Genomic DNA, 57,671 nt, shown 5'->3' with positions numbered 1-57,671 from the left:
AAAAACAACACCTCCGAAGGAGAATCTGTATGAGCGCGCATGTCCCAATGCGAAGAGCGGCGCTTTCGCTCATGGTCATCGCGCTAACAGGTTGCTCGTTTGCGCCCACCTTCGAAAGGCCCGCCGCACCTATCCCTGCCACATGGAGTGCGACAGCTTCGCCTGGAGCAGCAACGGCCACGGCATTGCAATGGGAGGAGTTCGTGACCGACGAACGCCTGGGCGCGCGTATCGACAAAGCGCTGGCGAACAATCGCGACTTGCGGCAGGCATTGCTCAATGTGCAGGCCGCGCGCGCGGCCTACCGCGTGCAGCGTGCGGACCAGTTGCCCGCAGTGAGTGCACAAGCCAGCGGCAGTCGTCAGCGCCAGCCAGCCGACTTGAGCGGCACGGGTGGCTCCACCGTTCAGAGCAACTATCAGGTCAATGCGGGGCTGATGGCGTTCGAGCTGGATCTGTTCGGTCGCGTGCAGTCATTGTCCGAGGCCGCGCAAATGGAATACCTTGCCACGCAGGAGGCCACGCGCAGCGTGCAGATCAGCCTGATTGCAGAAGTGATTCAGGCCTCGCTCTCACAAGACAGTGCAAGGCGGCGCAAGGCCTTGGCACTGCGCACAGTACAGGCGCGTGAAAAGGAGTGGCAACTCGTGAGCGAGCGCCACAAGGTGGGTACAGCCAGCCGCCTGGACGAGCAAGAAGCTCAAGGCTTGGTAGAGCTTGCCCGTGCCGATGTCGAGCGCTTCGAGCGCGAGCTGCGTCAGGCTAGCAACGCCTTGAGCTGGCTAGTCGGTGACGGCCTGGTGCAGGCCGAATCGGAGCTGAGTTCTACGCCCTTGGTCCAGGAGATCGCTGCAGGTATGCCTTCCGATCTACTCGTTCAGCGCCCGGACATCCGCGCGGCCGAGTACCAGCTCCGGTCACGCAATGCGAGCATCGGCGCGGCACGGGCTGCGTTTTTTCCACGCATCTCGCTGACCGGCTCCTATGGGTCTGGCAGCGCAGAGCTGTCCGGCCTCTTTGACGGTGCTCAACGCGCATGGTCCTTCATGCCACAGATCAGCCTGCCTATTTTTGATGGCGGACGCAATCAGGCCAATCTGGAAATCGCGCAGCTGCGCAAAGACATGGCGGTGGCGACGTATGAGCGCAGCATCCAGACGGCGTTTCGCGAAGTCAGTGACGCACTGGCCGCTGTCGAGACTTTGAGACGGGAAGAGAGCGCTCGCCAACGCTTGGTCCAGACCAGCACGAACACGCGTAAATTGGCCGAATTGCGCTATCGCACCGGAGTGGACAGCCATTTGCGCTATTTGGACGCGCAGCGCACCGACTTTACCCAGCAGATGGCGCTGATCGAGGTCAGCGCGCAACGGCAAATGGCCCTGGTAGCCTTGTTTAAGGCTCTTGGAGGTGGCTGGCAAGGCCATTCTGGCTTGTATTACTGAGCATCTGGAACACCTCTCGCTATGGGTGCTCTGCAAAAGTCACGCAGACAGGTACTTGCGCATGTGCGCGGAGTGTTCCAGTAGCGATTTCAATAAAAGTGGGTTGCTTGATCGATTGCCCACGCGAACTGCTATAGCCTGAGGGTCAATCCGATCAACCTTCTGCGACCCTATCTCTCGTGCCGTCTAACAACCGTCAAGGCTTTATCCTGACCCGCAATTGGCGGGACACGGCAGCAGGCTCCGAGATTGAGTATTGGCTGGTGACAGATTCTGGCCCGCTGAAGGTGCTTCTGGCTGCGCAAACCTCTGTGGCTTTTGTCGAGCAGCGGCACAAAGCAGCGGTGCTGGCACAGCTTCCAAAAGGAGCTGAAATTGAGTTGCGCGAGTTGGCGCTCAAGAGTTTTCAGCAGCAGCCAGTGCTGGGCGTCTATGCCAAGCACTTTCGCCAGTTGAGCCGGTTGGCACGTACGTTGCAGCCGCAGGGCATATCGCTGCTGGAAGCGGATGTCAGGCCACACGAGCGCTATTTGATGGAGCGTTTTATCACCGCTGGTGTGATGCTAGAAGGTGGGCGGTTCGAGAGCTCAGCACTGGTTGACTGCAAGCTGCTGCCAGCACCCGATTTCAGACCCACGCTAAAGGTCGTGTCACTGGATATCGAGACCAGCCAGCACCAGGATCTTTACTCCATTGCGCTTGATGGCATGGCCGAGCGCGTGGTGTTCATGTTGGGCGAACCACCTGCTGAGTCCGTGCAATCACCTGACTTTGAGTTGATCTATTGCGCCACGCGCAAGGCCATGATCGAGCAGCTCAATACATGGTTTGAGCACAATGATCCTGATGTGATCATTGGATGGAATGTCATTCAGTTTGACCTGCGTGTGCTGCAAAAAACGGCTGATGATTGCGCAACGCCACTTTTGCTGGGGCGAGAGCGCAAGCCCATTGCATGGCGAGCGCACCCTGGCAAGCAAGGCTATCTGTTCGCGCCCATGCCTGGCCGAGCGGTGATCGATGGCATTGAAGCTCTCAGAGCTGCGGTCTGGAGCTTTCCATCATTCAGTCTTGAGAACGTGGCGCAAAAGTTGCTTGGCGAAGGCAAGGAGATTGGCAGCGAATACGACAAGATGGCGGAGATTGAGCGGCGTTATCAGGAAGACAAGCCCGCTCTGGCCTCCTACAACATCCGCGATTGCGAGTTGGTGCTGCGTATTTTTGAGAAAGCCAAGCTGTTGCAGTTTGCAATGGAGCGTGCCCACGCCACGGGTCTGCAACTCGATCATTTCGGAGGCTCCATCGCGGCCTTCAGTCACCACTATCTGCCACGCATGCATCGCATGGGCTATGTGGCACCGAACGTGGGAGATGTACAGGGCAAGTCATCGCCAGGCGGCTATGTGATGGACTCCAAGCCCGGGTTTTACGACTCAGTCGTGGTGCTGGATTACAAGAGCCTTTATCCCTCGATCATTCGTACCTTTCTGGTGGATCCTGTGGGGTTGGCAGAAGGACAACATGCGGATGAGCCAGACCGGTTTATCAAAGGCCCACGAGGCACGCTGTTTTCTCGTGAGAAGCATTGCCTGCCGGAGATCGTGAGCACACTCTGGCGTGCCCGTGATGAAGCCAAACGTACCCAAAACGAACCGCTGTCGCAGGCGCTCAAGCTGGTGATGAACTCGTTCGCCGGCGTCTTGGGTGCGTCGGAGTGCCGTTTCTTTAATCCTGATCTGATTTCAGCCATCACCTTGCGTGGACATGAGATGGTGAAAGTGACGCGGGATTTGGTAGAGAAGCGTGGCTACGAGGTGATCTACGGCGACACGGATTCCATCTTTATCTGGCTCAAGCGCACTCATTCCAATGAAGAAGCGCATGCAGTTTCTGCTGAGCTTGCCCAAGACATCAACGCTTGGTGGACGCAGACCTTGCGCCAGGAGCAAGGCCTGGAAAGCTTTCTAGAGATCGAGTTTGACACCCATTACAAGAAATTCTTCATGCCCACCATACGGGGCTCGGACATTGGCAGCAAAAAGCGTTATGCCGGACTGAGTGTGGATGCGGTGGGCAAAGAGGCCATGGTCTACCGGGGCTTGGAGATGGCTCGCAGCGACTGGACGCCGCTGGCGCGGCAGTTTCAGGAAGGCTTGCTCTCGCGGGTTTTTCAAGGCACACCCTATCGGGAGTTCGTCTTCGAATACGCCCAATCCACACTGGCAGGCAAGAAAGACGATCTGCTCATCTACCGTAAACGTCTGAGGCATCGGCTTGATGCTTATGTGGCCAATGTTCCTCCTCAGGTGCGAGCCGCCCGGATTGCCGACGAGTACAACATCAGCATAGGCCGCCCGACGCAATATCAGAGCGGGGGCTGGATCCAGTACGTCATGACAAAAAATGGCCCCGAGCCGCTGGAAATACGGCGTTCACGGATCGACTACGAGCACTACCTGAGCAAACAGATTCAACCTATTGCAGATTCCATCTTGCTTCCTTTGGGAGAGAGCTTCACCATGTTGACCTCTTCCCAGCAGGAACTGTTTTAGACACAAGACCGGAACACTATGGCTTTCAGCGAATTTGAAGAAAGGCGTCTGACCACGGTGGTCGGCAGCTTCGTTGAGAAACGCAGGCCACCTGCACACCCTCAGTTTTAGACCTGTTTCGCGGCTGTTCTGGCAGCCCATTGATGCTGAGCCCACATACCTGCCAGCATGGCTGCGACAAACAGCCAGACCTGTGGGGTGAGAGTGGACAGGTTCATGAGCGCAGGGCCGGGGCAGAAACCAGCCAGACCCCAGCCAACCCCAAACAACGCCGAGCCGGTGAGCAGCTGGCGGTCAATAACGGTGCTGGTGGGCAGTTGCATTGCATCGCCCAGCAAAGCGGTCTTGCGGCGCTTGGCCCAGCTAAAAGCGATCAGGCCCACCGCAATGGCGCCGCCCATGACGAGGGCGAGCGATGGATCCCATTGGCCGAAGAAGTCCAGAAAATTTTGCACCTTTGCGGGGTTGCCCATGCCTGAAAGAATCAGGCCCAGACCAAAAATAAGACCGGAGAGCAGGGCAGCGATATTGGTAATCATGGTGACTCCTGCGGGCTTAACCGAAGACGTGGCGCATCACAAAAACGGTGATGGCGCCAGTGGCGATAAAGGTGAGGGTGGCGGCAAGTGAACGCATGGAAAGGCGCGAGAGACCACATACACCGTGGCCGCTGGTGCAGCCCGAGCCCATGCGCGTGCCAAAGCCCACAAGCAGACCGGCGACGATGATGACGACGGGGTTAGATGGCATCTCCATCGCAGGCAGCGGCGCGAACAGCTGCCACACCAAGGGCGCGGCGACCATGCCCGCAATGAAGGCTAAGCGCCAGCCCCATTGTTTGACGGCTGACCAGGTAGGCATTTGCAGCAAGGCGCCGGTAATGCCGCTGATGCCTGCGACACGGCCCAGCAGTGCAATCAGCAGGGCGGCAGACAGGCCAATCAGCAAGCCGCCAGCGAGCGATGTCCAGGGGGTGAACTCATTCCACAAGATACTCATGCGGCTTCTCCTTGTTGGCAGAACAGCTGATGCACAGCCTGCATGAGTTGCAGGGCGCGCTTGTCGCCCAGCTGATACCAGATGAACTTGCCTTCGCGGCGCGTGATGACCAGGCCTTCGCGGCGCAAAACGCCCAGTTGCTGGGACAGGGTGGGTTGCGATACGCCGGTCAGTTGCTCCAGCTCGCCCACTGTGCGCTCTTGTTGTGAGAGCTGGCACAGCAGTAGCAGCCGGTCTTCGTTGCCCAGAAGCTTGAGCATGGCTACGGCTTCGCCAGCGTGGGCACGCATGGCTTGAAGGTCGAGTGCAGCTTGCGGTTCGTCTAATGCTTGTGCGGACATGATCTCGCCTTTGAGAATATTTTTATATATTATATAAAAAAGTAAATTGTTTGAGGTGTTGATCCATACACCCATATTTCAGGAGTTGCCATGTCAGCCAGTGCGATGCATATCGAGCCGTTTTTTGATGCCGCTACGGGCACTGTGAGCTATGTGCTTGCCGATACGGTCAGCGGCCAAGCGGCAGTGATCGACCCGGTGCTGGACTTTGACCCCAAGTCCGGCACTTTGAGCAGCCGCTCCGCCGACCAACTGATCGCCTATGTGCGCGGCCAGGGCTGGCAACTGCAGTGGATTCTGGAAACCCATGCCCATGCGGATCACCTCTCAGCGGCCCAGCATATTCGTCACCATCTGGGTGGCAAGGTCGCGATTGGCGCGCATATTCGAGGCGTGCAGCAAGTATTTAGCAAGATCTTCCACTTTGAATCCAGCTTTCTGCCCGACGGTAGCCAGTTTGATCATCTGGTTGAAGATGACGAGCGCCTGATGCTGGGCCAGCTGGAGTTGCTGGCCATGCATGTGCCCGGTCATACACCGGCGGATATGGCTTACTTGGTGGAAGATGCCGTGTTTGTGGGCGATACCCTGTTCATGCCCGATGTCGGCACGGCGCGCGCCGACTTTCCCGGCGGCGATGCGGCCACGCTTTACCAGTCTATGCAGCGCATTCTTGCGCTGCCCGGGCAGACGCGCATTTTTGTCTGCCACGACTACCCGCCCGCAGGTCGCTCGCCCGCATGGCAGACCACGGTGCAGGCGCAGCGCGAGGGCAATATTCATGTGCGCGATGGCGTGAGCGAAGCTGATTTTGTGCAGATGCGCACAGCACGTGACGCCACGCTGGATATGCCCACGCTGCTGCTACCTGCCGTTCAGGTCAACGTGCGCGCTGGCAAGCTGCCACCAGCGCAGGATGATGGGCGCACCTGCGTGCAACTGCCCATCAATGCGTTTGTGAAGAATGTGCCTGTGCCAGATGGTGTCTGGCAGTAATGCTTATTCCGGCTTGATCAGCTCGACTGGTTCAAGAACCCACGAAGGATCCAGAACTTCAGGCCAGGGCTGGTAGGCACGTGCCATCAGGTAGAACAGATTTTTTTCTGGCGTGGGCAGCCAGTTGGCGCGTTTTTCCGGGCCCGGGTCGGTGGGCTGCAGCCAGATGTCCAGACTGCCGTCGGCATTGCGTTTCATGTCCTTGGTGCGGTCGCCGATGGAGTAACGGTTGATGGGGTTGTCCACCATGTACTGGCCGCCCGTCACAAACTCATAGAGCGAGATGGACCAGAAAGCATCTGCGGGCAGGCGGCCTTGCGGCAAGTGCAGGCGGTAGCTCTGGCCCTTGCCCAGCGGCTGGTTGCTGCCATCCACACTGGCAGCAAAGTAGGTGGCTTCTGCGGCCTCCAGCCCCAGAATTCCGCCGGACATGGCGGCTGACTGGGCTCGCATCGTGTAGTTGCTGCCAAAGCCATCTGGCAGGCGGTAGGGCGTCCAGCCGTTGCGGCGATTGGGGTCTGCGGTCTTGCGGTCGGCGTTCAGGCGGTTTTTGAGTTCGTTTTTCTCGATCTCGGGGGCCAGGGCCAGCCAGCGCTGCTGCACGGTGGCTGGTAGCTTGTCCCAGCTGCAGTTCGCACCGCAAATGCCCACGCTGGCAAAGCGTTGCAGCAGCTTTTGCTCTGTGCCGGGCGGCGGGTTGCGAACCAGTGCTTCATTGGCCACATCGACAAAACGGCTCCAGTTCTGGGCCTGAGGCTTGATGAGTGGGCTGTCTTCAGCGGTCTTCATCAAAGGCTTGATGAGGAAGCCGTCTTGAACCGCATGGGCGGCCTTGAGGTCGTCTTCACCGGTGACGAGAACGCGCAGGTTCAGATACACATCACGTGTGGGTGCCCGAATGATCTGATCCACTTTGGGGATTTCGCCCTTCCAGTGCGGGCCCACCAGTGCGACCTTGCGCGCCGAGGTGCCGCCAATGCGCCGGCCCACATAGGAGAAGGTATTGAGGTCTGCACCAATCATGGCGATGACGTAGTACCGGCCATGGGTCTCGGGCAGAGACAGAACAAGAGGCGAGTGCTCCAGGTCCAGCCAGTTGGTGGAGTAGAAGGTGTCGCGTATCGGGCCATTGGCCCAGTGGTCCTTGGGTGTGGCCAGATGGCGCGAGTGGCGGAAATGATTGAGCGTGGTGGCCGTGGCTGAGTCTTTGACCTCCAGGGCTTCATGACGCATTTTCATGAATTCCTGATAAGGGTAGGCGTAGAGCATGGCCTCGCGAATCAGGCTGTCCAGTGCGGGGCCTTCGGCTGGCGCAGCATCCTGTGCATGGGCGCTGCCAAGGCAAAGACACAATGCAGCGGCGGCCAGGGCGCGCAGCCCGGGCAGGTTTATCTTTGGCATGGGGATGTGTTTTTGAGGGAGAGGTGCCACCGGGCTTGTCAGCGTGCCCGGTGGGCTTGGGAGGGAGCGCAATTGCTGCGCTCCCCGCGAACTCAGCGCGAGTTCGGTGCTCAGGTACCCGCGTTGCGCGTGGCTTCTGGCGTAAACATGGCCGGGGTCATGTCACCCTTGTTCAGGATAGGACCCTTGGGGCGTTCCTGGAACATGTTGTAGGCCACATAGCCTCCACCGACCAGGTCGTGATAGAAGCTGGTGCCGGCGTGCCAGGCATTTGCATCAAAGGCGTAGTAGTAGTTGATCAGGGCGTGTTGCCACAGGGTGCCGCGGGCGTCGTAATAGTCGCCCATCACCGCCTGACCTGTGTCTTCATCAAGGAACATGACGCGCTTGCCGTACAGGTGGCGGTAGCCTTGCTTGAGCGTGGCTTCCAGCACCCAGACGCGACGCAGTTCATAGCGCATGAACTCGGGTGTGGCATGGCCGGGCTTGAGCAGGTCTGCGTATTTGACGGTGTTGGCGTGAATCTTGTAGGCATTGGCTGGAATGAAAATTTCCTTCTTGCCCAGATTCTTCCAGCTGTAGCGCTCTGGCGAGCCATTGAACAGACGGTCGGAGTCGATCGTCATCTTGGCGCCAACGCCCCCCCCCATGGGCTGGTCAAAGCCGTATTCAGGAATCTGGCGCACGCGGCGGGTGCCGGGGTCGTAGCTCCAGCCCAGGCGCTTGTCCTTGCCGAAATTGACAGGCTCCATGCTCACGCTGACGCCGCCTTTTTCACGCTCTGGCAGCTTCACAGCATTCATGCCCTGGGCCATCGTGCCTTCCAGTGGCTTGCCAGCCTGGTCGGGCGAATTCAGCAAGCTCATGCTGCGGTTGTCGGCGCGGCCAAAGACGGCCGATCCATCCTGCATCACATAGGCGTTGTCGCGCAGCGTATGTTCAGTGAACGAACGGAAGGGGAACAGGTTGTTGAAAGCCAGCTCGATTCCGCTCTTGGGGAAGGGGAAGGGAATGCCGCCCTTGACCGCATTGTCTGCACCCATGCCGTCGGCGCTCATGACGGCATTCTGAGCATTGGACTTGACCGAGGCGCAGACAAAGTCGGCATAGCGGAAGTCGCGGTGTCCCGGGTAGACGGGAATGCTGAAAGTCTTGGGGTAGCGGGTGAGCATGCCCTTCTGTCCATCGGTCAGATTAGCCGCGTACTTGGCCATGTTCTCTGCCGTGATGGAGAACAGCGGCTTTTCATTGGCGTAGGGGTCTACGGGGTGCTGGCCGACATGGGGCGTGTACTGAACGCCTGGGGGCGTGCCTAGCCATTTGCCGGTGTACTCGGGCACACCGCTGGCGGTGCCGGCCTTTTCTGCGCCCACGCAGGTCAGAGACTTGCCCAGCTTTTCAATCTCTTCAGGGGTTCCTTTGGCTGCCGCAGTACCGGCCATTACGGCGGCAGCTGCAAAGGCGATCAATGCACGGTAGCTCACTGTTGTCTCCATGACGCGTCCTTCTCGATATGTCTGTGAATGCCTGCGAAGTCGATCTGCCCTTCAATGGGCAGGTGTCTAGTCCAATGCGATTAGTTTCGGGACCCCAATCGACAGACACATTGTTCAGGCGACATTTGCGAGCAACCATCGCGTGACGGGACTACTACAGATGGCCTAGGTAGTCGCCTTTGAGGCAGGAGGTAGATCAATGCTGGGTTTTTTAGCGTGAAAACCAAGGGAAAGTGTGTAGCGAGAAGGTCGGCATAGAGCCGAAAAAATTCCGGGAATCAGGGCCGGAAATGAATGTTTTTGCGCAGACAGAAACACCCAGTGGCGTTGCTTAGGTTGAATGGACTATCTGGGTGTTCCCCATGCAACCAAAGCACTGAAAACAGAGCCCCATCACATGCCAAACAAATCATGTGCATCCAGCAAGGCCCAGGCAATTTCGGGCTGGCGCTCAAGGCCTTTGCGGATGGCGGCTGGAATGCTCTGGCGGGTTTTGCGGCACAGGCCCGGCATGTCGGGCATCGCAATGTGAATGCCGCGCATGGTGCGCACCTCGTTGCTGCCGGGTGCGACCACAATGGCGACGCCTAACTGCTGCTCTATGCGCAGCAGCATCTGCTCCAGATCACTCAGGCTGCTGATGCGCTCCAGACGCTCAAGCAGCTTTTTTTCTTCTTCGCGGGTCAGCATCAGAATGCGCTGATCGGCTCCCGGCTGGCTCAGCAGCAGCTCGCGTTGGCAGGTGCAGGCGCCGGGCGGGCATTCAACGCGAACAGGGAAGCTGGGTTGCATGGCGGTCGTTTGAGCAGGGCGGGGTGATACACCCATGCTAAGGGCTGAAGCCCGGTTTGCCATCAGGCTTTGGTGCATCAATGCGTACCCATCGCCCGGTGAGTACGTGAATACACTTGCCCCGGTTGGCTTCAGGTTTGCCTAGACTCAGGCATCATTGAGGGTTACTACTAAAAGTAGGCAAGCTTTGATCAGCCTGCATCTACCAGAATGAAAGCTTGCGGCGCTTGCATAGACAGGCGCTGCAGGTGGGATGGGATCAATCACTTTTTTATAGCGGCTACCGCATTATTCATGCGCGATACGCGATATTTTTCATGATAGAAATTCGGGATTTATCCCTGACATACCAAGGCCCTAAGGGCCCGGTGCACGCCTTGCGTGGCATCAACCTGGAAATCGCCTCGGGCGAAGTGTTCGGCATTATTGGCCGCTCCGGTGCGGGCAAAAGCTCGCTGGTGCGCTGCCTGAACTTGCTCAACCGCCCCACCGAGGGCCAAGTCATGGTGCATGGCCGTGACTTGATGCAACTTTCCAATGCCGAGCTGCGCGCCGCGCGCCGCGACATTGGCATGGTGTTCCAGCACTTCAACCTGCTGTCATCACGCACCGTGTATGACAACGTGGCGTTGCCGCTTGAGCTGGCCGGAGTTTCCAAAGAAGAGATTTACCAGCGCGTCACGCCGCTGCTGGAGCTGGTGGGCCTTGATCACCTGTCTGATCGCTATCCTGCCCAAATCTCCGGCGGCCAAAAGCAGCGCGTAGGCATTGCCCGTGCGCTGGCCAGCAACCCCAAGGTGCTGCTGAGCGATGAAGCCACTTCGGCGCTGGACCCTGAAACCACGCGTTCGATTCTGGACTTGCTGCGCAAGGTCAACCGCGAGCTGGGCGTGACCGTGGTGCTGATTACGCACCAGATGCTGGTCATCAAGCAGATTGCGGACCGCGTGGCCGTGATTGATGGGGGCGAGATTGCCGAGCTGGGCTCGGTCATCGATGTGTTCACAAGGCCTCAGCAGGCCATTACCAAGAGCCTGATTGACGAAATCGTGCCCCAGCAACTGCCGGAGTCCGTGATGAAGCGCGTGGCCGATCTGGCCGCCCAGCTGCAGCCCGGTCAGCAAGGCCAGCTGCTGCGTCTGTCCTATGCGGGCGAGAGCGCTTATCAGCCCATTTTGTCGCACTTGATTCGTGAGCTGGGTCTGGATCTGTCGATCCTGCACGGCCAGATTGACGAAATTCAGGAGCAGACCTTTGGCTCGCTGGCGGTGTACGCCAGCGGCGAGGGCGCCAAGATTGATGCCGCCGTGACCCATCTGCGTGCCAGCGGCGTGCAGGTGCAGATTGTGCCCAGCAAGGACTAAGAGCAATGTTTGAGAACTTTTCGGAAATGATGCTCCAGCTGCTGCTGGACTCCTTTTGGGAGACGCTGATCATGGTCGGCATCTCTGGCCTGATCGGCGGGGCGATCGGTATTCCTCTGGGCGTGTTTTTGCGCCTGACGGACCATGGCGGCATTCTGCAAAACAGCCCTGCCAATAAAATTGTTGGCTGGATTGTGAACGCGCTGCGCTCCACGCCTTTCATCATCTTGCTGGTCGCCATCATCCCGCTGACGCGCTTTATCACCGGTTCTTCCATCGGTACCTGGGCGGCCGTTGTGCCGCTGACGATTGCCGCAGCACCCTTTGTGGCCCGTCTGGTTGAAACCGCTTTGCGTGAAGTCGATAGCGGACTGATCGAAGCGGCCCAGTCCATGGGCGCGAGCACCAGCCAGATCGTCTGGAAAGTACTGCTGCCCGAGGCGCTGCCTGGCATCGTCGCTGGCCTGACCATCAGCTTTGTGAGCCTGACCGGCTACTCGGCCATGGCCGGTGCCATTGGCGGCGGCGGCCTGGGTGACCTGGGCATTCGCTATGGCTACCAGCGCTTCTTGCCTGATGTGATGCTGGTCGTTGTCATCATCCTGATTTTCTTTGTGCAGGTCATTCAGAGTCTGGGCGACTGGGCGGTGCGCCGTCTCAGCCATCGCTGAGCCATACAGCTGCATTACGGAAATATTAGGAAATTTTGGAAAGGGGGCTGATCCAGCATGCTGACTCAGCCCCTAGAATGAAGCTTCAAACTTTTTTTGATAGGGCCGCTCTCAAACAAGGGTGGCCATGATTTTTTTTGGATAGATAACAGCAAATGATGGATGGTTTGATTACCGGCCGATTGACCGGCGTTCCTGAGAGTCGCGTAGACCGCAACCGCCGCCCCTATATGGTGGCCCGCATGCGAGCCAACGCGGGTGATGGTTCTTCGATTCCTGTGAATATCGTCGCTTTTGACAATGCCCCCTGCGCCGTGCTGCGCAGCTTGGCTGAGGGTGATGCGATTGCATTGCGCGGCACCTTGACGCCCAAGGTCTGGATTGACCGCCAGGAAGAATCCCACGCCGTGCTCGACGTGGTGGCTCAGCAAGTTTTGGCAGCGCCTACGCTGTCGGATCTCTGATCGCATAGGCGTCAAAAAAAGCCCGCTACCGTTCTGGAGCGGGCTTTTTTGTGGGTGTCAAAGCTGCAAACTGCCAATGTGTAGTTTGCAAGTGAGCAATCTGTCTAAAGCACTGGCTTTTGATGGTCGAAACAGGCGCTACATTCAGGGCTATCCGAATTTTTGGCACAAGGAAATTTCATGCTGAACAAGCGCTCGCTTTTGCGCACAACACTGGCTGTCGCTGCGACCGCCACGCTGGGTTTTGCCGCACAGGCACAGGACAAGACCATCAAGATCGGCGTGACAGCCGGCCCCCACGCCCAGATCATGGAAGTGGTCAAGAAGGCGGCCGTCAAGAACGGCTTGAACCTCAAAATTATTGAGTTCGGCGATTATGTTCAGCCCAATGCGGCGCTGTCTGCTGGCGACCTTGATGCCAACAGCTACCAGCACCGTCCGTATCTGGACGCGCAGCTCAAAGACCGTGGCTACAAGATCAGCTGGGTGGCTGATACGGTGAATTTTCCCATCGGCATCTATTCCAAGAAAATCAAGACGCTGGCCGAACTGCCCACGGGCGCCAAGTTCGGCATCCCTAATGACCCCACCAATGGTGGCCGCGCATTGTTGCTGCTGCAGTCGCACGGCCTTATCAAGCTCAAAGAGGGCGCGGGCCTGAAGTCCACGCCGCTGGATGTCGTCTCCAACCCCAAGAAGCTCAAATTCATTGAACTGGATGCCGCCCAGCTGCCGCGCTCGCTCGATGATCTGGAGGCTTCTACCGTCAACACCAACTTCGCCATCTCTGCGGGCCTGAACCCCAAGAAGGATGCGATTGCGCTGGAGTCGGCCAAGAACCCCTATGTGAACATCATGGTGGTGCGCGATGCGGATAAGAACCAGCCCTGGGTGGCTCAGTTGATCAAGTCCTACCACTCGGAAGAAGTGCGCCAGTTTATTGAGAAGGAGTTCAAGGGCTCCGTCTTCCCGGCGTTCTGATGATTACCCCCTGAGCCGCTCTGCGGCTTCCCCCAAGGGGGACGGCACCTTCGCCGCGAGGCGGCTCTTGCTTGGTGCCTCTGCCGTGGGGTGTGCCTGGTTGGCGAGTATTTGTCTAAGCGCTGCACCTGCAGCGCTTTTTTTTATGTTCTTTGAATTACTCCGTAGTTGATAGCTGCCTGCGCTTGCAGCTCTTGGTCGTTGGTGTGGTTTCTCTACAGAGCCGTTGAGTAGCAGGCGCTGGCAGCTATTGTTTTTGCTGCTACTCCATCACCTGAAACCACTCGGCAAGCGGCGCACGTGTGGTCTGGGTCTGGTTGACGGGAGCGGCTTCATCGGCCCAGCCGATGGCCAGACCGCAGACGATGTGCTTGTTCTCGGCCAGGCCCAGCACGCGGCGCACAGTGGCGGGGTAGGAGGCGAGGGCGCCAATGGCGCAGCTGCCCAGGCCCATGGCTGCGGCGGCTAGCTGCAGGCCGTAGAGCGTCATGCCCAGGTCCATATAGCCGCCGGGGCCGTAGTGAGAGTCGATAGTGACGACCAGCGCCACGGGTGCATCGAAGAATTGGTAGTTGCGCGCAAATTGCGCCTCGCGCCCGGTGCGGTCATCGCGGGCCACACCTAAAGCGCCATACAGGGCCTGGGCTGAGGCAACCTGACGCTTGCGAAGCTGCATGGGCATGGGGCGGGGAAAGTAGGCGTAGTCCTCGCATTCAAGCACCTGGTTTGCAACGTCTTGCAGCAGGGCGTTGCTCAATTGCTCGCGCAGTGCACCGCGTACAGCAATCAACTGGCCGGGCTGCAGGTTGCCACCGCTGGGGGCCTGGCGTGCGGTCAGCAGCAGTTGCTCAAGCAGCGCATCTGGCACGGCATCCGGCAGAAAGGCTCGGGTAGAGCGGCGCTGCTGCATGAGTGCCAGTGCTTGCGCGCTTGCAGATGAAATCTCGGTGTTGCCTAGGCTGGACATGCGGTTACAGCTATCAAAATAAAGAATCAAAAAACGGAGCGATCTTTGCCCAGCCACTGCACCAGCGTAGCTGCACCAATGCCGCCCGCGCCGGCAATGGCGGCCATGCCCAGCATCTGACGCTGTGCATCAGTCTGAGCGTTTGCTTGAAGCTGTGCCAGGCAGCGTACCAGCGCAATCGCACCCGATGCGCCAATGGGGTGGCCGCGGGCGAGTCCACCGCCTTGCAGGTTGATGGATTCCGGTGCAAGGCCCAGCGCATCGCAAAAGGCCAGCCCTTGCACGGCAAAGGCGTCATGCAGCTCCAGCGCAGACAGTTCTTGCGCACACAGCTCTGGTTTTGATAGCAATTTTGCGCCACGCATCAATGCCATGCGGGCTGCGGCAATGGCTGCCAGCAGTGGGGTTTCGGGTGCTGCGCCAATAGAGGCGCTGGCCAGCCACTGGGCGTGGGGCTGCAAATTCCAGCGCACGCAAGCCTCAGGCGTGGCCAGCAAAATCAGCGCCGCACCATCTGCCTTGGCAGAGATGGTCAGGGCACTGAGGGCGTGGGCATTGATAGTGGCTTGGCTGGCGTTGGCGTCGTTTGCATGGGCCTCCACCGGCATGCGCGCTGCACGCTCGGCTTTGATCGTGCGTGGATAGACGTCGTGAGCTATGCCTGCCACGGTCGTTATTTCTGCGCTCAGGCGCTCTTGCGCTGCCACGGCTTGGGCATGGCTGCGCAGCGCGTATTGCTCTTGCGCGCTGCGGGTGTAGCCATGCCGTAGTGCGTAGTCGGCGGCGGACTGCAGCATGTCCGGGTCACGCGCCGGGTCCGGGGCAAAAGGGGGGCGCTCATAGCTTTGCGGCTGCTCATCGCTGCGCATGGGGCGGGTCTGGCGTATGGGTGAGCGGCTCCACGCTTCGGCGCCGCCAGCAATCACCACTTCAGCTTGACCGGATTGCAGCAGGCCCACGGCCATGGCGATGGCATCCAGTCCTGAGCAGCATTGCGTATCGATGCTGTGCGCGGCGCAATTGTCGGGCAGACCTGCGGCCAGTGCCAGCATGCGTGCGGGGTTGCCGCCTGCGCCCAGTGCGTTGCCTAGCACCACCGCATCTACCGCTATTGCTGGCAGACCGCTTTGTGCCAGCAGCGACTGCAACAAGGGCGCTGCCAGTTCATGCGCCTGCAAGTGGCTGAGCGAGCCGCCCACGGGGGCGACCGGGCTGCGTGTCCAGGCAATGATGGGGGTGTGGCGGTGCATGGTGATGCGGTTTTCAGCCTTGCAGGGGCAGGAGTGGGGGCAGGTCGCTTGCAGAACGAGCGGCTTGCAACGCAAGGCCCAGTTTGCCGTGATCTGTCTTGCCGCTGGCTGTGTGGGGCCAGTCTGGGCATATCCACCATTGGCGCGGTACCTTGAAGGCCTCGGTGCGCTCGCGCAGCCACTGGCTCAGCGCCAGTGCGCCGGGATGCGGTTCTGCCATATCAGGTTTCCATTGCACGACCGCCTGCACCTGCATGCCGCGCAGTGCGTCGGCGCTGCCGTGCAGCGAGACATGGTCGATGTGCGGGTGCTGGGCCAGCAGGTTTTCGATTTCTTCGGGAAACAGGTTTTTGCCCTGCGTGACGATCATGCGGCTCTGGCGGCCTGCCAGGCAGAGCATGCCGCGCTCGTCGATATGGCCCATGTCGCGCACGGAAAGCCAGTCCCCATCACGCAGCACGGCCGTGGGGTCGTGGGCGTCGCCCACATAGTCCATGAACAGCATGGGGCTGCGGATGTAGATCAGCCCATCGCCCTCTTGGCTGCGGCTGGCTTCGGCCACGCTATGGTCTGTCGTGCTGCGGATATCAATTTGCACATTGCTGAAGGGCCGGCCCACGGCCTGCGGGCTGCTGACTTCATCGGCATCCATCCACGCCACAAAGCTGGCTTCTGATGCACCATAAAACTCAATGATGCGGGCCTTGGGGAACAGCGCACGCAGTGCGGGCGTGTGGGCGCGCATCCAGCGTGCGCCGCTGATGGTGATGAGCTCCACCTCGGGGATAGGGCGCAGCTTGCGGTGCTCGGCCCATTGCAGCATCAGCAGCAACTGGCTGGGCACGGCGATGAGGCAGGGCGTGTCGCCTTGGGCTAGTCTGCTCAGGCAGCGCGAGGCGGAAAACTTCTCCTGCATGACGGCACCGCAGCCATACCAGATACCTTGCATGGCACCAAACAGAAACAGCGAGTGCGAGATGCGCCCGGGTGCCAGCGTGCGCTGGGCTACCACAGGGCCAAAGTCTTGCATGCCGACGCGAAAGCTCTCTGTCCACGACTGGTGGTGGCGCTTGAAGCCTTTGGGAACGCCCGTGCTGCCTGAGGTAAAGCCGGTATAGAAGGGCGCGAGGGGCGCGGCTGTATTCAGGTTGCAGGGGGCGTTGGGCAGCCAGCTTTCAATGCGCTGGCGCACGGCAGGCTGCCAGTCGGGGTCAGCCACTGCGGCGCAGCGGCCGCTATGAATGACGGCCAGAAAGTCCACCAGCCGCTCCAGCGTGGACTGGCTGGCGTCCAGCAGCACCATTTGCGGTGCATGCTGGGCAATGAGCTTGGCCGATCGCTGCTCTACGGCGGTGTGCAACTGCGCAAAGGTCCATGCGCCTGCCTCGCTTTCTAGCGCAATGGCGTCGGGCCGCTGCTGCGCCCAGTGGGCCAGAGGGCCGTGAACCAACTGCCAGAAATCTTCTAGCGGAGCGGATACAGGCAATGCGCTCATCGACGGCCGCCAAAGCGCCAGTCAGGCATGCCGCGCGCCACCGTGTGGACGATGATGGCGCAGAGAATGCACTTGATGAAGTCGCCGGGCACAAAGGCCAGCGTCACTTTGAAGGCTTGCGCAAAGCTCATATTGGCTAGTTGCATGAGGCCCAGCACGCCAAAGGCATGCAGACACAGCAGGCCACCAACCACGGAGGCGATAAAGGCGCTGAAGGCTGTGCGGCGGGGCGTGCTTTGCGGCAGGGCCGCCATGATGGCGCCCGTAATGCCAGCGGCCAGTGCATAGCCGATGAGATAACCGGCAGAAGGTGCCATAAACACACCAATACCGCCGCGCCCGCCAGACAAAAGGGGTAGGCCCACGGCCACGGCCGCGAGGAATAGCAGCATGGACTGCAGGCCGCGCCATGGGCCGAGCATGACGCCCGCCAGCATTACGCCCAGCGACTGGATGGTGATGGGCACGCCAAACGGCAGGTCAATCTTGGGGATCAGGCCCATCACGGCCATCAGCGCCGCGAACAGCGAGACCTGAGCCATGGAGCGCGCGCCTTGGCGCGATACGGTGTGGGAGGAAGAAGTGTTCATCATGTCTCCGAAAATTTAGAAGCCCAGTCTTGCCCAGAGGGCGTCGGCTACACGGCGCGTGGCCTGCAGCATGTGAATCGTCAGTGGTGCAATCAGGCGCAGGCCGCCGCTTTTTCCGGTGCGCAGGCGGTAGGCGTCGTCCAGCTTTTTCCACTGCACAAAAAAGTGTTCGGTAAAGCGCAGCATCAGCGCAATTTGCATGGCCACGCGTTCGGTGGGAATCCCCAGTTTGGCAAGTGGCAAGAGCAGCCACTCCAGCACCTCCACCAGATCGCTGGGGCGGGTGGTTATGGTCAGTGCTATGCCCAGCGTGGATGCGCAGATCAGCCGCAGGGCGCTGACAGCGGCCAGTTCACGGTTGCCCATGAAGACGTGAAAGCCCGCAACCAGCAGCGCGGCGATGATGACCGAGCGCATCAGCCTGCGGGCAATCTGCGTGGCCTGGCCCAGCGACAGCCAGAGCATCATGCAAAACACGCCGCAGCCCGCCAGCAGCAATGGGGAGGCTATTAAAAACAATAGTGTGCCAAACACGGCCAGAAGCAAGAGCTTGAGCCCGGCTGGCCAGCGGTGCAGCCAGGTGGCATATTCGCTGTAGAGGCTACCCATGGTGTGGCTCGCCTGTGTGTGGGGTGGCTGCGCTTGAAGGATTCAGACTGGTAGCCAGTTCTGCAGAGATTTGTGCTGCCACAGCCTCTTCATAAACGCTGCAGATCTCGCGGCCGGGGCCGTCACCGCGCAGCTTGCCCTGTTCCAGCCAGATCACGCGCTCAAAGTCGCGCACATGGTCGAGCACGTGGGTAGAGACCAGAATCTGCTGGGGCGCAGCGGCAATGTCCCGCGCCAGCCGCGCCTGTCCAGGCAGGTCCAGGCTGGCAAAAGGTTCATCAAGCAGCAGCACCTGAGGCGATGCAATCAGCAGCGAAAGCCAGCACACCTGCTGGCGCTGGCCCTGGCTGAGGCTGCTGACGGCGCGCTCGGCCCAGTGGGCCAGTCCGCGCTCGGTCAGCAGCTCGCGGGCTTTGGCCTTGGCTTGCTGTTTGTTCAAACCCTTGGGGCGCAGACCCAGTGCCAGCTCTTCCTCTACGGTGGGGAAGATGATCTGGTCATCAGGGTTTTGAAACATCAGGCCGACCAGGCCCGGGTTGTGCTGGCGTGCTTGCAGCAACTCTGCGTCGCCCATCAGCACCTGGCCGGTCTGTGGAATCTCCAGCCCACACAGCAGTCTGAACAGACTGGATTTGCCCGCGCCGTTATTGCCAATGACGCCGATACGTTTTTGCTGCAGCTTCAGGTTCAGCCCATCAAATACCGTGGTCTGGCCGCGCTGCAGGCGGATATCGAGCAGTTGCATGCCGCTGCTCATGCGCAGACTCCTGCTGGCAGCTCAGGTGCGTGGACGGAAGGGACTGGATGGAGAAAGTGAGGGCGAAGGACTGACATACAGAGGTGACTGGCGAAACCTTGGCCCTCAGCAGCAAAAACGGTCTGAGGGTTGCGATGCAGGCGGATTCTAGCGCTGTGAATTTGCTTTCAAAAGCATGCAATTGCAGCGCTTTTTATATGAATTTCCTATAAGAAATGATTTCTTCACTTTAGCGGCTTTGCGGTGAATGTTTAAAGGCACTTTGGCTTCAGTTAACAGATAGATCGCGCAAAGAAGGCGAGAGAACGTTTTTCGTGAACCGTTTATGCAGTCTTTGTCGTTCAACCTCGCTTAACTTGCGCATGGGTGTGTTTGGAGATCAATGCGTTTGACCGTTGTTGCCGGTGTTTTGGCGCAGCTTGCCGCGCACATAGGTGGGAGTGCTCTGCAAACCAGCATTTAAAAGCCTGATTCGAGGCTTGAAACGCTGTTTTTTGCCCTGCTGCAGGCAAAAATGGGTGCTGAAAAAAGTTAAAAAATTTAAGTAAGGCCAGTGTTTTTTGCAAAAAATGGCTCCTGCGCTTGGGCGCTCAGGGTCAAAAGACCCATAACCTCCATGTGCATGAAAGGGGGCGCGCACTATAGATGTGGCTTGAGAGGCAATGCCTGAGCCAGTTTCAGGGGGCAGAGTCCTTTTGCGATGCGGGCGCAGCGCTTGATGGGGCAAGGCTGGCGCAGTCCGAGCGACCACCCGGTGAGTTAAGATGCTGCCGCGCTCCGGGGTGCACGCAAGTGCTGAGATCTACACCCGTGAACTTGACCCGGGTCATTCCGGCGGAAGAAGAGCTTGCACCCTGCACAACCCCGCCCAAGTGGCACTGGCAGGGGGCCTTCGGAGCACCACATTTCGCTCTCGAAGGAATTTCATGGACAAGGCCGCTTCACTGGTTGCAGACCTGCTGGCATTTATTGCGCAGGATGCTTGTACCGACGACCAGTTTGATCAACTCGCCCTGCGGCAGTTCGCCTATCAGTACGAATCTAATACCCCGTTTCGCAGCTTTTGCCAGCGACGCGGTGCCACGCTGCGCAATGTCAAGACCTGGAGCGATATTCCGGCCGTGCCCATCGATGCCTTCAAGGCGATGGAGCTGCGCAGCGAACCTGCATCGGCCGCAGAGCGCGTATTCATGACCAGCGGCACCACAGGCCGTGCGGCGCGCGGGCGGCACTTTCATCCGCAGCTGGATGTGTATGACCTGTCGATGAAGCGCTATTTTTCGCAGCGCTTTATGCAGGGGGCTGAGCGCCTGCCCATGGCTATTTTGTTCCCCGATGAACAGGCCATGCCCAATTCATCGCTGGCCCACTATCTGGCGCTGGCCAAGTCAGAATTTGGCACGCCTGACAGTCGCTACTTTTTGGGCGCTGAAGGGTTGGATATGCCGGGCCTGTGCGCCGCGCTGGAGGAATCTCAGCGCAGCGGACAGCCCTATGCGCTGCTGGGTGCCAGCTTCAGTCTGGTGCATGTCATGGACGCTTTGCGCGCGCAGGGCCGCCGTTTTCAGCTGCCTGCAGGCAGCCGCATTCTGGATACGGGCGGCTACAAAGGGCAGTCGCGCGAGTTGCCGCTTGAAGAGTTTTACGCCGATCTGAGCGATCTGCTGGGCGTTCCGCGCACGCACTGCATCAATATGTATGGCATGACGGAGCTGAGCACGCAGTTCTATGACGATGGTAATGCCGTTCTGCCCTCGGTCAAGTCTGGCCCGCACTGGATTCGCTCACGCCTGGTTGAGCCCATTACGGGGCGCAGCGTGGCCGCTGGCGAACGCGGCATTCTGGTGCACTGCGATCTGGCCAATTACAACTCGGTCAGCACCATCCTGACGGAAGACGTGGGCCTGTGGGCAGACGGCGGCTTTTTGCTGCTGGGCCGTGCTGAAGGTGCTGCGGCCAAGGGCTGCTCTTTGGCCGTGGATGAGTTTGTGAAAGCCGCCAGCGCATGACGGCCAACAGCAAGGTGCAGCAGATCAAGGCCGGTTATCTGCCGGGGCTGAGCGACGACGAGGTGCAGTGGCATGTGCTGCCCTTTGAGCGCAATGGCACGCGGCTGGAAGTGTCTGTGCCCATGTTGACTGGCGAGCAGATGCAGGCGCTGGCAAACCGGGTGCGTGATGCTGCGGCCAAGCATCTGCGCAGCATGACAGTCGCCCAGATCATCGACGTGATTGACCGCGCCATGGCGCGCCTGCTCGACCGCAATGACGCTTATCGCCAGCAGGCCGAGGCCTGGCTGCCCGTGGTCAGCGGCTATGACGCCGATATGGTTCGCCTTGGCCTGACGGGCTTTTTCAAGACCTTTCGCGCCGCACAGCTCAAACGCTTTGTGGCTGAGGACTTTGCCAACCCTGCGGTGCTGGATGGTTTTCAGCCCGCGGCCAAAGGGGGCGCAGTGCGTGCCTTCGGGCCTGATTTACTGGTGCATAGCTGGGCGGGTAATGTGCCTGCGCTGTCGCTGTGGAGCCTGATTTGTGGGCTGCTGGTCAAAGCCCCTGCGGTGGGTAAGCTGGCCAGTGCCGAGCCCTTGTTTGCAGGCTGGTTTGCACGCCTGCTGGCCGAAATTCATCCGCCGCTGGCCGATTGTCTGGCCGTGGTGTGGTGGCGCGGTGCGGGCGGCGAGGAGGCTGATGCGCTGTATGCGCAGGCCGATACGGTGCTGGCCTATGGCGGCAACCAGACGCTGGATGCGCTGCGCAAGCGCCTGCCGGTGACAACACGCTTTTTGCCCCATGGCCACAAGCTGGGCTTTGGCCTGATTGGCACAGCGGCGCTGGATGCTCTCAAAGCTCCGGCAGTCGCCCGGCTGGCGGCGTGGGATGTGATGCGCTACGACCAGCAAGGCTGCTACTCGCCCCATGTCTTTTATATAGAGCGCGGCGCACCCGTGCCGCCGCGTGCTTTTGCCGACTATCTGGCCGCCGAGCTGGCCAATCTGCAGCGCCGCTTTGCTCGCCGTGAGCTGGACCTGGAAGAGGGCGCTACGGTGGCCCGCTGGCAGCAGACCATGGAGTGGGCAGGCGATACGCACCAGTTGCTGGGTCCGGTAGATGCCGCGTGGAGTGTGGCTTATAGCGACAGCCTGCAGCCGCTGGCCCCCACGGCGCTGTACCGCACGATTGCGGTGGTGGCGGTGGACCGGCTTGACGACGTGCTGCCCGTAGTGGCGGCACAGCGCGAATTTTTGCAGACCGCAGGCCTTGCTGTGGGGCCTGAGGAGCTTTACCGCCTGGCCGACTTGCTGGGCGCTGCAGGTGTCACGCGCATCAGCGCCATTGGTTCTATGAGCATGCCTGAGGCGGGCTGGCACCACGACGGGCGCTTTAACCTGCTTGATCTGGTGCGCATGACCGAGATTGAACAGTCGGCCGAGCTGGCGGCGCAGCCGCTTGCAAGCTATGCAGATTGACGAGGGCAACGCCGCCATGGCTTTTCTGGATATTGAGCAGGCCGCCTTTACCTACCCGGGCCGACCGCCGGTAGTCGATGGGGTGGACTGGCGCATGCAGGCCGGTGAATTTCATTGCCTGCTGGGCAGAAGCGGCTGCGGCAAGACCACGCTGCTCAAGCTGGCTGCGGGTTTGCTGCGCCCGCAATCGGGGCGCATTTTGCTGCGCGGCCAAGAGCTGGCAGAACCGGGGCCGCAACTGGGCTTTATGTTTCAGGCCCCGACGCTGCTGGACTGGCATACGGTGCTGAACAATGTGCTGCTGCCTGTGTCGCTGCAGCGCAAGCCTTTACAGCAAGACGTGACCAATGCGCTGCGTTTGCTGGAGCAACTGGGCCTGTCAGCCCATGCGCAGCATTACCCGCGTCAGCTTTCGGGCGGCCAGCAAAGCCGCGTGGCGCTGGCACGGGCCTTGATTCTGGAGCCGCCGCTGTTGTTGCTGGACGAGCCGTTTGCGGCGCTGGATGCCATCACCCGCGCCGAGCTGCAAGACGATTTGCTGCGCACCTGCCGCGAGCATGGCACCACGGTCCTGTTTGTGACGCATGACATTAACGAGGCCGTTTATCTGGGTGACCGCATCGCCCTCATGCATGGCGGGCGCATTGTGAATGACTGGGCGGTTGAGCTGCCCGAGCCGCGCACGCAGGACATGCGCCATGGCACCGTGTTCAACGAATACTGTGCGCGCGTGCGCGCGGCCATGGAAAAGGGCGTGGCATGAATGCTTTGCTGAACAGGCCGCGCCTGCTATCTGCTTTGCTTTTGATAGCTACTCTCGCAATATGGGAGCTGGCTACAAGGCAATTTAGCCTGTCTGCTCTGGTGCTGCCGCCGCCTTCGGCTGTGGCAGTGTCGCTGTGGTCTGGGCTGGCATCTGGCTACTTCTGGCCGCATTTGGTTTCTACATTGAAGGCGCTGCTGCTGGGGTTGGCCATGGGCAGTGCCGTGGGGCTGCTGGCTGGCATGGCACTGGCGGAGTCTGAGCTGCTGGAACGTGTGCTCAAGCCCTATGTGGTGGTCAGTCAGGTCGTGCCCAAGCTGGCACTGGCGCCGCTGTTTGTGCTGTGGTTTGGTTTTGGCATGCTGCCCACGGTGCTGATTACGGCGCTGATCTGCTTCTTCCCGCTGATGGAAAACACGCTCACGGGGCTGCACCAGGTCGATGCCCAGAGGCTGCAGCTGTTTCGCATGCTGGGGGCGACGCGGCTGCAGACCTTGCTGCAGCTGAAACTGCCGACCGGGCTGCCCGCCATTCTTGCGGGCCTGCGCGTTGCCGTGGTGCTGGCGCTGGTCGGCGCCGTGGTGGCTGAATTCATGGGTGCCAGTCAAGGTCTGGGCGCCGTGGTGATTACGGCGCAGGGAATGATGGACACCCCCCTGATGTTTGCCGCGCTGGTGCTGATTGCGGCCATTGGCCTGCTGCTGTATCAGGCCTGCCTGATGCTGGAGCGGCGCTTGCTGCGCTCCCATCACTTTGTTGTTTCTGAAATTTCGCAAGTTGCTCAATTGGGCAGCAAGCTTTGATGGCTTTTACTGAACGCTTTTTATGCAGATATCCAACAAGCTCCCTACCATCTCCCGCCGCAGCCTGATCGGCGCTTGTGCAGGTCTGTCTGCGCTTTCTCTGACGAGTGCCAGCATGGCGAATCCCATGCAAGGCAAGATTCGGCTGGCAGGCTGGAGCAAGCCCATCAGTGAAATCACCAACCTTTTGGCCGAGCCTGAGAAAGGCTTCTTCAAAGGCCAGGGCGTCGAGTTGGCCTACCTGCCAGGCGCAGGCGGTGGCGATGCCATTCGCAATATTCTGAGCGGTCAGGGCGATGTGGCGTTTACCGATCCCGGCTCCTTCTTCATGGCGCTGGACAAGGGCGAGAAGCTGGTCGCGATCTACGACATCTACCCGCAAAACGTGTTCAATGTGGTCTCGCTCAAGACCTCTGGCATTCGCAAGCCGGCCGATCTCAAGGGCAAGAAGATTGGCGTCTATAGCCTGTCTAGCGGCACGCGCCAGAACCTGCTGGTGATGCTGCATCAGGCGGGCCTTAAGGAGTCGGATGTGACCATCGTCGTGACCGGTCTGCTGAATTTTGCGCCCTTGATGCAGGGACAGGTCGATGCCACAGCGGCAACCGATACCGGCTTGGCCGTGGGCCTGCGCAAGGGCATTGGCGAAGTCAATGTGATGCCCGTGAGCGAGTACCTGAATATGTCCAGCGACATGTTTGTGGTACGCGAAGAGGTGCTGCACCAGAAAAAAGACCTGCTCAAGGCCTTTGTGCGTGGCTACCGCGAAAGCGCTGCATGGATGATTGCCAATCCCGAAGAAGCCTCGGTGCTGGCCAGCAAATACGCCATTGATGGAACCCGCCGTGATATCAACCTGGATGTGATTCGCCTGCGCAACGCTTCTTCACTGCCAGCCGTGCAAGGTCAGGCTCTGGGCAGCTTTGATCTTGCTGCCTTGCAAAAGGGTGCCGATGCCTATCGCGCGCTGGGTATGGTGCAGCGGCAGATCAAGGTGTCCGACGTGGTCGTGGCGTTGTAACACCCCCTCAGGCGCTTTGCGCCTTCCCCTCGCTCGCTTCGCGGGAAGGGGACGACAGCATCGCTGCGGGGCGGCCCTTGCTTGCTGTCCCTGAGTGGGGTAAGCGTCAGTTTTAAGCACCTGTGCTGTGTCAGCAGGGATCAGAAATATGAGTCAATCTTCTTCAATGGGTCTGCACGGCAAGGTGGTGCTGGTGACGGGTGCCAGTCGCGGCATTGGTGCGGCGATTGTGCTGGCCTTTGCGCGCGAGGGCGCGACGGTGGTGGTGAACTATCTGTCTAACGATGCGGCGGCGCAGCAGACGGTTGCCGCATGTCAGGCCGCAGGTGGTGATGCCTGGGCGGTGAAGGCGGATGTGGGCAATGCGACGGAAGTGCAGGCCATGGTCGACAGCATCGTGCGCGAGGCGGGCTGTATCGACATGGTGGTCAACAACGCATTCAAGCCCTATACCTTTGACCCGGAGCAGCGCCGCCGCTTTGATGACTTGGAGTGGAGCGACTACCAAAGCCAGTTTGATGGTGCTGTGGGCGCGGCCTTCAACGTCTGCCGCGCCGTGTTGCCGCAAATGCGCCAGCGAGCCCGAGGCAGCATTGTGAATATCGTCAGCAATCTGGTGGAGAACCCTGTCGTGCCCTATCACGACTACACCACGGCCAAGGCGTCGCTGGTGGGCTTTAGCCGTAATCTGGCCAGCGAATTGGGGCCTGTGGGCATTCGCGTCAACTGTGTGGCGCCGGGGCTGGTCTACCCAACGCAGGGTAGCCAGAGCACCAAAGAAGCGTTTCGCGAATCACTGATGGCCGCCACGCCGCTGCGCAGGCTTGCAAGACCCGAGGATGTGGCAGGGCCGGTGCTGTTTCTGGCATCCGATCTCAGTGGCTTTATGACCGGGCAGGTGTTGCTAGTGGATGGCGGACTGGTAATGCGTTGAGGTTTTGCAGGCTTGGGTTACAGACGCCTTATTGCTTGGCGGTAGCCTGTGCATGCTCAATCGCATCAATGATGGCGACACCAGTCTGCTGCACGCCGGGGGCATTGAAGCCGGGGCCGGGTGTGACGGAAGGGTGGCTCAGCAGCTTTTCAGCCATGCTGGGCTGGGCTGCTGCGGCTTGTGTTGCCTGTGCCGCCTGCGCAGGAGGCGGGTCTTGAGCGGCTGGTGCTGGGGTGTTTTCCTGAGCGGATTTCAGGTAATCGTTGTAGCGCTTGTAGGCCTGACGATCGGTACGGGCTTGCGCTTGCTCCTCTGAGTGCTGCAGGTATTTATAGGTGGCAGTACCTAAAACGACAGATGCCAGCAAAAACACGCCAATAGCGGTGACGACGTAATTTTCGTCGGAGCGCTGCGGTGCGTGTTGAATGGTGGCAGACATGGAACGAGTAGGGGGCATGGAAAACGCAACCCTGAGTCAGCAGAGCTGCACCCAAGGGTTTAAAAGTATCTAACTGTTTTTAGAGTATCAAAAAACGGTAGTCCTACGGTTTCATCTCAGCATTCTTTACAAACGATTGGGCCGCAAATGCGTGCTGGATCAAGCTTGTGCAAGGTTTTGAACGCAAAAAAGCCGGTAGCGCTCAAGGCGTACCGGCTTTTTTGTGGGTGATGCCTTAACTATCAGGCAGCCACGATTTGAGCCTTGGCGGCTTGCATGGCTGCAGCCTTGGCTTCTGGGCCCATGGCCACGCCTTCAGCGCGCACGATGGTGACGTCGGTCACGCCCATGAAGCCGAAGATCACTTTCAGGTAGCTTTCCTGGTGTTCCATGGCTTGGCCAGCTTCGCTGCTGGAGTAAGCACCGCCGCGTGCGGAGGCCACGATGACTTTTTTGTCGCCAGCCAGACCGATGGGGCCTGTGGCGGTGTACTTGAAAGTACGGCCAGCCTGGGCAATGCGGTCCAGCCAGGCCTTCAGCTGCGTGGGAATGGTGAAGTTGTAGAAGGGTGCGCCCACGACGATCACGTCGGCAGCCAGGAACTGGCTGACCAGAGCTTCGGAGACAGCGTTTTCCTGGCGTTCAACTTCGGTGGCAGCGGCCTGGCCGGTGCGAAAGCCCAGAGACTGCGCGCTCAGGTGGCTGGGGGCATTCACGGCCAGATCCAGATAGTCCACTTGCGCTTCGGGGTTGGCTTGCTTGAGGCTGGCGACGATGTCAGCAGTCAGTTCGCGAGTGATGGAGTTGGAGCCGGTAATAGAGGAGTCAATGTGCAGGATTTGCATGTCGGTTTCTTACAGTAAGTTAAAGAATACTTCTTGCCCAGCTCAGATGCTGCATTGCGGCAAAACAGCGTTCCATTTCAAAGTGCGATGGGATAGATTGTAGTTTTGAAGATAGTGATCGATAAGTCTGCAAAAATATGACTGATCGTTCCAGATATCAATTCAATCGAGTCCAAGGATGTTTGCATGGTGGATCTCAATGACATGCTGTATTTCGTCGAGGTGGTCGAGCGCGGCGGCTTCGCTTCGGCTGGGCGTGCACTGGGCATTCCCAAGTCCCGCCTCTCGCGCCGTGTGGCTGAGCTGGAGACCCAGCTGGGCGTACGCTTGCTGCAGCGCACCACCCGCAAGCTCTCGCTGACGCAGGTGGGCGAGACCTTTTTGCGCCACGGCCAGGCCATGCGCGATGCGGCGCTGGCAGCATCGAATGCCGTAGCCGAGGTGCAGACCGAGCCGCGCGGCACGATTCGCGTGACCTGCCCGGTGACGCTGGCGCAGACCGTGCTGGGCGAGTTGATGCCCGAATTTCTCAAGCATTGCCCGCTGGTACATGTAGAGATGCAGGTCACCAATCGCCCGGTGAATCTGGTGGAAGAGGGTATTGATGTGGCGCTGCGCGTGCGCGGAAATCTGGACGACAGTGGCTCCATGGTGGTCAAGCGACTCGATACCTCGCGCCAGATTCTGGTGGCCAGCCCTGATCTGCTGCAGCGCCAGGGTACGCCCAGATCATTGCAAGACTTGCAACTGCTTGACAGCCTGGCCATGTCGGCCGTCGATGGTCATTCAAGCCTGCTGCTGGTCGGCCCCGAAGGCAAAGAACACCGACTGCAACTGCAGCCGCGTTATGTGGTCGATGACTTGCTGACACTGAAATTTGCAGCGCTGGCAGGCAGCGGTATGTGCTGGCTGCCTGACTATATGTGCCAGGACGAACTGACCCAAGGCACGCTGGTGCACCTGCTGCCTCAGTGGGCGCCGCCCCTGGGGATTGTTCATGCAATCTTCCCGTCGCGGCGCGGGCTGGCTCCGGCGGTACGGCATTTTCTGGACTTTTTGGGTGAGCGCCTGCCCGGTAGCAGCCTCTCTGCTACGCAAAAAATAGCGCAAAGCGCGCCATAGCATTAGCTTTTAGGCATAAGGTAACAACAAAACATTCGTTGGGATTTGACTGCGCGCTGCTCACAATGCGCCTCTTACTAGCAGATCAAGAGCGTTTGGGCCTTCCGTGCAGGGCCTTCACAGCGCTCCCAGACCGCAGGAGGCTGCATGAAATCCCCATTCCGTATCGTGATCGTGCCAGGCTGGCGCAACTCAGGCCCAGGCCACTGGCAAAGCCTGTGGGCTGAACAGTTGCCCGATGCCGTGCGCGTAGAGCAGCAAGACTGGCTGGTGCCCCACCGCGATGCGTGGGTGGGCGCGCTGGAAGAAGTGCTGCTGGCCGATGAGCGCCCGGCCGTCATCGTGGCCCATAGTCTGGGCTGTATCACCACAGTGCATCTGGGTGAGGCCGCGGCTGCGCGCGTGCATGGTGCTTTGCTCGTGGCCCCCGCAGACCCTGAGCGCCGCGCTCAGCTGGAAGACTTTGCCCCCGTGCCCTATGCACCCTTGCCTTATCGCAGCGTGCTGGTTGCTAGCAGCAATGACCCGTTTTGCCCCATACGCCGCGCTGGTGCCTATGCACGGGCCTGGGGCAGTGAGCTGGTGCGGCTGCAGAACGCCGGGCATATCAATGTCGAATCTGGCCATGGCGCATGGCCGCTGGGGCTGGCATTGCTGCAGTCGCTGATGGATGTGGGCAGCTGGGAGAGCACTCTTCCCCATGCTGAGGTTGCCAGTGAGGAATTACGGCCTGCCTTGGCCGCCTGAGGCTAAACCCCCTCTGTATTGTTAACTTTTTGATAGCTGCAAGCGCTTTATGCATAAGCGCTTGCAGCTATTTTTATGGGTATCTTGCGGCTAAAGCTTTTGATATATCAAATTTCAGAAAAACAAAGAAGAATATATTCTTTTGAGTTTTAAGGCTGAGTTCGCACAATGTATACATCTATACACATTGCTCAAGAAAAGGCAGCCAACCATGCATTCCGTGAAGCTCAAGACATTGCTGGCATCTATTGCACTGGCCGCTGCCGGTGCCGCATCTGCTCAGACGCAGCTGCTTAACGTCTCCTACGATGTGGCCCGAGAGTTCTACAAGGATTACAACGCCGCCTTCATCGCCCATTACAAGAAGACCAAGGGTGTGGATATCAAGGTCGACCAGTCGCACGGCGGCTCCAGCGCTCAGGCCCGTGCTGTCAATGACGGTCTGGCCGCCGATGTGGTGACTTTCAACACAACGACCGACGTGGATTTTCTGGCTTCCACCGGCGTGGTTGCCAAGGACTGGAACAAGAAGTTCGCCCACGATGCATCGCCCACCACCTCGACCATGCTGTTCCTGGTTCGCAACGGTAACCCCAAGAACATCAAGGACTGGTCTGACCTGATTCGCCCCGATGTCAAGGTCGTGGTCGTCAACCCCAAGACCGGTGGCAATGGCCGCTACGCTTATCTGGCAGCCTGGGGCTCGGTGCGTGAAAAGGGTGGCACCGATGCGCAAGCCGCAGACTTTGTACAAAAGCTCTACAAAAACGTCCCCGTGCTGGGCAAGGGTGGCCGCGATGCGACCAGCATCTTCTTGCAGCGCAATATTGGCGATGTGCTGATCACCTTTGAATCGGAAGTCGTGTCCGTGGACCGCGAATTCGGTCAAGGCAAGGTCGATGCCGTGTATCCATCCGTCAGCATCGTGGCCGAGAACCCCGTGGCTGTCGTAGAGCGCACCACGGCAAAAAAGGGCACAACCCAGCTGGCAACCGATTACCTGCAATGGCTGTATTCGGATGAAGCCCAGGAAATTGCGGCCAAGCACGCAATTCGCCCCCGCTCTGAAGCCGTGCTCAAAAAGCATGCCGATCAGTTCAAGCCCATCAAGCAGTTCACTGTGGCCAAGTACTTTGGCTCTCTGAGCGAAGCGCAGAAGGTTCACTTCAACGATGGCGGCCAGTTTGACAAGCTGTACGCGCCAGGCAAGTAAGAACTCCTACTGAGCCGCTTTGCGGCTTCCCTTTCTCTCTTCCCCTCTTCGGAGGGGGACGACGCTCTCGCTGCGGAGCGGCCTTTGCTTGGCGTCCCACTGGGGCGCCTGCCTGTTCATAGGGCAGGGGCAATGCCTGCAGATCCACCTTTTTGAGTCGCTTTAATAAAAATATGACCTCTGCAGTTTTAGCTCCAGGCAAGGTGCGTAGCGCCAAGCGAGTGTTGCCCGGTTTCGGGTTGACGCTGGGCTACACCATCTTTTATCTGAGCATTGTCGTGCTCATCCCGCTGGTGGCCTTGCTGTCTGCCAGCTTCAGCCTGACCTGGGAGCAGTTCTGGAATGCAGTCTCGGCGCCTGCCGTGGTGGCGTCTTATGAGCTGTCCTTCACCATGTCCTTTATCGCGGCCTGTGTGAACGTGGTGTTTGGCATGCTGATTGCGTGGGTGCTGGTGCGCTATCAGTTCCCCGGCAAGAAGGTGGTGGATGCGCTGGTCGATTTGCCCTTTGCCCTGCCTACGGCGGTGGCGGGTATTTCCTTGTCGGCGCTGTATGCGGGCAATGGCTGGATTGGTCAGTACTTCGAGTCGCTGGGCATTCAGATGGCCTACAACCCCAAGGGTATCGCCATTGCACTGATCTTTATCGGCTTGCCTTTTGTGGTGCGTACCGTGCAGCCAGTGCTCGAAGACTTCGAGAAGGAGCTGGAAGAGGCCGCAACCAGCCTGGGCGCTTCGCGCTGGCAGATTTTCTACAAGGTCATTCTGCCGCATATCGGCCCGGCCTTGCTCACGGGTTTTGCCATGGCTTTCGCACGTGCCGTGGGCGAATACGGCTCGGTGATTTTTATCGCCGGCAATATTCCCATGGTTTCTGAAATCACTCCACTGATCATCATGGCCAAGCTCGATCAGCATGATGTGGCCGGCGCGACCGCCGTGGCCGTGGTCATGCTGCTGATTTCTTTTGTATTGTTGCTGCTGATCAACGCTCTGCAAGCATGGCAGCGCAAGGCGCAGGGAGGCCGCTGATGTCTACGATTCACGCAGCCATTCAAGCGCTGTTCCCCAATTTTCTGCCCATCTGGGCGCATCTTTTTACCGTCATCGCTGTGGCCGTTGTGGTGCTGGTTGTGCTCTACAAGCTCACAGCACCGCGCAAAACCACCAAGCTTGAAAAGATGAGCACCACCGAGCCACGCTGGGTGCGTTGGGTGCTGATCATCATTGCGCTGCTCTTTATGGGCCTTTTCCTCATCCTGCCGCTGCTGTCCGTCTTTGGCGAGGCACTGCGCAAGGGCTGGGATGTCTATGTGGCTGCGCTGGGTGAGCCCGATGCGCTGTCGTCCATCAAGCTGACGCTGATTACGGCGTTGATCGCTGTTCCGCTGAACCTGGTGTTTGGCGTGGCGGCGGCCTGGTGTATTGCCAAGTACGAGTTCAAGGGCAAGGCCTTTTTGACCACGCTGATTGATCTGCCGTTCTCCATCTCGCCGGTGGTTGCCGGTTTGATGTATGTGCTGGTTTTTGGCGCCAATGGCTGGCTGGGCCCTTGGCTGGCTGAGCACGACATCCAGATCATTTTTGCGGTACCGGGCATTGTGCTGGCCACCATCTTCGTGACCTTCCCCTTCATCGCCCGCGAGCTGATTCCGCTGATGCAGGCGCAGGGCAGCGATGAAGAGCAGGCCGCTGTGGTGCTGGGCGCCTCGGGCTGGCAGACCTTCTGGCATGTGACCCTGCCCAATATCAAATGGGGTCTGGTCTATGGCGTGATTCTGTGTAACGCCCGTGCCATGGGTGAGTTTGGTGCGGTGTCCGTGGTCTCGGGCCATATCCGCGGCCAGACCAACACCATGCCGCTGCACGTTGAAGTGCTGTATGCCGACTATCAGGCCGCTGCTGCCTTTGCCGTGGCATCGCTGCTGGCGCTGCTGGCTTTGGTCACACTGGTGATCAAGTCTCTTGCCGAATGGCGCGCTGAACAACAGGCCAAGGCCGCTGCCGAGGCTCCGCCCGAGCGCCCTAGCCAGATCAGCACCACCCCTCATAAAACCGCCACGGCAGCCTGAGCTGTCTGGACTCCAAGCAGAGATTCATCATGAGTATCGAAATTCGTAATGTCAGCAAGCAGTTTGGCGACTTTCAGGCGCTGCGCGATGTCAGTCTGGACATCAAGTCGGGCGAGCTGATTGCCTTGCTCGGCCCCTCGGGTTGCGGCAAGACCACGCTGCTGCGCATCATCGCGGGTCTGGAAACCGCCGACGTGGGCACTATCCACTTCAGCGGTGAAGACACCACCGATGTGCATGTGCGTGACCGCAACGTGGGCTTTGTGTTTCAGCACTACGCGCTGTTCCGCCATATGACCGTGTTTGAGAACGTGGCTTTTGGCCTGCGCATCAAGCCCCGCAAAGAGCGCCCGAGCGAAGCTGTGATCAAGGAAAAGGTCATGAAGCTGCTCAAGCTGGTGCAGCTGGACTGGATTGCTGATCGCTTCCCCTCGCAACTGTCTGGCGGTCAGCGTCAGCGTATCGCGCTGGCCCGCGCGCTGGCCGTAGAGCCCAAGGTGCTGCTGCTGGACGAGCCCTTTGGCGCGCTGGATGCCAAGGTGCGCAAGGAACTGCGCCGCTGGCTGCGTCAGCTGCATGATGAGCTGCATGTGACGTCCATCTTCGTGACCCACGACCAGGAAGAAGCGCTGGAAGTGGCCGACCGTGTGGTCGTCATCAACCAGGGCAAGATTGAGCAGGAAGGCACGCCCCAGCAAGTCTGGGACAACCCGGCCACGCCGTTTGTCTATGGCTTCCTGGGTGATGTGAACCTGTTCAAGGGGCGCGCCAGAGATGGCCGCGTCTATCTGGACGATGGCATGCAAATGGACAGCAGCGACGCCAGCGGTGCCCATGACAGCCAGGCCTTTGCCTATGTGCGCCCCCATGATCTGGAGGTGGAGCGCTATTCGCCCGGCCAGAATCTGGATGCACAGGGCCGCCCCACAGGCATCGTGGCCCAGCTTTCGCGTGCAATTGTGGTCGGCCCTATCGCAAGGCTGGAACTTATTCCCTCCGAGACCACACAAAACGCCAGCAATGCCGGAGAAGACGGACTCATCGAAGCCCAGATTCCCGCGCAGCAGTTCAAGGACATGGGCTTGCGCGAAGGTGAAACCCTGGTGGTGACACCACGCCGTGCCAAGGTGTTTCTGGATGAGGCTGCAGGCATTTAATTCCCCCTGAGGCGCTTTGCGCCTTCCCCCCAGAGGGGGACGACGACCTCGCCGCAAGGCGGCTTGGGCTCGTTGTCTCCTGCGAAAGGGAAGATGCATGCCACAGGGATGAATCCTCTGACTCTGCTCAGGGGCGTTATCCTTGGTTCAGGCATGATTCGGAAATTTCGCAGAAAGAATTTTGATGCTTCAATGGTTTACCACCGCGCCACGGCGCACTCTGGCCCTGATCTGCGCTGCCTGCGTAGCCATGCTGGCCTTTGGCCTGTATCTGCAGCATGTCGTTGGGCTTGAGCCTTGTCCGATGTGCATCGTGCAGCGCTATGCACTCATTTTGGTAGCTATCTTCACAGGTCTGGCAAGCCTCAGAGGCCAAAAAGGCTGGTGGATGAGTTTTAGCGTTCTGGCTTTACTGGCCAGCGGTTTTGGTGCCTTTGTGGCTGCGCGCCAGAGCTGGTTGCAGTGGTACCCCCCCGAATTCGCCACCTGCGGCCGCGACTTCTACGGAATGATCGAGCACTACTCCTTCAGCCGCTCCATCCCCATGATCTTCCAGGGCTCGGGCGACTGCGCCGCGATTGACTGGACTTTCCTGGGCGGCTCGATTGCCAACTGGTCGTTTGTCTGCTTTGCGGCGTTTTTTATGGTGTGTCTGCTGCTCTTGGTCAAAGTCAAAAAACACTAAGGCTTCATCTTTGAAGTAAAAAAGCGCCTTATGGGGCGCTTTTTTATTTTGTGAGATTATCCTGACCGATGCTCTGAGGTTCGCTGCACCTGGATTGGCCGTTGATTAGCGTTGCTTCATTCGCTTTAAGAAAAATGACATTCGATGTTGTTGTTTTTTTGTAAATCTTTACGTTTGACATACATCACTGTCCGATTGTGCTGAAAAACAGCACGTTCCGATCCAGCTCGTTATGCGTAGGTGTTTGCTTAATTCACTGTGCGATACAGCTTACAGAGTCCCAGGGGATGCTGTTTTTTGAAACTGCAGAATGTCAAATAGATCTCTATCTGATCTTTGAGTATCAATATGTATCCAGTGTGTATCTGATTGATAAAGGAACAATCGCGCCAGTTTGACTTTAGATCACTGGACAAATGAGACGATTGAACTTGATCAGCTGGCTGCCGCGTCTGTTGCTGGCGCTACAGATGCTATGGCTGCCGCAGGCAGCGATGGCTGCAGCCTATGCGACTGACGGTGCCGGCAAATACAAGAATGAGATTTTGTGGCTGACTTGGGGTGATGCCAGCAACCCATTGGGTAAAAAAGGCCAGTCTGTCACCAATGGTGCCAAGACTGGCGCGAGCATTGCGGTTGCGCAAGGTCAGCAACTGGATGTGTCTTGCGAGATGAAGTCCATCAGTGGTGGCAGCCTGACCAGTTACGCTCCGGGAGGCTGGACGGGGGGCAATTCAATTCAAGGCGACCGCTTGGATCGTCTTTATAACGTCGGTGGTACGGCTGGAAAAAATCAGCTTGTTTCCGGTGTTGTCTCTGAACAAGGGAAGGAAGTCAGCTTTCAAGTTCAGTGCTCGTCGACATTGGCGGGTAAGGCTTTGAATCTGCGCGGCTTTGTGATTGCCGATGCAGAGTCGATGACCAAAGATGAAAACATCACATCCACTGCCGAGGGGCAGTGGCATGTGATTGATCAGTTCGTGGATAGCGGGGCTGGCGAATATTTCATCGAGCGCCAGAACAGCAGCTCTGGCCGTAATCAAATCAAATTTTCTACACCGTCGGCTAATTCGGGTAACGGAGGTCGAACGGCGGTCACATTTTTGAAGTTCTCGCAGCCAAAGTCTACGCAGACCATGGATTTTTCCGTGAAAGGCGCGGGCAAGACAGCGATTGCGATTGGCTTGATTGTGCCGTTTGCTGACTTTGGTGATGCACCGAAGTCCTATGGCGATGCGATGCATCTGATTGATGACATCAATTTTGACGATGATGGCATCGGCAGCTCTACCTCTGCGGTGGATATCAACAAGGTGGGGTTCAAGCTTTCGAGCTTTGTACCTGCCCAATCCAAGTATCTGGGCTCCTCGGGACCTGACTCGGAGCCCGCTTCACGCTTTAGCGATGATGCATTGGGAGACGATACGAATGGGGCTTTGGCTGCTGCAGGTATTGAAGAGGATGCCTGGCGAGTTGAGTACAAGACCATTAGTGTCTTGAAAGCAGGACAGACGCTGGAGGTTCCTTTTTCGTGCCGTGGGACTGGCGAAGTTTCGGGCTGGATCGACTTCAATGGCAATGGCCAATTTGATTCGGATGAAAAGGCGACAGGTCTTTGCGGCGGCAGCTCAGTGCGATTGACCTGGAATGCGTCCAAGGATCTGAAGCCTGGCACCACTTTTGCCCGCTTGCGATATTCAGAACTGACCCGCAACATGGGCCCGACGGGGGTGGCTGAAGATGGTGAAGTGGAAGATCACCAAATCACCATTACCTCTCCCAAACTGCAAATTCGCAAACAAGCCAGCAGCAGTGAATGGACGGTGGGGCAAACGGATGCTTCTTACAAGTTGACGGTGACAAATACCGGCCCGGTAGCAACCGGCCCAGCGATTGTCGAGAAGCCCGTCAAGGTTCTTGATCTGATGCCCAGTGGGATTACTCCCAGATGGAGCGGAACCTACCAGACTGGTCAATGGAGCTGTACTTATTCGTCCCAGCTGGTGAGCTGTGTCATCGATTCAGGAGTCTATCTGGCTGCCAACGGCGGCACTTCGGACGTTGTTCTGCCAGTGAATGTGCTGGCGGGCGCTGCTGTGAACGGCGGTGTGACCAACTACGCCAGTGTGGGCGGCGGTAATGACCCTGAAAACAATGGCCAGCCTCCCAGCCCCGGCGCATGCAAGCAGAGCGGCTATTGTGACAATGCAGTCGTTACAGTGAAGTTGCCTTCTGTGGCAGTCTCCAAGATCGCCATGCCTGCGAACCAGTCCAAGGTTCAGGTCGATGATTTCATCACCTATACCTTGCAAGTGACAGTAACGAACTCTGCCACGCTGTCTTCAGTGATGCTGACGGACACATTGGGTGCCGGTCTTGAATATGCAGGAATCGCAGCGAACGCCGCCGGCTTTGTAGAAGGCGGTAATGGCAACGTGCGCACTTTTACCCTGGCCAAGGATGCCAAGCCTGGCGTGTATGCAGTCAGCTACAGAGCCAAGGTTCTGAAAACTGCGGTGACCAGCGTCAAGAACAAAGTCGAGCCTGCAGGAGGTAGTGATCCCACTCACCCTAATGCACTGCCTCCATCTTGTGTGAGCTGCTCGACTGAACATTCGCTGCAAGCACCTCTGGTGACTTACAGCAAGACCTCTAACCCTGGCTCCAATGCTGCGGTCAAGGCAGGTCAAAGCATTACCTATACCTTGTCCGTAGTGGTCGAGCGTTCTCAGACCACTCAGGATGTAGTGCTGCGCGATACGCTCGGTGCGGGTCTGAAGCCCGGCGTGGTTGTGGCCAACACAGGCTTTGTGATTGGTACACCCGATACTGTGCAGACGTTTACGCTGCCAGCGGGCACAGCGCCCGGAACCTATTTGGTGAGCTACACCGCTGAAGTCAAGGCAGATGCCAAGAGCGCAGATTTGACAAACGTCGTGACTGCGGACAACCCAACCGGAGGTGTGCCTCCTGGTGGCTCATTGCCAAGCTGTAGTGCATCGTGCAATACAGGTCATGTGATGAGTGCTCCGAAAATTGAGTATTCCAAGACAACTACTGCCGTCAAAGCTCAGGAGACTGACAAGATTGAGTATGAAGTGCTCGTCAAAGTCTCTGACGCGCAAACCACAGCGGATGTGCTGCTGATTGACACTCTGGGTGCTGGGCTTGAGTTTGTACAGGGAAGCAATAGCGGTGATCTGAGCGTTCAGGCAGTGTCTGCCAGTAATCAGATTACTTTGACTCTTGCGGCTAACAAAGCACCTGGAATTTATCGCGTCAAATACCAGGTTGTGGTCAAGGCTGGTGCAACCGACCCATTGACCAATAAGGTGGTCGCCACGGGTGGCGGCGGTATTCCCACCTGCGTGGGCAGTTGTGAGACATCGACTCCGCTGGTGACGTCAGAAGTGAGCTACAGCAAGGCTGTTAGGACCGCTTCCACGCCTGTCAAAGTGGGTGATCTACTGACCTTTACCTTGTCTGTGTCTGTGAAAAGTGGCAAGACTCTGGGTGCTCTGACTTTGGTCGACACATTGGGTAAGGGGCTGGAATTCGACTCGGTTCCTACATGGGCTAACGGCAACTGGACAGCGAGTACTTCGGGGAAGACCTTGACTGTGCAAATTCCAGAGGAATTGCCAGCGTCCACAACGCCTTACCTCTTTACCTATACAGCGAAGGTGACTGACCAAGCCTCCGAGTTCGTCAAGAACGCGGTAGTTGGCTCCGGCTATGACAACCCAAGTTGCGCCATCAACTGTGCAACTGAGACACCGGTTGCCAAACCTCTTGTGAGCTTTACCAAGACTTCGACGGCTACGTCCGTCAAGGTTGGTGCAACCATTCCTTATGTGTTGACGGCCACGGTGACTAACTCTTCGTTGACTGAAGCGGTTTCCAGTTTGGTGGACAACCTGAGTCAGGGTCTTGAGTTTGTTGCTGTGACGTCGGCTGGTAGCTTCAGCTACGCCATCAATGGATCTTCAATGATGGTGACTTTGCCTAAGGGCACAGCTCCAGGCACCTACACCATTGGCTATGACGCCCGTGTTACTGCAGCGGCGTTGACCAGCGTGAACAACAAGGTGGAAGGTGTGCCGACTTCTGACGGTTCCACACCTATTTGCGGCTTGGGTTCTTGCTCTGTCAATACGGGTGTGATTCGTGAAATCGACGCAGTGGATGACCCTCTGCCTCCGGTCAAGAGCAACACAGGCTCTCCCTATGCAGGCAATGCCTATGACAACGACACGCTCAACGGCGTGCCGGTGGAACTGGGCAAGATCACTGGCAAGGTTCTGACCCCCGCCACGCCCATCAACGGTGGCTCAGTCCCCGTGCTCGATGTGGCCACCGGCATTGTGTCGGTTCCTCCCGGAACGCCTGCCGGTGACTACTCAATCGTTTACCAGATCTGCGACAAGCTCGCCCCCACGGTGTGCGACACGGCGACCATCACCATCAAGGTGACAGCTTCACCGATCGACGCCAAGGACGACAGCTACACGGGCAATCGTGGCTCGGGCGGCGATCAGGAAGTGGGTAATGCCTACTCCGAGAACGACACGCTGGACGGCACGCCGTTCACGCCCGACCGCATCACCGGCACGGTGACTACACTGGCCCAGCCCATTGGCGGTGACTCTCGCGTGCCTGTGCTCGATGTGGTGACCGGCAAGGTGACTGTGCCTTCGGGCACACCTGCTGGCGATTACGCCATCCACTACCGCATCTGCGAGAAGCTCAATCCCTCCAACTGCGATGACGCCGTCATCAAGGTCACCGTCAAGCCTGATGAATCGCTGCTGCGCATCGTCAAGACGGCTGCCGTGCGTACCGTCAAGATCGGCGATCTGGTTCGCTACAGCCTGCAGGTGCAGAACATTGGTGCCGTCAAGGTCGTCAATGCCAACGTGATCGACACGGCGGCCAACGGCTTCACCTTTGTCAACGGCTCCATGAGCGCCGTCGGCCTGGGCTCGGCTGTCACCTCTTCGGGTGTGCGCCCTGTGCAGTTCAGTGGCGTGACGCTGGATGTGGGCCAGACCGGAACCATTGTCTACATGATGCGTGTGGGTGCCGGCGTGCGTCCGGGTAACCATATCAACACCGCCTTTGCCAGGAATGGCTTGGGCGACAGCATCTCTAACCAGGCGACTGCATCGGTGGAGCTGGTCAGCGACCCGCTACTCGACGACTCGCTGATCTTCGGCACCGTGTTTGACGACCGTGATCGTGATGGCTGGCAAGACAGCGCCAAGCTCACAGGCCTCAAGGCTCAGGGCGGCTTTGCACCCGCAGCCTATATCGCCAACTCCACGACCGTAGAAAAGGGTGAGGGCGCCGAGCCTCAGGCCGATGCCAGCTCTCCGCTGCTGCATGGTCTGAACCTGGGCAGCATTACGGCTCGTCAGTCCGAAGCCGATCCTGTGGCCAAGCACACCGTGGTCATTCACCAGAAGCTCAAGAGTCTGGACTTCAGTGACGACTTTGTGCTGACCAACGATCAGGGCGTCACCGTGCGCATGAATGCTGCGGGCCAGGCCTCCGTCGATAAAACCGGTGAAGCCGCTGCGGGTCGCAATGCGGCCCAGATTGAAGTCGAGCGCAAGATCAGCCAGACGGCTGACGGCTACGGTGTGGATTACATCATCCGCAGCACCGGCATTGACGAACGCGGTATCCCCGGCGTGCGCATTGCCTCGGTCGAAGGCCTGCTCATGGAAACCGACCCCTTTGGTCGCTATCACCTGGTCGGCGTCAACGGTGGTCGCTGGGAGCGTGGTCGTCACTTCATCCTGAAGGTTGACCCCAACACCCTGCCTGCCGGCGCTGAATTCACCACCAGCAACCCCTTGCTGCGACGTGTCACTCCGGGCCTGCCCGTGCGCTTTGACTTTGGCGTGCAACTCAACCCCGAGTTCATGGCCGGTGAGCAAAAGACCGCTGAGATCGAATTGGGCAGCGTGCTGTTTGCGGCAGGCTCCACCGAGATCCGCAGCCAGTACCTGGGCGAGCAGGGCGTTATTGCCCAAGTGGCTGCCAAGCTGCAGCAATACCGGGGTGGTGAGCTGCTCATCAGCGCCAATGGCGAGAGCGAAGCCGTGGCCTTTGCCCGTGCTGAAGCCGTGCGCAAGGCCGTGACCGAGCAGCTGCCCGCAGAAGTGCAGGCCGCTACCAAGGTCAGCGTGCGCCGAGATGTGAACGATGCAAACAGCCTCATTAGCGGCGTGACGGCCAACGGTGCGGTGCTGGGCAACGTGCTGTTTGAAACCGACCAATCCGTGGTGCGCCCTGAGTATCAGGTGCTGCTGGTCAAGGTGGCTGCGTACCTGAACGCGCAGGGAGTGAGTCAAGGAGCTGCACAGGGAGCGAGCGTGGTCAGCATCGTCGGTCACACCGACGTGCGAGCCAGCCATGCCTACAACCAGAAGCTGGGCCTGGCCCGAGCCAAGGCGGTGTATGAGGCGCTGCTGCCTCATCTGTCAGAAGACCTGAAGAAACACCTTCAGGTCCAGGCCGAGGCGGACAACGCCTCTGCCCACCGCCCTGTCCCCAAAGCCGCATCCCACTGAGGTTCTCGATCATGAAAATGAAATTGCTTGACTACACCATCATGAGTTTGATGGCGGGATCGGCGGCTGGAGTCTGGGCTGCCGAAACCACAACACCGGCGGCGACGAGTGCAGCTGCCACTACTGCAACGACTACTGCTCCTCAAACAGAAGCAGCTAACGTAAGCGCTGTATGCGCTGCAGGTCAATCGGGTCAATGTGATGCCGATGGCCAGATGCTGTTCCGACTGAACTCGCAAAGCTACGACCAGCCTTTGACAAAGGGCACCAGCCGCCAGTCCAACTCGCAAGCGCTGGCACCGGATCGCCGTGTCTCCATCGGGCTCAAAGCCCCGGGCAAGGCCGATGTACGCGGGCGCTTCTCCTTCTCGCTGCCCGATGGTGGCGTGATCTGGGCCACCGAAGACCCGACACTGGGTCAGGCTGAGCTGACCGCTTCCGGCCCCACCTTGGTGCCGCTGGACATGGGCCGCATCACCAAGCCTGTCAACTTCTACGTGCGCAGCAACTACCCGGACTTCATCGAGCGCATGGAGCTGCTGGTCTTCAGGGCCAGCGACACCGACTTTGTGAAGCCCGTGGCCACCGTGCCCCTCAAGGTGGGGGCGGTTGTCTCCACCGAATGGGATGGCCAGCTGTCTGGCGACTACCGTTACCGTGTGGGGGATCAACTCATCTACATCGTGCGGGCCTATGGCAAGCCCAATGGGGAAGGCAAGAGCGCTCAGTTCGACGAAACCTACCCCAGCAAATTCCAGCTGGTCACGCCCGAAGACGAGCAGCGTGCCAACACCTTGCTGCGTGACAACCTGGAAAAGTCCATGAACGGCTCGCTGTCCCTGCAGCAAGCGCTCAAGCAAAGCCTGATCAACAGCGCCTTTGCCGGCAATGGTCTGCGCCTGCAGAACATTCCGTTCTATGGCTCCAGAGTCCGTGTTCAGGGTCGCAACATCCCCGAAGGCACCACGCTCAACATCAACGGCCAGAGCTACCCCGTGGACATGGAAGGCAAGTTTGTTGCCGAGTACATGATGCCCGTGGGCCAGCATGTGTTTGATGTAGTCGTGGATGGCCGCTCTGGCAAGGTCGAGCGCAAGCTGGGTGTGGATGTCAGCGGTGAATACTTCTTTGGCGTGGCCCTGGCTGATGTGACTTTGCAAGGCAACAGTCTCAGTGGCTCGCATGAAGGCTTTATGCAAGAGGGCAGAGACAAAGACCTGCTCACCGATGCACGCCTGGCTTTCTACCTTAAGACCAAGCTCCAGTCCAAGTACCTGGTGACGGCGCAGGCAGACACCACCGAGCGCCCCATCGGCAGCCTCTTTAACGGCTTCACCGACACCTACGCCAAAGACGTCTTCCGCCGCCTCGACCCCGACCAGTACTACCTGACTTACGGTGACGACTCCACCACCACGCGGGACGTCGACACGCAAGGCCGCATGTACCTGCGTGCCGATTGGGACAAGAATCAGGCCCTGTGGGGCAATTACGCTACGGGCCTGACCGGCACGGAGTTTGCGCAATACCAGCGCTCGCTTTACGGCGCCGCCGCCAACCTGCGCAGCAATGAAACCACGCAACTGGGCGAAGCCAAGTCCCAGCTGCGCGTGTTTGCCTCTGACAGCAACACCGCCCACGGCCACACCGAGCTGCTGGGCACCGGCGGTAGCCTCTACTACCTGCGCCACACCGATATCCTGCCCGGCTCGGATATCGTCATGCTCGAAGTGCGTGACCGTGCTACCGGTCGCACCATCAGCAGCCAGCAACTGGTGCGGGGCGCTGATTATGAAGTGGATTCCTATCAGGGCCGCATCATCACCCGCCGCCCGCTGGCCCAGATTGCCAGTGAAAGCAATAACTCCATCACCCGTGATGCGCCGCTGTCCGGCTACGAGCAGCGCCTGCTGGTCGACTACGAATACGCCCCCAGCGACCTGCGCAAGAACATGACCGTGGGTGGCCGTGGCAAGCAATGGATTGGCGAACATGTGGCCGTGGGCGGCACCTACGTTGATGAGCAAAACGATGGCGACGACTACAAGCTCAAGAGCGTCGACGTGACCCTGCAGGCTGGCCGTGGCACCTACCTCAAGGTCGAGCGCAGCCACAGCGAATCCACCAGCGTGCCCGTCTTCTTCTCGGACAACGGTGGTCTGAGCTTTACTCGCCTGAACCCGGTCGCCGCTCGCAAGGGCGATGCGACCTCCGTCGAAGCCCGCGTCAACCTGCAAGAGCAGGGCATAACCCAAAGCGCCTGGAGCACCGGTGCCTGGTGGCGCAAGGTCGATGCAGGCTTCTCCACCGCCCGTACTGACTACCTGGGCCGGGACGTCACCGAATACGGCGCCGAGCTGCTGGGCGAGCTGCGCCCTGACATGACCCTCTACGCCAAGCACAGCCGTGCCGAGCGTGGCGGTGAATCGCTCACGCAAACCCAGGTCACCAGCGAGTGGCGCATGGACGACAAACGTGCGCTCACCGCCGAAGTGCGCCGTGTGGATGAAGACCGCTACACCGGCCAAGGCATTGGCACGCTGGCCGCTCTCAAATACAGCCAGCGCATGACACCGTCGCTTGAGCTGTACGGTATTGGTCAAACCACGCTCGATAACGACGGCGGAAAATACCGCAACAACGATGCGTTGACCGCTGGTGCCCGCTACCTGTTCGGCAACCAGTCTTCCGTCAGCGGTGAAGCAACGCACGGCAGCCGGGGCAATGCCCTGACCCTGAGCGGCGAATACAAGCTCACGCCAGAGCACAGCTTCTACGGCGGCTACACCGTATCCACCGACACCACCCAGTACGACAGCCTGTTTAACAACGGCAAGCGCCCCGGTCTGACGCTGGGCCAGCGCTGGCGCCTGAGTCAGCGCACCAACATCTTCAACGAAAGCCAGTACCTGAAGGATCCGCGTACCGGAAGCGGCCTGGCCCATACCTTTGGTATGGACTTCTATCCCGGCCAGAACTGGCGTCTGGGTTACACCCTGCAGCACGGTGATCTGACGGCTACCACCGGCAACGTGAGTCGTGATGCGATCAGCCTCTACGGCGGTCGCACCAACGTGCGCACCAACTGGAGCAGCAAGGTCGAATGGCGCCGTGACTCCGGAGCAGAAAACCGCACCCAATGGGTGCTGACCAACTACCTCACCCACAAGATTGACAACAGCTGGCGTATCGCGGGCAAGCTCAACTACTCTGAAACCAAGGACAAAAACAATGCCGAAGCCGGTGCCAAGCTCGTCGAAAGCAGCCTGGGCTTTGCCTACCGTCCTTGGGACAGCTCCCGCTGGGGTGTCTTCGGTCGCTACACCTACCTCTATGACATGAGCTCGCTGGGCCAGGTCGGCTGGGACGGCACCAGCAGCACCTCGTCCGCTTACTACGACCAGCAGTCGCACATCGCTTCGCTGGAAGGCGTGTACCGCTGGAGCCATAAGTGGGAGTTCGCCGTCAAGCTCGCCCGCCGTGAAGGCAAGGCAAGATTCGGCCGAGGCACCGGTCAATGGTTTGATTCAGCGACCATCTTCGCGGCTGTGCAGGCTCGTTATGAAGTCATGAATCAGTGGCACGCGCTGGCCGAATACCGCTGGCTGGGCGTCAAAGACGGTGGCGACAAAAACGGCTGGCTGGTTGGCGTGGACCGTGACTTGACCAAGAACCTGCGCATTGGTGTGGGCTACAACTTTACGCAGTTCAAGGGCGACCTGACCAAGGTGGATGACTACCGGGCCAAGGGCTGGTATTTGAATATGGTGGGCTACTACTAAGATCCGTTAACACGACCCTTGATACGTCGTTGCTTCGCCTTGTCGTACCTGTTGTACTGCCTGCGGCTTCGCGCCTCGTCTCAACCGTAAACCTTCGGTTTACTGGGTTGTGTTAACGACTCTGAGCCCAGTAGAGGGCAACCAACGAAAAGCCCCGGCAGCGCAAGCTGCAGGGGCTTTTAAAATATTAAATCAGGCTTTAGCGCTTATGTATCAAGCGCAATCAGCTATCAAATCAATATCAAAGGCTTTCAATGCTTTTGCTCACAAAGGTCGGGCCTGTGGTGCCAGGCACCCAGCCGGGATAGGTTTCCATGATCTCGGCAAACAGGGCCGAGTCAATCCAGCGTTGCAGCCAGTCCTGCAGATGCGGCCAGGGCTGCTCGTTCCACTGTGCCTCATCAATGCGGGCGTACTGGCGCACAAAGGGGCGCAGTGCCATGTCTGCCAGACTGGGGTGCAGGCCAAACAGGTAGCCGGTTTCTTCCAGCTGGTCGTTCAAATCCGCCAGCCAGGTCAGCGCGTCGGCCTGCGCCTGATTCACGGCTTCGGCGCTGTGGCGTTCGGGGTATTTGCAGCGGTCCAGAGCCTGCTTGAAGAAGACGTCGTTGCGCTCGATCAGGGCTTGCATGCCTTCAAGACTGCCTTGCGTGGGCTGCAGCCATCCGTCGGGGTCGTTGCTGCGCAGGGCGTGCAGCATGACGTCCAGACTTTGCTCTATCACTTGACCATCTTGGAGCACCAGTACCGGCACCGTGCCCTTGGGTGATACATCCAGCAGCGCCTGAGGTTTGTTGCGTAGATTGATTTCACGCAGCTCGCAGGCCAGACCCGCATGGGCCAGCGCCAGACGGGCGCGAATGGCGTAAGGGCAGCGGCGGAAGGAGTACAGAACGGGCAGGGTGGAGGCGGCAGTCAAGGCAGGTGGTCAGATGTAAATGGGTAAAACAAAAGCGCCGTGGCGCTTAGAGCGGCGAATACAAGCCTTGATACGTCGTTGCTTCGCCTTGTCGTACTTCTGTACTGTCTGCGGCTTCGCGCCTCGTCTCAAACGTAAACCTTCGGTTTACTGGGTAGTGTTAGCCGCTCTTACTGGATGGCTACTGTAACTGCTCACCTGAAGCCATGCAGCGGTGTCCGGCATGCTTTGTTTGAAATGCTCTTGAATTGATAGCTGCTTTCGCTTGATGAATAAGGGGCTTGAAGGTATCTGGCTTAAACATTTTCAGAATCCGCTTGCAGCTGCGCAATCAGCCACTGGCGAAAGATCTGCAGTGCGCCGCTGGCCGGGCGCGACTTGAGATGGGTCAGCCAGTAGGCGCCGGTATCGACCTCATGCGCAAATGGCCGTACCAGCCGCCCTTGCTGCAGCATGTGCTCGAACATGCGCGTGGGCAGCAGGGCAACACCTGCGCCTTGCGCAGCAGCTTCGGCCAGTGTCAGCGATGAATCAAACATGGCGCCGCGTGCCAGTGGTGCGGTTTGCTCAAGCCCGGCAAACCAGCCTTCCCATTCCTGACTGCGATAGGAGCGCAGCAAACTCTGGCGGGCCAGATCGGCTGGCTCGCGCAGTTGCTGGGCCAGCGCTGGCGTGCACATGGGCGAGAGCGGGGCGCGCAGCAGCATCTGCGCATGGGTGCCGTGCCAGGCACCATCGCCAAAGCGCACTGCGGCGTCCAGCCCTTCGCCGGCCAGATCAACGCGATTGTTATTTGTCAGCAGGCGCAGGTCGATATGTGGCTGCAGTTGCTGGAACTGGCTCAGTCGCGGAATCAGCCAGCCAATGGCAAAAGTGCCGACCACGCCCACAGTCAGAATCTCGCGCGGCCGCGGCTCGGCCACTTGCTGCAGCGACTGCTGTATGCGCTCAAAACTTTGCGCCACCACGGGCCACAGGGCTTGCCCTTCATCGGTCAAGGCCAGCCCGCGTGGCAGTCGCCTGAAGAGCGGCTTGCCCAGCCGCTCTTCCAGGTTGCGGATGTGCTGGCTGACGGCAGCCTGAGTCACATGCAGCTCCTGAGCGGCGCGGGTCAGGCTCAGGTGGCGGGCAGCGGCATCAAACATGCGCAAGGCGTTCAGAGGCAGTTGCATACAAGAGGTTATATAAAAGTTTTTTTAATGGCTTACGTCAATTATTACTGCTGGTTCATACAAAGTGTCCGCTATATGCTTTCAATCATGACCATGAAGCAAAAGAGGAACTTATGCAACGACGCAGCGTGCTGACAACAGGACTGGCCTTGGGTCTGAGCACCTGGGGTCTGTCGGGCTGTGCCTTTGTCGCCAGGCAGCAGGCGGCTGCGGCAAAGGTCTTGAGTGACGAACTGGCCGCGCTGGAGGTACAGGCGCAGGGTCGACTGGGTTTGTATGCGCTGGACACCAGCAGCGGTGCGGCTGCGGGCTGGCGTAGCGATGAGCGCTTTGCCATGTGCAGCACTTTCAAGACCTTGCTGGCCGCGCGCGTGCTGTCGCTGGCGCAAAGCGGTGAGATCAGGCTGTGGCACAAGCGGTATTACGCAACCGCTGAAGTCGTTGCATGGTCGCCCGTATCTGCCAAGTATGCGGGTGCCAATGGCGGCATGACGGTGCTGGACTTGTGCGAAGCTGCGGTGGTCGTCAGCGACAACACGGCAGCCAATGTGCTGCTGGAGGCGACGGGTGGCCCGGCGGCGCTGACGCAATGGCTGCGCAGTCTGGGCGACAGCATCACGCGTCTGGATCGCAACGAACCCACACTGAACACCGCATTGCCAGGCGACGAGCGCGACACCACCACGCCTGAGGCCATGCTGCTGAGCCTGCAAAAAATCTTGCTCGCAGATGTGCTGGATGGTTCATCCCGCGCGCTGCTGCATCAATGGCTGCTGGATAGCCGCACCGGCGACAAGCGCGTGCGCTCAGGCCTGCCCGAGGAATGGACGATTGGCGGCAAGACGGGCAGCGGAGACAACGGCACCTCTTGCGACACCCTCATTGCCTGGCCTACCCAGCAGTCGGCGCCAGTACTGGTAACGGCTTATCTGACCGGTAGCAAGCTCGACCTGGCTGGGCGTGAGGCGGTGCTGGCCAAGGCGGGTGAAGCGCTCAAGCGCTGGTATTACGCGAGCTAAATTGCCGCTGGATGATTGGGTAGGACGTCGGTGGCGCTGGCATTGCGTGAACTTGTCTGCTCCGTTCCTCACCCGCAAGACCCCACATAGCCGCATGCCGTGCAGAAGTTGCAGCCATCTTTTTTGATCATGGCGTGCGCGCCGCAGTCGGGGCATTTTTTGCCGATGACGGGGGCTGTTATCTCCGGCTCGGGTGCTGATGCGGGCGTGGCAGCCGTACTGGGCGCTGGCTGGGGCAGACCCCGGTTGGCGATGATGCTTTGAATGGCATAGGCCAGAAGGGCCACTTCGCTGTCATGCCACAGCGGAATGCGGCTGCCATCGTCGCGCAGCTTGCTGCCGTAGCGTACGGGGCCGCGATCCCAGGCGACTTTGCGCAGATCGTCCAGTGCTTTGTCCAAAAAACCGCCGCGCGCGGCCAGGCTCAGGCTGCGCATGGTAGCCGTAATCCATTGCTGGCTCTCGCCCGTCTGGCCCACGGGCATGAAAAATTCGATGGGGCGCTCCATGCCATCTACCACCATGAAGCTGACGACCAGATACAGCCGCCGCGCACCGTCGTGGGTGAAGTATTCGATCTTGTCGACCACGGCGTTGAGCGGACCTTCGGGGCGGCGCTCCACCACGGCGCCCATGCCGCTGTTGATTCCTGAATTGATAGCTGCTTGCGCTTGTCTAGATTGCGCTGCAGGCGTTTTTTCTTCAGATTCCAGTGACAGCACAGCACCCAGTGTGTCATTGGGGCGGTAGGTGGCACAGCCTTTGAGACCGGCCTCCCAGCATTCCATATAAAGATTTTTGAAGTCCTCAAAAGGATAGTCGGCGGGGATGTTGACGGTCTTGGAAATCGAGGTGTCGATAAAAGGCTGCACGCAGCGCATCATGGCCACATGCTCGCTGGCGCTCATCTCTAAAGCGCTGACAAAGTAGTCGGGCAGGGGGGCATCGTCGCCATGCATGGCCTTGTAGAGCCGGTATGCATGGTCTTGCACGGTGTAGAACTGCTCGCCACCATCGGCCGTGCGCTTTTTGCGGGTATAGGTCCACGAGAATGCGGGCTCTACTCCGTTTGATGCATTGTCGGCAAAGGCCAGCGATACCGTACCCGTGGGTGCGATGGACAGCAGGTGGCTGTTGCGCAGGCCATGCTTTTTGATGGCGGCGCGCAGGTCTTTGGGCAGGCGTTTGGCAAAGCCGCTTTTCAGATACTGCCTGGCGTTAAACAGCGGGAAGCTCCCTTTTTCCTGCGCCAGTTCCACCGAGGCTTCATAGGCCGCGTCGCGCATGGCGCGGGCGATGGTCTCCGCTTGCTTGAGTCCTTCGTCGCTGGCATAGCGCAGGCCCAGCAAGATCAGCGTATCGCCCAGCCCCGTAAAGCCCACGCCGATGCGGCGTTTTTGCTGGGCTTCGCGCTGCTGCTCTGGCAGGGGCCAGACAGTGGCATCCAGCACGTTATCCAGCATGCGCACCTGTATGGCGACAGCGGCGCGGAAGGCAGCGAGGTCGAAATGCGCTTGCGGCGTGAATGGCTCGCGCACAAAGCGGGTGAGAATGATGGGCCCCAGATCACAGCAGCCGTAGGGCGGCAGCGGCTGCTCGCCGCAGGGATTGGTGGCAGCGATCTGCTCGGCGTACCAGAGGTTGTTGTCGGCGTTGATGTTGTCGAGAAAGAGAATGCCCGGCTCGGCAAAGTCATAGGCCGACTGCATGATGGCGTTCCACAACTCGCGTGCGGGCGTGCTGCGATAGACCCAGAGACCATCGCTGCGCAAATGTGCGCCAGCCTTTATTTGTGCATCGCTGGGGCTGGCGGTGTGCACCAACTCCCATGTCGCATCGTCTTTGACGGCCTGCATAAAGGCGCTGCTCACACCCACCGAGACATTGAAATTGTTCCAGCGGCCTTTTTGCCGCTTGGCGGTAATGAACTCCAGCACATCAGGGTGGTCAATGCGCAGCACGCCCATCTGTGCGCCGCGCCGCGCACCGGCGGATTCGACCGTGGTGCAAGATGCATCAAACACATCAATAAAGGAGCAAGGCCCCGACGCGTAGGAGTTGGTGCCCCGCACCAGTGCGCCGCGCGGGCGCAGGTTGGAAAAGTCATAGCCCACACCGCCGCCGCGCCGCATGGTCTCGGCAGCCTGCGAAAGCGCGGTGTAAATGCCGGGATTGCCCTGTGTGTCAAAGCCGTTGGTGGCATCTGCCACTGGCTGCACAAAGCAGTTGATCAGCGTGGCCTTGGTATCCAGTCCTGCCGCCGCCATGATGCGCCCCGCACCAATCGCGCCGCGCTGCAGGTTGTCCAGAAACTGCTGCTGCCAGTGGGCCTGAAGCTTTGGCTTTTCAACCGCCGCCAGCGCCCGTGCCACGCGGGCGAACAGGTCTTGCTCGGTTTGTTCGCCGGTGGCCAGGTATTTTTCGGCCAGCACGTCCTGGCTAATGGCTTGTGGAGGAAGGGGGGTCATGGCGTCTCTCTTGCTCAAGTCAGATAAGCCTTTGTACCCAGTTGGCATCCAAATGCTGTGACGCAACGCAACAAAGGCACAGTGGTGATTTTGAAGAGGCCCAAAATACGCGTAAGAAAAATAGCAAACCTGCCTGAAAAACTGTGCTGAGCGCGCCTTTGATACCTTTGGCGAGGATTTTTAGGAGCTATCCGCTACCAACTTCGTTTTACGCCCAGAATGGCTTGCACTCCCGTCTTGACCCGTGTATCACCGCCGTTGGCCCATAGCTTGTTGAGTTCGGCATACACACTGGTCATGGGGTTCAGCTTCAAGGTGCCGCCTAGCGCGAGCTCGGTGCTGGTGTAGCCGCCTTGGGCCGGGATGGCGGTGGTGGTTGACGAGGTCATAAAACTGGCCACATCGGTGGCGCGACCGGCGTGGAAGAGATTGACCCGCACCGAAGGCTGGAACACACCAATGGAAGTCGGGAAGCGGCCTTTGATGCGAGCCCCCAGGCGCAAAAGCCAGTCATTGTCTGAGCGGATGCCGACCCAGGTCGTCCCCAAAGTTGTGTTGGCCAGGGACATGCTGCGGTAAATCAGCTGCGCTTGCGGCTCAATCTGCCAGCCGCCGTGCAAGGGCAGAGGCTGACCGACCTCCAGCGATGCCAGCCAGCCATGACCCTTGGTCAGCGCTCTGGCATTGCTGCGGGTGTAGAGCTCGCTTCGGTAGTCGGCAGCCTGCAGCACCGCATCCAGATAGAAATTCTGTGCATTCTGGTAGCTGCCATATACGCCGATGTAGCGATTGCGAAGACTGTTGAAGCCCACGTCCTGGCCTTGTTGCCCGCCGGAAAATCCTCGAACCTGCACATCTCCGCTCAGTTGCCCCACATACAGGCCTGTTTTCCAGTCGCCATTCGCCCAGACATCCAGACCCGCCTGAAAGCCCGTCAGCATGGCCCGACTTCGCGCGCTCACCAATCCCGGCTGGCTGATGCGTGGCTCGCTTCGGATCAGCCGTCCCCAGGTCTGGCGAGTTTGGCTGCCCTCACTGCCCTCGTTGATATCGTCGCCAATCCGCTGCTGCCGGCTGCCCACCATAGTCAAATCGGTTTGTCGCAACTGCGACGGTAACGAGCTGATCAACGAAGCCTCCGCTCGATAGGAGGTGTCGATACCGTTGATGCTTGAATGCAGCGAGGCCCCAGAGGCATCGCTTTTCAGTCGGTACTCAAATGCACCGGTATCCACCTGTCCACCGGCGAGCGTAAAAGCGCCCGGGTTCAGGCTGGCGCCGTTTTCAGTGCCGACCACCACGATGCCCTTGGCATCGGTTTTTGCACCCAGACCTCCTGCATTGCTCACGACAAGTGTGGTGTTGCCACTCGCCACGGCATTGCTGCCGCTGAGCAGCAGCATATCGCTGGCGCTGCCCGGACCTTGCAGCTTGGCAGACAGGCTCAGCGCACCGCTATTCCCCGTATAAGGGCCGGTGACCTTGAGCACCGTGCCCGGCCTGCTGCTGTTCGGGTCGCTGAGCATCACCAGGCCGCTGTTGTTCAAGGCGGCAATGCTTTGGCTGCGGCCTGCAATATCCAGCACCGCACCGGCCGCCACAGTATGGGCCGAGGCCTGGCTCAGCACATTGGCGGCGCCCGCCAGCAGCCGTCCCTGTACCACTTCGGTGGTCCCGCTGTAAGTGTTGCCCACATGATCCAAACGCAGCGTTCCCAGACCCTGCTTGACCAGGCCTCCTCTGCCCACGATAGGCCCCGTCATGCCCAGTTCGGTATTGCTTGCGACCTGTACGCGCCCAGCTGTTGTGCTCAAGGTAATGGTACGGCCAGTATCAAAGCTGGAGGTCGTGGCCAGCGTTCCGCCGTTCAGTTCGATGCCGCCCGAAGCGGCACCCAGATTGGCATCGCTGGACACGGACAGCACACCGCTGTCGATTTTGCTGCCGCCAGAGTAGGTGTTGCGTCCTCCCAGCACCAAGGTGCCCATATCGGTTTTCACCAGCTGGCTGGCACCGGTCAGAGGTGCGGTGATGGTGGCGCTCATGCCTGCGCCTGCGGCCGTTCCATCGCCAACCCGCAGCATGGTCATCCCATTCTCACCTTGCAAATCGATGCTGTCGCCGTCGATCCGGTAACCGTTGCTGGCAAACTGCGCGCCCAGAATGCGAATGGGGCCCGCCGAGCGGTCCACGGTCACGGTTCCTGCGGTGCCCTGAAAGATGACAAAGCCCGGGTTGGGCTGGTAAGGCCCATTGAGCGCGCCGTCTACTTCCGTCCAGCTCTCACCATCGGCGCGCCAGGCCCCCGAGCCCCCGTCAATCACGCCGTTGTCATCCAGCGCCGTATTGCCGCCATCCCAGGCGCGCAGCGTGGCACCCAAGGCCGATACCACGTTGATCTGTCCTTTTGCCTCGGTCTGAATATGCAACTCACCGGCGGGGATTCCCGTAGGGCTGGTCGAGATCTGCAGACCCTTGTCCGTCAGCGCACCGCCATAGTCAAACAAGCGATAGATTCCGCGACCAAAGCCGCCGATATCACTGACGTGCAGATTGCCGTCGAGCACCAGATCACCGCCAACGCGAAACAGCACTGTGCTGCCAGGGGCGCCAAAGGCAGCATTGATATCGCTTGCGCCGTCCAGGCTCAGATTGCCCACCACCGTCAACGTCTGGCCCTGTACGCCAGACAGCACGCCACCGTTGGAAAACTGGACTGAACCATTGACCGTACCCGCCCCGGTCAGCATCCCGGTTTGCTCCACGCTGACCGGCCCAGCGAAACTCCCGTTCACCTGCAACTGCCCTGCGGTGACAAAGGCCGTCCCACCCAGCCGCTGATCCACGATCAGCGTGCCGCCTTGAACAAGGGTCTGGCCCAGGAAGCCAGGGCTGTCGCCGGTCAGACGTGTCACGCCGGCATAGTGATTGATCTGGTGAGAGCCGGCAGTGGCGGAGGAAAGGGCTGCAGCAAAGGCATAGGCGCTGCCCGTGTGATTGAAGTTCAGCGTGCCCGAGCCTTCACCAAAGCGCAGCTGCGCTGCCTCCAGCGTGCCAGGGGCCACTGCATCGCTTGGGTTGTTAGATGCGGCGCCTATATAAATCGCTCCCGATGCCGTGCTGTAGGTTGCGAGATCGACCCCTGTGCCAGAAACGGATAGCCGTCCCCCGTCTCTGAGCTGCAAGCTTGCGGCACCTGCTACGCCCACCGATAAAGCCGCACTTTCCCAAAGTGCACCACTGCCAGAAACCAAGCCAGTTCCCCGGCTTCCTTCAAAACTACCCATATAGTTCGTGTCGCTGCGCACCAGGCCGCCATCCTTGACTGACAACTCGCCAAAGCCGCTGTCCCCAATCGTGATGTCAAAGGCATTGAGCCAGGCCGAACCCGCGCCCGACACGGCCACCGTGCCGCGACCGCTTGAAAGGCCCAGGCTGGTGAAGTTGCTGCTGACCACACCGCCGTTCTGTATGTTCAACAGCCCCGATCCTGAAACGCCGATGAAAAAATTGGAGCGAATGTCCCAGCGCGAACCGGCACCGGAAACCAGAACCTCGCCGCTGCCGCTGTCCCAATCGCCCAAAGTACCGTCGCGGCTGACCACCTGGGCATGGTCCAGAATGCTGAGCCTGCCGGTGCCGCGCTCACCTACGGTCAATCCGCCCGCGCTATTCCAGCTCGAATCCTTGCCGGTGACGGTCACCGTGCCATTGCTGCCGGGCTGCTCGCCGATATGGCCATTGGCACCCTTGACCGCGGCACCATCCCGGATCGTCAGCGTACCCGTGCCTGTCTTTCCCACGGACAGGCTGCCGCCAATATTCCACTCCGTCCCCGGAGGTGCGGGCGGAAACGGATCGACATCGCCCGATGCCTCGATCGCTTGCGCCTGCACCAGTTGCAAAGGCCCGCCGAACAGCAAAGCCGTTATCAGTGCCACGGGCCACGTCTGTGCACGAGGACATAGACACAAAGCACCTGGAAAAACAACTTTCAGCGTCATATCCATATCCTTGTGTTTGCTTGATTGCAGGGGCGATGGAGACTGTTGGCTTGAGGTCAGGGTGGTCAGTTGCCTCGGTTGCGGCAAGCGTCCCCTCAGCGCTTCGCTTGAGCCTACATCGTGGGCCTATTCCCTATCGATGTCGACCCGATGTCAACACCATTGCTCCAATCGCCATTGAAATCGACTTTGGTGCGGCATGTTGCTCTGAGCACAAAGCAATTGATTCACGCAAAAAAGCCGGCATTCGTGCCGGCTTTTTATGGGTTGAGCTTTGTAGGGGGCTGTCCGAAGCAGTTATTAAAAAACTGCAAGCCAGTCACCCCTGGGTCCAAGCTGCTGTTTACAGCTTTTTGACCAGGACCTGGCTCTTGCGGCTCCAGTTGTATTTGGCTTTGCGGGCTTCGGGCAGCCATTCGGGATCCACGGGCTGAAAGCCGCGCTTGATGAACCAGTGCATGGTGCGCGTGGTCAGTACGAACATGGTGTCGCAACCCAGGGCGCGGGCGCGTTGTTCGATGCGCTTGAGCAGCTTTTCGCCGTCGCCCGTGCCCTGGCTTTTGGGTGATACGGTGACGGCGGCCATTTCTGCGGTTTTGGATTCGAGATAGGGGTGCAGGGCTGCGCAGCCGAAGATCACTCCGTCATGCTCAATGATGGTGTAGCTGGCGATGTCGCTCTCGATTTCGGTGCGGTCCCGCTTGACCAGTGTGCCGTCGCGCTCGAAGGGCTCGATCAGCTGAATGATGCCGCCCACATCGTCAATCGTGGCCTCGCGCAGCTCTTCGAGCTTTTCGTCGATGACCATGGTGCCGATGCCGTCGTGCACATAAATTTCCAGCAGCAGCGCGCCATCGGTGGAAAACGGCAGGATGTGGCTGCGTTCCACGCCATGCTCGCAGGCGTGCACGCAGTGCTGCAGGTAAAAGCCGACGTCGGTGGGTTCTTGTGCCGGGGGCAGCTTGGCCAGCATGCGGCGGGCGGCGTCCAGCGGCAGCTCGGTGTCGATGGGGTTGTTTTCATCGATGGCGCCGGTGGGGTCCATGCGGATGCCTGGCACCTCGGTCAAAAACAAGAGCTTGTCGGCCTTGAGTTCGATGGCCACGCGGGTGGCGACTTCTTCCATGCTGAGGTTGAAGGCTTCTCCGGTGGGTGAGAAGCCAAAGGGCGACACCAGCACCATGGCTTCAGAGTTCAGCGCGTTGCGAATGCCTTCCACATCGACCTTGCGAACCAGGCCGGAGTGCATGAAGTCCACGCCATCCACAATGCCCACGGGGCGGGCGGTCAGGAAGTTGCCAGAGATGACGCGCACACGTGCGCCGGCCATGGGGGTGTTGGGCAGGCCCTGGCTGAAGGCCGCTTCAATCTCGTAGCGCAACTGGCCTGCGGCTTCTTGCGCGCAGTCGAGAGCGATGGAGTCGGTCACGCGCATGCCGTTGTAGTAGCGCGGTTCCTGGCCCTTGAGGCGCAGCTGCTCGTTCACTTGAGGACGAAAGCCGTGCACCAGCACTATTTTGACGCCCATGGCCTGGATCATGGCCAGATCTTGAACGATGGAGCTGAGCTTGCCTGCATCAATGGCTTCACCGGTCAGGCCCACCACAAAGGTCTGGTGTCGGAACTTGTGGATATAGGGGGCCACAGACCGGAACCAGGGGACAAAGGTGAAGTTGAAGACGGTGGACATGGCGGTGCGCGAAAACCTCGAAAAGGGTAAAAAAGGCCTGCGTTCCAATTATCGTGGTCACGCAGGCCTGCGGCGCAAAGTGTAGCGGCTACTTGCGGCTCTCGCCCGCTTGTGGCAAGGATTTGTGTGCGCAGATCGCGCAGTCTGTGGCGTGGAGCAAGTCGTACTTTCAAAAACGTAGCGGCTTACGCTTGATGTGGGCTTTGTTGACGTCATTTAGTCTCTGAAATCATTGCAGATCAATCGCAAGCAGCTTTTATATTGATAGCAAGCGATGTAAGTCGAGTCGCTGACGGCACTGCAAGCGTTGCCGATGCAAGGGCACCGTTCGCTGTGAAAGGGCGAAAGCGGTGGGTCAAAGTGGTGGGCGGTGATTGCGCGCAGACGTGTCTCGTTGCGCGGTATTTTCCAGATTGGAAATACAGTCCTGGCCCTCATCATCAAGCACCAAGAGGCTGCGCGATGTATCTCCGCAGTGACGGAGTGCGCAGGGTGGAGGAGGCGATGTCTGGCGAGTCAGGCTATACACATGAAATCAGCTATGGATAATGTTCCTTGAAAAAGAGCGGGTCGGATGGCGTTTGCAGAGACCGGGCTGCCGTGGGAAAGCTGCAGGTGCTGCAATATTTTTGCGATCTGGTCCCGGATATCTCGTTGTTTTCTCCCCAGTATTCAAGCGAGCCTTTAGCCATTCATGAATTCCAGCTGCTTTCCCTTGACCTTGAGCCTGCTGATGGCGGCATTGCCGACCCTGGTGCAGGCACAGACAGTTCCAGCGGCCCCTTTCCTGAGCTTTGAGCAGGCCAGGGCCGCTTTGTTGGAGCGTTCGGATCAACTGGCAGCTTCTTCCAAGGCCGTGGACAGCGCACGTTTGCGCCGCGAAGGCATGGAGGGGTTGGGTGGACCCTCGGTCTCCGTCATCGGCATGGCCTACCGTTATTCGGTCAATGTCGATCTGGATCTCGACCCCGCAAGGCGAGCGTTGGGCAACGGCATTGCATCTCTGCCGCCGCAACTGGGTGGAGCCCTGGGGCAATTGCCCAGCCTGCCGTCCAACTACAACCTGCAGCGCAAGAGCAATGTGGCCTCGGCCGGTCTGGCCGCCGTCTGGCCTCTCTATATCGGGGGGCTTGGCAATGCCTTGCGCAGCGAGCTCGATGCCATGACCGACGAGGCGGTGGCCGATGCGGCCAGCAGTGCGGATCAGCTCCAGACCCTGCTGGTACAGCGCTACTTCACGACCCAGCTGGCCGAACGGGCTGCGACCCTGCGCCAGCGCGCGCTGGAAGGCGTGCTTGCCCATGATGACGCGGCCCAGCGCATGCTCAAGGCCGGGGTCATCGCCCAGGTCGAGCGATTGCAAGCCAGCGCGGCTCTGGCCGACGCACAGCAACAGTCGCGCAAGGCCGATGACGATGCGCGGCTGGCCCGCAGTGCGTTGCTGCGCACCGTGCATGCCAATGGCGCTGTGCGCCCCAGCTCGCCACTGTTTGTCAGCAGCGAAGCTTTGCCGCCGCTGCAGCAGTTTCTGGACTCGGCCCAGATTCGTCACCCCGGCCTGAGCAAGGTCGCGGCCAAGCGCCGCCAGGCCGAATCCCTG

General features: G+C 59.4%; 45 protein-coding genes (1 of these 45 running past the window's edge). 25 read left to right on the top strand and 20 right to left on the bottom strand.

Annotation, left to right across the window (positions count from 1 at the left end):
• The 3 genes from RSF91_RS07630 to RSF91_RS07620 all read left to right on the top strand — a co-directional run.
• Nucleotides 1-33, top strand: partial view of an efflux RND transporter permease subunit gene (locus tag RSF91_RS07630; protein ID WP_332567853.1) — the final stretch only. The gene continues 3,114 nt to the left of window position 1, outside the view; 33 of the gene's 3,147 nt are visible here — the last part of the coding sequence; its start codon lies off the left edge, out of view; the stop codon is at nucleotides 31-33.
• On the top strand, nucleotides 30-1,445 hold the full coding sequence (locus RSF91_RS07625; protein WP_332567852.1) for an efflux transporter outer membrane subunit: 1,416 nt from the start codon (nucleotides 30-32) through the stop codon (nucleotides 1,443-1,445). Before RSF91_RS07630 ends, RSF91_RS07625 begins: the two co-directional genes overlap by 4 nt.
• 179 nt (nucleotides 1,446-1,624) lie before the next feature.
• Nucleotides 1,625-3,997, top strand: coding sequence for a DNA polymerase II (locus RSF91_RS07620; RefSeq protein ID WP_332567851.1), 2,373 nt, complete (start codon nucleotides 1,625-1,627; stop codon nucleotides 3,995-3,997).
• A 107-nt stretch (nucleotides 3,998-4,104) separates the two neighbouring features.
• On the opposite strand, the gene RSF91_RS07615 is transcribed toward RSF91_RS07620, so the two are convergent.
• Genes RSF91_RS07615 through RSF91_RS07605 form a run of 3 tightly spaced genes read right to left on the bottom strand, consistent with a single transcriptional unit; the run spans nucleotide 4,105 to nucleotide 5,337 of the window.
• Complete coding sequence (locus RSF91_RS07615; RefSeq protein ID WP_332567850.1) at nucleotides 4,105-4,536, bottom strand: YeeE/YedE family protein; 432 nt, start codon at nucleotides 4,534-4,536, stop codon at nucleotides 4,105-4,107.
• A gap of 16 nt (nucleotides 4,537-4,552) precedes the next feature.
• Nucleotides 4,553-4,996, bottom strand: a complete 444-nt coding sequence (locus RSF91_RS07610) for a YeeE/YedE family protein (protein ID WP_332567849.1) — start codon at nucleotides 4,994-4,996, stop codon at nucleotides 4,553-4,555.
• The gene (locus tag RSF91_RS07605) at nucleotides 4,993-5,337 is read right to left on the bottom strand and encodes an ArsR/SmtB family transcription factor (RefSeq protein ID WP_332567848.1); all 345 of its coding nucleotides are present in this window, start codon (nucleotides 5,335-5,337) and stop codon (nucleotides 4,993-4,995) included. Before RSF91_RS07605 ends, RSF91_RS07610 begins: the two co-directional genes overlap by 4 nt.
• Before the next feature lie 90 nt (nucleotides 5,338-5,427).
• Here RSF91_RS07605 and RSF91_RS07600 point away from each other — a divergent pair, with 90 nt between their 5' ends.
• Complete coding sequence (locus tag RSF91_RS07600) at nucleotides 5,428-6,333, top strand: MBL fold metallo-hydrolase (protein WP_332567847.1); 906 nt, start codon at nucleotides 5,428-5,430, stop codon at nucleotides 6,331-6,333.
• Between the two features lie 3 nt (nucleotides 6,334-6,336).
• Here the strand turns inward: RSF91_RS07600 and RSF91_RS07595 are convergent, their stop codons facing one another.
• From RSF91_RS07595 to RSF91_RS07585, 3 genes are all read right to left on the bottom strand, one after another.
• Nucleotides 6,337-7,734, bottom strand: coding sequence for a DUF1254 domain-containing protein (locus RSF91_RS07595; RefSeq protein ID WP_332567846.1), 1,398 nt, complete (start codon nucleotides 7,732-7,734; stop codon nucleotides 6,337-6,339).
• A 110-nt stretch (nucleotides 7,735-7,844) separates the two neighbouring features.
• Entirely contained in the window at nucleotides 7,845-9,230 is a 1,386-nt protein-coding gene (locus tag RSF91_RS07590) for a DUF1329 domain-containing protein (protein WP_332567845.1), read from the bottom strand.
• Between the two features lie 393 nt (nucleotides 9,231-9,623).
• Nucleotides 9,624-10,058: a hypothetical protein gene (locus tag RSF91_RS07585; RefSeq protein ID WP_442878820.1), complete on the bottom strand. Its 435-nt coding sequence runs from the start codon at nucleotides 10,056-10,058 to the stop codon at nucleotides 9,624-9,626.
• A 281-nt stretch (nucleotides 10,059-10,339) separates the two neighbouring features.
• Here RSF91_RS07585 and RSF91_RS07580 point away from each other — a divergent pair, with 281 nt between their 5' ends.
• The 4 genes from RSF91_RS07580 (at nucleotide 10,340) to RSF91_RS07565 (ending at nucleotide 13,502) form a co-directional block, all read left to right on the top strand.
• On the top strand, nucleotides 10,340-11,386 hold the full coding sequence (locus RSF91_RS07580; protein ID WP_332567844.1) for a methionine ABC transporter ATP-binding protein: 1,047 nt from the start codon (nucleotides 10,340-10,342) through the stop codon (nucleotides 11,384-11,386).
• A 5-nt stretch (nucleotides 11,387-11,391) separates the two neighbouring features.
• The gene (locus RSF91_RS07575) at nucleotides 11,392-12,057 is read left to right on the top strand and encodes a methionine ABC transporter permease (protein WP_332567843.1); all 666 of its coding nucleotides are present in this window, start codon (nucleotides 11,392-11,394) and stop codon (nucleotides 12,055-12,057) included.
• A gap of 155 nt (nucleotides 12,058-12,212) precedes the next feature.
• Entirely contained in the window at nucleotides 12,213-12,521 is a 309-nt protein-coding gene (locus RSF91_RS07570; RefSeq protein ID WP_169107019.1) for a single-stranded DNA-binding protein, read from the top strand.
• A gap of 180 nt (nucleotides 12,522-12,701) precedes the next feature.
• Complete coding sequence (locus RSF91_RS07565; RefSeq protein WP_332567842.1) at nucleotides 12,702-13,502, top strand: MetQ/NlpA family ABC transporter substrate-binding protein; 801 nt, start codon at nucleotides 12,702-12,704, stop codon at nucleotides 13,500-13,502.
• A 262-nt stretch (nucleotides 13,503-13,764) separates the two neighbouring features.
• Here the strand turns inward: RSF91_RS07565 and RSF91_RS07560 are convergent, their stop codons facing one another.
• The 7 genes from RSF91_RS07560 to RSF91_RS07530 form a co-directional block, all read right to left on the bottom strand.
• A complete protein-coding gene (locus RSF91_RS07560; protein ID WP_332567841.1) occupies nucleotides 13,765-14,469 on the bottom strand; it encodes a nitroreductase in 705 nt (234 codons plus the stop codon).
• A 26-nt stretch (nucleotides 14,470-14,495) separates the two neighbouring features.
• Nucleotides 14,496-15,719 carry a thiolase family protein gene (locus RSF91_RS07555; protein WP_332567840.1) on the bottom strand — a complete coding sequence of 408 codons (1,224 nt, stop codon included), beginning with the start codon at nucleotides 15,717-15,719 and terminating at the stop codon, nucleotides 14,496-14,498.
• A 13-nt stretch (nucleotides 15,720-15,732) separates the two neighbouring features.
• A complete protein-coding gene (locus RSF91_RS07550; RefSeq protein ID WP_332567839.1) occupies nucleotides 15,733-17,214 on the bottom strand; it encodes an AMP-binding protein in 1,482 nt (493 codons plus the stop codon).
• On the bottom strand, nucleotides 17,211-17,804 hold the full coding sequence (locus RSF91_RS07545; protein ID WP_169107023.1) for a biotin transporter BioY: 594 nt from the start codon (nucleotides 17,802-17,804) through the stop codon (nucleotides 17,211-17,213). Before RSF91_RS07545 ends, RSF91_RS07550 begins: the two co-directional genes overlap by 4 nt.
• A 15-nt stretch (nucleotides 17,805-17,819) precedes the next feature.
• Nucleotides 17,820-18,413, bottom strand: a complete 594-nt coding sequence (locus tag RSF91_RS07540; protein ID WP_332567838.1) for an energy-coupling factor transporter transmembrane component T family protein — start codon at nucleotides 18,411-18,413, stop codon at nucleotides 17,820-17,822.
• The gene (locus tag RSF91_RS07535; protein WP_332567837.1) at nucleotides 18,406-19,170 is read right to left on the bottom strand and encodes an energy-coupling factor ABC transporter ATP-binding protein; all 765 of its coding nucleotides are present in this window, start codon (nucleotides 19,168-19,170) and stop codon (nucleotides 18,406-18,408) included. The genes RSF91_RS07540 and RSF91_RS07535 overlap by 8 nt, the downstream gene beginning before the upstream one ends.
• Before the next feature lie 379 nt (nucleotides 19,171-19,549).
• The gene (locus RSF91_RS07530; protein ID WP_332567836.1) at nucleotides 19,550-19,897 is read right to left on the bottom strand and encodes a hypothetical protein; all 348 of its coding nucleotides are present in this window, start codon (nucleotides 19,895-19,897) and stop codon (nucleotides 19,550-19,552) included.
• Between the two features lie 199 nt (nucleotides 19,898-20,096).
• Between RSF91_RS07530 and RSF91_RS07525 the strand changes: the two genes are divergently transcribed.
• The 6 genes from RSF91_RS07525 (at nucleotide 20,097) to RSF91_RS07500 (ending at nucleotide 26,160) form a co-directional block, all read left to right on the top strand.
• Nucleotides 20,097-21,179 (top strand): LuxE/PaaK family acyltransferase, encoded by a 1,083-nt coding sequence (locus tag RSF91_RS07525; protein ID WP_332567835.1) that lies wholly within the window; start codon nucleotides 20,097-20,099, stop codon nucleotides 21,177-21,179.
• Nucleotides 21,176-22,639: an acyl-CoA reductase gene (locus RSF91_RS07520; protein WP_332567834.1), complete on the top strand. Its 1,464-nt coding sequence runs from the start codon at nucleotides 21,176-21,178 to the stop codon at nucleotides 22,637-22,639. The genes RSF91_RS07525 and RSF91_RS07520 overlap by 4 nt, the downstream gene beginning before the upstream one ends.
• A complete protein-coding gene (locus tag RSF91_RS07515) occupies nucleotides 22,629-23,402 on the top strand; it encodes an ABC transporter ATP-binding protein (RefSeq protein WP_332567833.1) in 774 nt (257 codons plus the stop codon). The genes RSF91_RS07520 and RSF91_RS07515 overlap by 11 nt, the downstream gene beginning before the upstream one ends.
• Entirely contained in the window at nucleotides 23,399-24,205 is an 807-nt protein-coding gene (locus RSF91_RS07510; protein WP_332567832.1) for an ABC transporter permease, read from the top strand. The genes RSF91_RS07515 and RSF91_RS07510 overlap by 4 nt, the downstream gene beginning before the upstream one ends.
• A 22-nt stretch (nucleotides 24,206-24,227) precedes the next feature.
• Nucleotides 24,228-25,226 (top strand): ABC transporter substrate-binding protein, encoded by a 999-nt coding sequence (locus tag RSF91_RS07505; RefSeq protein ID WP_332567831.1) that lies wholly within the window; start codon nucleotides 24,228-24,230, stop codon nucleotides 25,224-25,226.
• Nucleotides 25,227-25,392: 166 nt separating this feature from the next.
• Nucleotides 25,393-26,160 (top strand): SDR family oxidoreductase, encoded by a 768-nt coding sequence (locus tag RSF91_RS07500; protein ID WP_442878825.1) that lies wholly within the window; start codon nucleotides 25,393-25,395, stop codon nucleotides 26,158-26,160.
• A gap of 28 nt (nucleotides 26,161-26,188) precedes the next feature.
• On the opposite strand, the gene RSF91_RS07495 is transcribed toward RSF91_RS07500, so the two are convergent.
• Both RSF91_RS07495 and RSF91_RS07490 read right to left on the bottom strand, forming a co-directional pair.
• Nucleotides 26,189-26,599 (bottom strand): hypothetical protein, encoded by a 411-nt coding sequence (locus RSF91_RS07495; RefSeq protein ID WP_332567829.1) that lies wholly within the window; start codon nucleotides 26,597-26,599, stop codon nucleotides 26,189-26,191.
• Between the two features lie 242 nt (nucleotides 26,600-26,841).
• Nucleotides 26,842-27,444 carry an FMN-dependent NADH-azoreductase gene (locus RSF91_RS07490; protein ID WP_332567828.1) on the bottom strand — a complete coding sequence of 201 codons (603 nt, stop codon included), beginning with the start codon at nucleotides 27,442-27,444 and terminating at the stop codon, nucleotides 26,842-26,844.
• 186 nt (nucleotides 27,445-27,630) lie between these two features.
• Here RSF91_RS07490 and RSF91_RS07485 point away from each other — a divergent pair, with 186 nt between their 5' ends.
• The 9 genes from RSF91_RS07485 to RSF91_RS07445 all read left to right on the top strand — a co-directional run bounded on the left by RSF91_RS07485 (nucleotide 27,631) and on the right by RSF91_RS07445 (nucleotide 44,799).
• Nucleotides 27,631-28,566: a LysR family transcriptional regulator gene (locus tag RSF91_RS07485; RefSeq protein ID WP_332567827.1), complete on the top strand. Its 936-nt coding sequence runs from the start codon at nucleotides 27,631-27,633 to the stop codon at nucleotides 28,564-28,566.
• A 147-nt stretch (nucleotides 28,567-28,713) separates the two neighbouring features.
• Nucleotides 28,714-29,313, top strand: a complete 600-nt coding sequence (locus RSF91_RS07480; protein ID WP_332567826.1) for an RBBP9/YdeN family alpha/beta hydrolase — start codon at nucleotides 28,714-28,716, stop codon at nucleotides 29,311-29,313.
• A gap of 211 nt (nucleotides 29,314-29,524) precedes the next feature.
• Nucleotides 29,525-30,526, top strand: coding sequence for a sulfate ABC transporter substrate-binding protein (locus RSF91_RS07475; RefSeq protein ID WP_099737979.1), 1,002 nt, complete (start codon nucleotides 29,525-29,527; stop codon nucleotides 30,524-30,526).
• Nucleotides 30,527-30,699: 173 nt separating this feature from the next.
• On the top strand, nucleotides 30,700-31,557 hold the full coding sequence (cysT, locus tag RSF91_RS07470; protein WP_169107036.1) for a sulfate ABC transporter permease subunit CysT: 858 nt from the start codon (nucleotides 30,700-30,702) through the stop codon (nucleotides 31,555-31,557).
• Entirely contained in the window at nucleotides 31,557-32,597 is a 1,041-nt protein-coding gene (cysW, locus tag RSF91_RS07465) for a sulfate ABC transporter permease subunit CysW (protein WP_332567825.1), read from the top strand. The genes cysT and cysW overlap by 1 nt, the downstream gene beginning before the upstream one ends.
• A 29-nt stretch (nucleotides 32,598-32,626) precedes the next feature.
• A complete protein-coding gene (locus tag RSF91_RS07460; protein ID WP_332567824.1) occupies nucleotides 32,627-33,754 on the top strand; it encodes a sulfate/molybdate ABC transporter ATP-binding protein in 1,128 nt (375 codons plus the stop codon).
• 184 nt (nucleotides 33,755-33,938) lie between these two features.
• Nucleotides 33,939-34,439: a disulfide bond formation protein B gene (locus tag RSF91_RS07455; RefSeq protein WP_332567823.1), complete on the top strand. Its 501-nt coding sequence runs from the start codon at nucleotides 33,939-33,941 to the stop codon at nucleotides 34,437-34,439.
• Between the two features lie 425 nt (nucleotides 34,440-34,864).
• Complete coding sequence (locus tag RSF91_RS07450; protein WP_332567822.1) at nucleotides 34,865-41,017, top strand: CshA/CshB family fibrillar adhesin-related protein; 6,153 nt, start codon at nucleotides 34,865-34,867, stop codon at nucleotides 41,015-41,017.
• An 11-nt stretch (nucleotides 41,018-41,028) separates the two neighbouring features.
• On the top strand, nucleotides 41,029-44,799 hold the full coding sequence (locus tag RSF91_RS07445) for a hypothetical protein (RefSeq protein WP_332567821.1): 3,771 nt from the start codon (nucleotides 41,029-41,031) through the stop codon (nucleotides 44,797-44,799).
• A gap of 241 nt (nucleotides 44,800-45,040) precedes the next feature.
• On the opposite strand, the gene RSF91_RS07440 is transcribed toward RSF91_RS07445, so the two are convergent.
• Both RSF91_RS07440 and RSF91_RS07435 read right to left on the bottom strand, forming a co-directional pair.
• The gene (locus RSF91_RS07440; RefSeq protein ID WP_332567820.1) at nucleotides 45,041-45,718 is read right to left on the bottom strand and encodes a glutathione S-transferase; all 678 of its coding nucleotides are present in this window, start codon (nucleotides 45,716-45,718) and stop codon (nucleotides 45,041-45,043) included.
• A gap of 296 nt (nucleotides 45,719-46,014) precedes the next feature.
• The gene (locus RSF91_RS07435; protein WP_332567819.1) at nucleotides 46,015-46,890 is read right to left on the bottom strand and encodes a LysR family transcriptional regulator; all 876 of its coding nucleotides are present in this window, start codon (nucleotides 46,888-46,890) and stop codon (nucleotides 46,015-46,017) included.
• 113 nt (nucleotides 46,891-47,003) lie between these two features.
• Between RSF91_RS07435 and bla the strand changes: the two genes are divergently transcribed.
• A complete protein-coding gene (gene bla / locus RSF91_RS07430; protein ID WP_332567818.1) occupies nucleotides 47,004-47,909 on the top strand; it encodes a class A beta-lactamase in 906 nt (301 codons plus the stop codon).
• 68 nt (nucleotides 47,910-47,977) lie between these two features.
• Here bla and RSF91_RS07425 read toward each other — a convergent pair whose 3' ends face one another.
• The 3 genes from RSF91_RS07425 to argA all read right to left on the bottom strand — a co-directional run bounded on the left by RSF91_RS07425 (nucleotide 47,978) and on the right by argA (nucleotide 56,071).
• The gene (locus RSF91_RS07425) at nucleotides 47,978-50,377 is read right to left on the bottom strand and encodes an adenosylcobalamin-dependent ribonucleoside-diphosphate reductase (RefSeq protein ID WP_332567817.1); all 2,400 of its coding nucleotides are present in this window, start codon (nucleotides 50,375-50,377) and stop codon (nucleotides 47,978-47,980) included.
• A 194-nt stretch (nucleotides 50,378-50,571) separates the two neighbouring features.
• The gene (locus RSF91_RS07420) at nucleotides 50,572-54,318 is read right to left on the bottom strand and encodes an autotransporter domain-containing protein (protein WP_332567816.1); all 3,747 of its coding nucleotides are present in this window, start codon (nucleotides 54,316-54,318) and stop codon (nucleotides 50,572-50,574) included.
• Between the two features lie 406 nt (nucleotides 54,319-54,724).
• On the bottom strand, nucleotides 54,725-56,071 hold the full coding sequence (gene argA, locus RSF91_RS07415; RefSeq protein WP_332567815.1) for an amino-acid N-acetyltransferase: 1,347 nt from the start codon (nucleotides 56,069-56,071) through the stop codon (nucleotides 54,725-54,727).
• A 694-nt stretch (nucleotides 56,072-56,765) separates the two neighbouring features.
• On the opposite strand from argA, the gene RSF91_RS07410 reads away from it, so the two are divergent.
• A partial coding sequence (locus tag RSF91_RS07410) for a TolC family protein (RefSeq protein ID WP_332567814.1) occupies nucleotides 56,766-57,671 on the top strand: 906 nt, incomplete at its 3' end.

Origin of the sequence: Comamonas sp., from assembly GCF_036643215.1 — a bacterium.
Classification (GTDB): domain Bacteria; phylum Pseudomonadota; class Gammaproteobacteria; order Burkholderiales; family Burkholderiaceae_C; genus Comamonas.
The sequence above is the reverse complement of the archived record's forward strand: the minus strand, read 5'-3'. Positions and strand labels throughout refer to the sequence as shown.

Bases quoted from the DNA above. Each gene is read 5' to 3' on its own strand.
- RSF91_RS07615 (WP_332567850.1), bottom strand. From the start codon at position 4,536: ATGATTACCAATATCGCTGCCCTGCTCTCCGGTCTTATTTTTGGTCTG.
- RSF91_RS07580 (WP_332567844.1), top strand. From the start codon at position 10,340: ATGATAGAAATTCGGGATTTATCCCTGACATACCAAGGCCCTAAGGGC.
- RSF91_RS07520 (WP_332567834.1), top strand. From the start codon at position 21,176: ATGACGGCCAACAGCAAGGTGCAGCAGATCAAGGCCGGTTATCTGCCG.
- RSF91_RS07425 (WP_332567817.1), bottom strand. From the start codon at position 50,377: ATGACCCCCCTTCCTCCACAAGCCATTAGCCAGGACGTGCTGGCCGAA.
- RSF91_RS07475 (WP_099737979.1), top strand. From the start codon at position 29,525: ATGCATTCCGTGAAGCTCAAGACATTGCTGGCATCTATTGCACTGGCC.
- RSF91_RS07505 (WP_332567831.1), top strand. From the start codon at position 24,228: ATGCAGATATCCAACAAGCTCCCTACCATCTCCCGCCGCAGCCTGATC.
- RSF91_RS07595 (WP_332567846.1), bottom strand. From the start codon at position 7,734: ATGCCAAAGATAAACCTGCCCGGGCTGCGCGCCCTGGCCGCCGCTGCA.
- RSF91_RS07570 (WP_169107019.1), top strand. From the start codon at position 12,213: ATGATGGATGGTTTGATTACCGGCCGATTGACCGGCGTTCCTGAGAGT.
- cysT (WP_169107036.1), top strand. From the start codon at position 30,700: ATGACCTCTGCAGTTTTAGCTCCAGGCAAGGTGCGTAGCGCCAAGCGA.
- RSF91_RS07625 (WP_332567852.1), top strand. From the start codon at position 30: ATGAGCGCGCATGTCCCAATGCGAAGAGCGGCGCTTTCGCTCATGGTC.
- RSF91_RS07480 (WP_332567826.1), top strand. From the start codon at position 28,714: ATGAAATCCCCATTCCGTATCGTGATCGTGCCAGGCTGGCGCAACTCA.
- RSF91_RS07550 (WP_332567839.1), bottom strand. From the start codon at position 17,214: ATGAGCGCATTGCCTGTATCCGCTCCGCTAGAAGATTTCTGGCAGTTG.
- RSF91_RS07555 (WP_332567840.1), bottom strand. From the start codon at position 15,719: ATGCACCGCCACACCCCCATCATTGCCTGGACACGCAGCCCGGTCGCC.
- RSF91_RS07495 (WP_332567829.1), bottom strand. From the start codon at position 26,599: ATGTCTGCCACCATTCAACACGCACCGCAGCGCTCCGACGAAAATTAC.
- RSF91_RS07575 (WP_332567843.1), top strand. From the start codon at position 11,392: ATGTTTGAGAACTTTTCGGAAATGATGCTCCAGCTGCTGCTGGACTCC.
- RSF91_RS07525 (WP_332567835.1), top strand. From the start codon at position 20,097: ATGGACAAGGCCGCTTCACTGGTTGCAGACCTGCTGGCATTTATTGCG.
- RSF91_RS07565 (WP_332567842.1), top strand. From the start codon at position 12,702: ATGCTGAACAAGCGCTCGCTTTTGCGCACAACACTGGCTGTCGCTGCG.
- RSF91_RS07515 (WP_332567833.1), top strand. From the start codon at position 22,629: ATGCAGATTGACGAGGGCAACGCCGCCATGGCTTTTCTGGATATTGAG.
- RSF91_RS07485 (WP_332567827.1), top strand. From the start codon at position 27,631: ATGGTGGATCTCAATGACATGCTGTATTTCGTCGAGGTGGTCGAGCGC.
- cysW (WP_332567825.1), top strand. From the start codon at position 31,557: ATGTCTACGATTCACGCAGCCATTCAAGCGCTGTTCCCCAATTTTCTG.
- RSF91_RS07545 (WP_169107023.1), bottom strand. From the start codon at position 17,804: ATGAACACTTCTTCCTCCCACACCGTATCGCGCCAAGGCGCGCGCTCC.
- RSF91_RS07500 (WP_442878825.1), top strand. From the start codon at position 25,393: ATGGGTCTGCACGGCAAGGTGGTGCTGGTGACGGGTGCCAGTCGCGGC.
- RSF91_RS07460 (WP_332567824.1), top strand. From the start codon at position 32,627: ATGAGTATCGAAATTCGTAATGTCAGCAAGCAGTTTGGCGACTTTCAG.
- RSF91_RS07435 (WP_332567819.1), bottom strand. From the start codon at position 46,890: ATGCAACTGCCTCTGAACGCCTTGCGCATGTTTGATGCCGCTGCCCGC.
- RSF91_RS07560 (WP_332567841.1), bottom strand. From the start codon at position 14,469: ATGTCCAGCCTAGGCAACACCGAGATTTCATCTGCAAGCGCGCAAGCA.
- RSF91_RS07445 (WP_332567821.1), top strand. From the start codon at position 41,029: ATGAAAATGAAATTGCTTGACTACACCATCATGAGTTTGATGGCGGGA.
- RSF91_RS07490 (WP_332567828.1), bottom strand. From the start codon at position 27,444: ATGCAAATCCTGCACATTGACTCCTCTATTACCGGCTCCAACTCCATC.
- RSF91_RS07540 (WP_332567838.1), bottom strand. From the start codon at position 18,413: ATGGGTAGCCTCTACAGCGAATATGCCACCTGGCTGCACCGCTGGCCA.
- RSF91_RS07585 (WP_442878820.1), bottom strand. From the start codon at position 10,058: ATGGGTGTATCACCCCGCCCTGCTCAAACGACCGCCATGCAACCCAGC.
- RSF91_RS07510 (WP_332567832.1), top strand. From the start codon at position 23,399: ATGAATGCTTTGCTGAACAGGCCGCGCCTGCTATCTGCTTTGCTTTTG.
- RSF91_RS07455 (WP_332567823.1), top strand. From the start codon at position 33,939: ATGCTTCAATGGTTTACCACCGCGCCACGGCGCACTCTGGCCCTGATC.
- RSF91_RS07535 (WP_332567837.1), bottom strand. From the start codon at position 19,170: ATGAGCAGCGGCATGCAACTGCTCGATATCCGCCTGCAGCGCGGCCAG.
- RSF91_RS07605 (WP_332567848.1), bottom strand. From the start codon at position 5,337: ATGTCCGCACAAGCATTAGACGAACCGCAAGCTGCACTCGACCTTCAA.
- bla (WP_332567818.1), top strand. From the start codon at position 47,004: ATGCAACGACGCAGCGTGCTGACAACAGGACTGGCCTTGGGTCTGAGC.
- argA (WP_332567815.1), bottom strand. From the start codon at position 56,071: ATGTCCACCGTCTTCAACTTCACCTTTGTCCCCTGGTTCCGGTCTGTG.
- RSF91_RS07600 (WP_332567847.1), top strand. From the start codon at position 5,428: ATGTCAGCCAGTGCGATGCATATCGAGCCGTTTTTTGATGCCGCTACG.
- RSF91_RS07610 (WP_332567849.1), bottom strand. From the start codon at position 4,996: ATGAGTATCTTGTGGAATGAGTTCACCCCCTGGACATCGCTCGCTGGC.
- RSF91_RS07590 (WP_332567845.1), bottom strand. From the start codon at position 9,230: ATGGAGACAACAGTGAGCTACCGTGCATTGATCGCCTTTGCAGCTGCC.